At 61.7% G+C, this 57671-nt stretch carries 49 protein-coding genes and 1 tRNA gene (2 of these 50 cut by a window edge); 15 read left to right on the top strand and 35 right to left on the bottom strand.

The genetic code is table 11. From position 1 onward, the window contains the following. Positions 1-1053 carry the 5' end (the start) of a LuxR C-terminal-related transcriptional regulator gene (locus tag DXD49_RS00845; RefSeq protein WP_158564828.1) on the bottom strand. Its footprint begins 1083 nt before the window's first position, so 1053 of the gene's 2136 nt are visible here — the first part of the coding sequence; the start codon lies at positions 1051-1053; the stop codon falls past the left edge of the window. A gap of 438 nt (positions 1054-1491) precedes the next feature. On the opposite strand from DXD49_RS00845, the gene DXD49_RS00840 reads away from it, so the two are divergent. The 6 genes from DXD49_RS00840 to pknB all read left to right on the top strand — a co-directional run bounded on the left by DXD49_RS00840 (position 1492) and on the right by pknB (position 11687). After that, positions 1492-3345, top strand: a complete 1854-nt coding sequence (locus tag DXD49_RS00840) for a serine/threonine-protein kinase (RefSeq protein ID WP_117793949.1) — start codon at positions 1492-1494, stop codon at positions 3343-3345. Beyond that, positions 3342-4352 carry an FhaA domain-containing protein gene (locus DXD49_RS00835; RefSeq protein ID WP_070097545.1) on the top strand — a complete coding sequence of 337 codons (1011 nt, stop codon included), beginning with the start codon at positions 3342-3344 and terminating at the stop codon, positions 4350-4352. Before DXD49_RS00840 ends, DXD49_RS00835 begins: the two co-directional genes overlap by 4 nt. Positions 4353-4358: 6 nt before the next feature. Continuing rightward, positions 4359-4775, top strand: coding sequence for an FHA domain-containing protein (locus DXD49_RS00830; RefSeq protein ID WP_006235180.1), 417 nt, complete (start codon positions 4359-4361; stop codon positions 4773-4775). Continuing rightward, entirely contained in the window at positions 4772-6706 is a 1935-nt protein-coding gene (locus DXD49_RS00825; protein ID WP_117793948.1) for a Stp1/IreP family PP2C-type Ser/Thr phosphatase, read from the top strand. Before DXD49_RS00830 ends, DXD49_RS00825 begins: the two co-directional genes overlap by 4 nt. A 16-nt stretch (positions 6707-6722) precedes the next feature. After that, a complete protein-coding gene (locus DXD49_RS00820; RefSeq protein WP_117735398.1) occupies positions 6723-9593 on the top strand; it encodes an FtsW/RodA/SpoVE family cell cycle protein in 2871 nt (956 codons plus the stop codon). A gap of 132 nt (positions 9594-9725) precedes the next feature. Then, entirely contained in the window at positions 9726-11687 is a 1962-nt protein-coding gene (gene pknB, locus DXD49_RS00815) for a Stk1 family PASTA domain-containing Ser/Thr kinase (RefSeq protein ID WP_117735397.1), read from the top strand. Between the two features lie 535 nt (positions 11688-12222). Here the strand turns inward: pknB and DXD49_RS00810 are convergent. The 7 genes from DXD49_RS00810 to DXD49_RS00780 all read right to left on the bottom strand — a co-directional run bounded on the left by DXD49_RS00810 (position 12223) and on the right by DXD49_RS00780 (position 19375). Further along, a tRNA-Arg gene (locus DXD49_RS00810) sits at positions 12223-12298 on the bottom strand. A gap of 125 nt (positions 12299-12423) precedes the next feature. Further along, a complete protein-coding gene (locus DXD49_RS00805) occupies positions 12424-12822 on the bottom strand; it encodes a DUF956 family protein (RefSeq protein ID WP_117735463.1) in 399 nt (132 codons plus the stop codon). A 120-nt stretch (positions 12823-12942) separates the two neighbouring features. Continuing rightward, a complete protein-coding gene (locus DXD49_RS00800) occupies positions 12943-13863 on the bottom strand; it encodes a PTS system mannose/fructose/sorbose family transporter subunit IID (RefSeq protein ID WP_117735396.1) in 921 nt (306 codons plus the stop codon). Between the two features lie 16 nt (positions 13864-13879). Then, entirely contained in the window at positions 13880-14698 is an 819-nt protein-coding gene (locus DXD49_RS00795) for a PTS mannose/fructose/sorbose transporter subunit IIC (protein WP_117735395.1), read from the bottom strand. A gap of 18 nt (positions 14699-14716) precedes the next feature. Continuing rightward, a complete protein-coding gene (locus DXD49_RS00790; RefSeq protein WP_117735394.1) occupies positions 14717-15706 on the bottom strand; it encodes a PTS sugar transporter subunit IIB in 990 nt (329 codons plus the stop codon). Between the two features lie 373 nt (positions 15707-16079). Further along, positions 16080-16508, bottom strand: coding sequence for a hydrogenase maturation nickel metallochaperone HypA (locus DXD49_RS00785; RefSeq protein WP_117735393.1), 429 nt, complete (start codon positions 16506-16508; stop codon positions 16080-16082). A gap of 89 nt (positions 16509-16597) precedes the next feature. Beyond that, positions 16598-19375, bottom strand: a complete 2778-nt coding sequence (locus DXD49_RS00780) for an FAD-dependent oxidoreductase (protein WP_199568909.1) — start codon at positions 19373-19375, stop codon at positions 16598-16600. A gap of 188 nt (positions 19376-19563) precedes the next feature. Between DXD49_RS00780 and DXD49_RS00775 the strand changes: the two genes are divergently transcribed. From DXD49_RS00775 to DXD49_RS00765, 3 genes are all read left to right on the top strand, one after another. Beyond that, the gene (locus tag DXD49_RS00775) at positions 19564-20226 is read left to right on the top strand and encodes a TetR/AcrR family transcriptional regulator (RefSeq protein WP_117735392.1); all 663 of its coding nucleotides are present in this window, start codon (positions 19564-19566) and stop codon (positions 20224-20226) included. A 63-nt stretch (positions 20227-20289) separates the two neighbouring features. Continuing rightward, entirely contained in the window at positions 20290-21297 is a 1008-nt protein-coding gene (locus DXD49_RS00770; protein ID WP_117735391.1) for a DUF5692 family protein, read from the top strand. A gap of 236 nt (positions 21298-21533) precedes the next feature. Continuing rightward, complete coding sequence (locus tag DXD49_RS00765) at positions 21534-23036, top strand: hypothetical protein (RefSeq protein ID WP_117793947.1); 1503 nt, start codon at positions 21534-21536, stop codon at positions 23034-23036. Positions 23037-23109: 73 nt separating this feature from the next. Here DXD49_RS00765 and DXD49_RS00760 read toward each other — a convergent pair whose 3' ends face one another. From DXD49_RS00760 to dnaK, 11 genes are all read right to left on the bottom strand, one after another. Further along, positions 23110-24462, bottom strand: a complete 1353-nt coding sequence (locus DXD49_RS00760) for an ATP-binding protein (protein WP_117793946.1) — start codon at positions 24460-24462, stop codon at positions 23110-23112. A 158-nt stretch (positions 24463-24620) separates the two neighbouring features. Next, positions 24621-24815 carry a hypothetical protein gene (locus DXD49_RS00755; RefSeq protein ID WP_229066879.1) on the bottom strand — a complete coding sequence of 65 codons (195 nt, stop codon included), beginning with the start codon at positions 24813-24815 and terminating at the stop codon, positions 24621-24623. A 131-nt stretch (positions 24816-24946) separates the two neighbouring features. Next, on the bottom strand, positions 24947-27574 hold the full coding sequence (clpB, locus tag DXD49_RS00750) for an ATP-dependent chaperone ClpB (protein ID WP_117793944.1): 2628 nt from the start codon (positions 27572-27574) through the stop codon (positions 24947-24949). 442 nt (positions 27575-28016) lie between these two features. Further along, positions 28017-29888 (bottom strand): oleate hydratase, encoded by a 1872-nt coding sequence (locus DXD49_RS00745; RefSeq protein ID WP_117793943.1) that lies wholly within the window; start codon positions 29886-29888, stop codon positions 28017-28019. 249 nt (positions 29889-30137) lie between these two features. Beyond that, positions 30138-30689, bottom strand: a complete 552-nt coding sequence (locus DXD49_RS00740; protein WP_117735386.1) for a TetR/AcrR family transcriptional regulator — start codon at positions 30687-30689, stop codon at positions 30138-30140. A gap of 103 nt (positions 30690-30792) precedes the next feature. Continuing rightward, a complete protein-coding gene (locus tag DXD49_RS00735; RefSeq protein ID WP_147326618.1) occupies positions 30793-31464 on the bottom strand; it encodes a hypothetical protein in 672 nt (223 codons plus the stop codon). A 497-nt stretch (positions 31465-31961) separates the two neighbouring features. Further along, positions 31962-34262 carry a hydratase gene (locus tag DXD49_RS00730; protein ID WP_117742899.1) on the bottom strand — a complete coding sequence of 767 codons (2301 nt, stop codon included), beginning with the start codon at positions 34260-34262 and terminating at the stop codon, positions 31962-31964. Between the two features lie 359 nt (positions 34263-34621). Beyond that, entirely contained in the window at positions 34622-35038 is a 417-nt protein-coding gene (locus tag DXD49_RS00725; protein ID WP_055250809.1) for a heat shock protein transcriptional repressor HspR, read from the bottom strand. Positions 35039-35109: 71 nt separating this feature from the next. Then, the gene (locus DXD49_RS00720) at positions 35110-36075 is read right to left on the bottom strand and encodes a DnaJ C-terminal domain-containing protein (protein ID WP_117735383.1); all 966 of its coding nucleotides are present in this window, start codon (positions 36073-36075) and stop codon (positions 35110-35112) included. Between the two features lie 107 nt (positions 36076-36182). Further along, the gene (locus tag DXD49_RS00715) at positions 36183-37025 is read right to left on the bottom strand and encodes a nucleotide exchange factor GrpE (protein WP_117793942.1); all 843 of its coding nucleotides are present in this window, start codon (positions 37023-37025) and stop codon (positions 36183-36185) included. 2 nt (positions 37026-37027) lie between these two features. After that, entirely contained in the window at positions 37028-38917 is a 1890-nt protein-coding gene (gene dnaK, locus DXD49_RS00710; RefSeq protein ID WP_117793941.1) for a molecular chaperone DnaK, read from the bottom strand. 506 nt (positions 38918-39423) lie between these two features. On the opposite strand from dnaK, the gene DXD49_RS00705 reads away from it, so the two are divergent. Then, on the top strand, positions 39424-39609 hold the full coding sequence (locus tag DXD49_RS00705; RefSeq protein WP_006235216.1) for a DUF362 domain-containing protein: 186 nt from the start codon (positions 39424-39426) through the stop codon (positions 39607-39609). A 242-nt stretch (positions 39610-39851) separates the two neighbouring features. Here DXD49_RS00705 and DXD49_RS00700 read toward each other — a convergent pair whose 3' ends face one another. The 4 genes from DXD49_RS00700 to nadA are packed head-to-tail and all read right to left on the bottom strand — an operon-like array spanning position 39852 to position 43719. Continuing rightward, complete coding sequence (locus DXD49_RS00700) at positions 39852-40397, bottom strand: transcription repressor NadR (protein WP_117793940.1); 546 nt, start codon at positions 40395-40397, stop codon at positions 39852-39854. After that, positions 40397-41257, bottom strand: a complete 861-nt coding sequence (gene nadC / locus DXD49_RS00695; RefSeq protein ID WP_117793939.1) for a carboxylating nicotinate-nucleotide diphosphorylase — start codon at positions 41255-41257, stop codon at positions 40397-40399. Before nadC ends, DXD49_RS00700 begins: the two co-directional genes overlap by 1 nt. 3 nt (positions 41258-41260) lie before the next feature. Then, positions 41261-42637, bottom strand: coding sequence for an L-aspartate oxidase (locus tag DXD49_RS00690; RefSeq protein ID WP_233505207.1), 1377 nt, complete (start codon positions 42635-42637; stop codon positions 41261-41263). A gap of 56 nt (positions 42638-42693) precedes the next feature. Beyond that, positions 42694-43719 carry a quinolinate synthase NadA gene (gene nadA, locus DXD49_RS00685; protein WP_117793937.1) on the bottom strand — a complete coding sequence of 342 codons (1026 nt, stop codon included), beginning with the start codon at positions 43717-43719 and terminating at the stop codon, positions 42694-42696. Between the two features lie 679 nt (positions 43720-44398). Here nadA and DXD49_RS09835 point away from each other — a divergent pair. Both DXD49_RS09835 and DXD49_RS09830 read left to right on the top strand, forming a co-directional pair. Continuing rightward, positions 44399-44593, top strand: coding sequence for a hypothetical protein (locus tag DXD49_RS09835; protein WP_233505055.1), 195 nt, complete (start codon positions 44399-44401; stop codon positions 44591-44593). A gap of 108 nt (positions 44594-44701) precedes the next feature. Continuing rightward, positions 44702-44950 (top strand): integrase core domain-containing protein, encoded by a 249-nt coding sequence (locus DXD49_RS09830; protein WP_233505056.1) that lies wholly within the window; start codon positions 44702-44704, stop codon positions 44948-44950. On the opposite strand, the gene DXD49_RS00675 is transcribed toward DXD49_RS09830, so the two are convergent. From DXD49_RS00675 to DXD49_RS10000, 3 genes are read right to left on the bottom strand one after another with little or no spacing between them, the layout of a single operon-like run. Next, positions 44857-45060: a hypothetical protein gene (locus tag DXD49_RS00675; RefSeq protein WP_117742906.1), complete on the bottom strand. Its 204-nt coding sequence runs from the start codon at positions 45058-45060 to the stop codon at positions 44857-44859. The two genes, DXD49_RS09830 and DXD49_RS00675, sit on opposite strands and share 94 nt — an antisense overlap. 4 nt (positions 45061-45064) lie before the next feature. Further along, entirely contained in the window at positions 45065-46807 is a 1743-nt protein-coding gene (locus tag DXD49_RS00670; RefSeq protein WP_117742907.1) for an ABC transporter ATP-binding protein, read from the bottom strand. Beyond that, the gene (locus DXD49_RS10000) at positions 46808-47275 is read right to left on the bottom strand and encodes a hypothetical protein (RefSeq protein WP_158553121.1); all 468 of its coding nucleotides are present in this window, start codon (positions 47273-47275) and stop codon (positions 46808-46810) included. Positions 47276-47319: 44 nt separating this feature from the next. Here DXD49_RS10000 and DXD49_RS00660 point away from each other — a divergent pair, with 44 nt between their 5' ends. Next, positions 47320-47823: a TatD family hydrolase gene (locus DXD49_RS00660; protein ID WP_158553122.1), complete on the top strand. Its 504-nt coding sequence runs from the start codon at positions 47320-47322 to the stop codon at positions 47821-47823. A 64-nt stretch (positions 47824-47887) separates the two neighbouring features. Here DXD49_RS00660 and DXD49_RS00655 read toward each other — a convergent pair whose 3' ends face one another. The 9 genes from DXD49_RS00655 to DXD49_RS00615 all read right to left on the bottom strand — a co-directional run bounded on the left by DXD49_RS00655 (position 47888) and on the right by DXD49_RS00615 (position 55747). Next, positions 47888-48994 carry a DUF871 domain-containing protein gene (locus DXD49_RS00655; RefSeq protein ID WP_117742909.1) on the bottom strand — a complete coding sequence of 369 codons (1107 nt, stop codon included), beginning with the start codon at positions 48992-48994 and terminating at the stop codon, positions 47888-47890. Then, positions 48987-50447: a glycoside hydrolase family 1 protein gene (locus tag DXD49_RS00650; protein WP_117793936.1), complete on the bottom strand. Its 1461-nt coding sequence runs from the start codon at positions 50445-50447 to the stop codon at positions 48987-48989. Before DXD49_RS00650 ends, DXD49_RS00655 begins: the two co-directional genes overlap by 8 nt. A 105-nt stretch (positions 50448-50552) precedes the next feature. Beyond that, a complete protein-coding gene (locus DXD49_RS00645; RefSeq protein WP_117742911.1) occupies positions 50553-51857 on the bottom strand; it encodes a PTS sugar transporter subunit IIC in 1305 nt (434 codons plus the stop codon). Positions 51858-51891: 34 nt separating this feature from the next. After that, complete coding sequence (locus DXD49_RS00640; protein ID WP_117742912.1) at positions 51892-52188, bottom strand: PTS sugar transporter subunit IIB; 297 nt, start codon at positions 52186-52188, stop codon at positions 51892-51894. A 71-nt stretch (positions 52189-52259) separates the two neighbouring features. Further along, positions 52260-52595: a PTS lactose/cellobiose transporter subunit IIA gene (locus DXD49_RS00635; protein WP_117742913.1), complete on the bottom strand. Its 336-nt coding sequence runs from the start codon at positions 52593-52595 to the stop codon at positions 52260-52262. A gap of 51 nt (positions 52596-52646) precedes the next feature. Beyond that, positions 52647-54593, bottom strand: coding sequence for a BglG family transcription antiterminator (locus DXD49_RS00630; RefSeq protein WP_117742914.1), 1947 nt, complete (start codon positions 54591-54593; stop codon positions 52647-52649). A gap of 24 nt (positions 54594-54617) precedes the next feature. Further along, positions 54618-55019 carry an HAD hydrolase-like protein gene (locus tag DXD49_RS00625; protein WP_369831593.1) on the bottom strand — a complete coding sequence of 134 codons (402 nt, stop codon included), beginning with the start codon at positions 55017-55019 and terminating at the stop codon, positions 54618-54620. Between the two features lie 92 nt (positions 55020-55111). Next, entirely contained in the window at positions 55112-55321 is a 210-nt protein-coding gene (locus tag DXD49_RS10025; protein WP_117742962.1) for a UTRA domain-containing protein, read from the bottom strand. Between the two features lie 78 nt (positions 55322-55399). Next, the gene (locus tag DXD49_RS00615; RefSeq protein ID WP_117793935.1) at positions 55400-55747 is read right to left on the bottom strand and encodes a hypothetical protein; all 348 of its coding nucleotides are present in this window, start codon (positions 55745-55747) and stop codon (positions 55400-55402) included. A gap of 242 nt (positions 55748-55989) precedes the next feature. Between DXD49_RS00615 and DXD49_RS00610 the strand changes: the two genes are divergently transcribed. After that, positions 55990-56712 (top strand): LytTR family DNA-binding domain-containing protein, encoded by a 723-nt coding sequence (locus DXD49_RS00610; RefSeq protein WP_117742917.1) that lies wholly within the window; start codon positions 55990-55992, stop codon positions 56710-56712. Next, positions 56712-57671: the 5' portion of a sensor histidine kinase gene (locus DXD49_RS00605; protein ID WP_117793934.1), read on the top strand. It continues 318 nt past the right edge of the window; only the first 960 of its 1278 coding nucleotides appear in the window; it begins with the start codon at positions 56712-56714; its stop codon lies off the right edge, out of view. The genes DXD49_RS00610 and DXD49_RS00605 overlap by 1 nt, the downstream gene beginning before the upstream one ends.

Raw genomic sequence — 57671 nt, 5'->3', positions numbered from 1 at the left:
ACCCTCACCCGCAAACAACGCCACGAGCTCGCGTGAGCCCGCAACTGACGCCTTCCCGTATGCTCGATGAAGCGTTGTTCGCACCGTCGATGGCTTCGTATCCGTCTCCTTGGCAATTTCCGCCGGCGTTTTCCCTTTGAGCAGCAGTCGAACAAACTGCTCTTCTCTAGGCGACAGGGCAGGGGAAAACGCCTCCGCATCGAATGGGTCAGACGCGTGGGCGATATCCGAATTGTTGTCCCGTTTTCTCCTTAGTAACATGCATACGAAGGCAGCGGCGATAGCAGACCCCATCGCAAGCAATGCAATGATCGCGGCATCGCTTGCGAAGTATGCCGCCTCAACAGCCGGAACAAGGCCAATAGGGACTGCCGCGAGCACAGAACGGGCAAACACGTCGCTCTGCCCCCGACCAAAGGCGCGGGAGCAGCGAAACAGCGGGGCCACAGCCAATGCGAGATAGACCAACGGAATTAAAAGCGCAAGGCCAATTGATGCGGCCGAAACAGAGGGTATCCCCCATGGCTCGGGGACAATTCTCCATGAAACTCGACAGCAAAACAGCAGGCAAGACAGGACGGCTATTGTTTCTGTAAAAATCGCGTTCTGCAGGCGACGATTCTCTCTTTCGTCGGTCGGCGTCGCCCCCTGCGTCAAAGGAGAGCCCGCCGTGTCCCAAATAACATATGAGAGGAGCAACGCCCCAGCAAAGCACGAGACGCACGAAACGCCATGCAACAGCCAGATCGGTGCAAACACGAATGGAATAGAATCTCCGCGAGCATAGAAGGCCAAGTCAACCCACTCGGGAACCGTTGCAATAACACCAAGGAAAACACCGATAGCACCGAGATGCCTCGGCCGTCTCATTCCCCCCTTGCATAGCGCAGCACCATGAACAAACGCGGCGAGGCATGCGCCCAGGATAACGAGCCAGGTCATTGCACCTGACGCCAGGCCGATTGAAGATGAAAACCGGTGATAAGGGGTGACCGCCATTACGACAAGCGCAATGGCGCAGGCAGATGTAGCAGAACGGCGGGAAAAAAGCATATGGCCTCCATAGCGTGTCATTATATCGCTCGAGCCGCTCGCTTATCTCTGTTCCCACACCAGCCAGCATCAACGATTCAGGCGAACTCCAATCCGAGCCAGATCACGGTCCAGCTTTTGTCCGCAGTCCCCGCTCCAAAATGGGATGCGGTTTCCTTTTGAGCGCCGGTTCGGAAAGTCCGTCCCGTTCCAGGCCATTATTCTGGGATGCAGCTTCCGCAAGCTGCCCCCTTTGGAAAGCGCATCCCATTATTTGGTTGAAAACCGGTCCCCCACTTTCCGAACGAGCCGAAACGACCCGAACCGATCGGGCCACCTCATCCCCGTTTCCTCGCCATCTGCCCGAGCGTGCTACACTAGCAGCATCTATGCCACCGCGAACGGCTTGGCCCCGCGCCCGCCGCTCGCAAACGAACTTTAAACGCACGAGGGTTGGCCATGCCGCTTTTCTCGCAACATACCGCCCGGTTCTCGCCGGACGTTCCTTTGGAGGGCACCAGCTCTCGCGAGCTGCTCAAGCGGTACCAGCCGCTCGAGACGCTTGCGACCGGCGGTTTTGGCTCCATCGAGATCTGCCGCGACACGCACCTGCGCCGCCGCGTCGCCATTAAGCGCATCCCCCTTATCAACGGTTCCGGCATGCCCGCCAGCGACATCATGGATGTCCTGCGCGAGGCGCACACTGCCGCTATGCTTCAACATCCCAATATCGTGCAGGTTATCGACTTTACGCACGACACCGCCTATGCCTACCTGGTTATGGAATATGTCGATGGCATGTCGCTAGCCGAGTTTTTGCATCGCGTGGACGGCCACTCACTTACCTTTGACGAGGCCGCGGCCATTGCCGATGCCCTGGGCCAGGCGCTCACCTTCGCCCATAGTAATGGCGTACTCCACCTAGACATTAAGCCCGCCAACGTGCTCATCGACCACTCGGGCAATGTAAAGCTCACCGACTTTGGCATGGCGCGGCTGTCGTCCGCCGGTGGCTTTGGCGGCTCGCGCGGCGGCACCATCGGCTACATGCCGCCCGAGCAGCTCGATATCGAGACCGGCACGGTCGACGAACGCGCTGATGTCTTTGCCCTTGCCTGCGTTATCTATGAGGGCTTGTGCGGCAGCGCTCCCTTTATGGCGGCCACGCCCGCCGACTCGCTCGACCGTATCATCGGCGGCGCCACCTATCCCAGCGAGCTGATACCACACTTTCCCCCGGGAGCCGAGAGCGCGCTCATGAGCGCGCTCTCCCCCATGCCGCAGGACCGCCCCAGCAGCATCGAGGCATTTTGCGACCAGCTCCTTGCCGGTCTGGGCAGCGTACGCGAGGGCCGTCGCAGCTTGGAGCAAATGGTTGGCGAGCTTTCGGATGACGAGCAGGAGCTCGACGATATCGAGCCGTCGTACTACGAGGACGACGCCATCGAGGTCGACCCCGCACTCGGCTGGGCGGGCACGCGCTGGAGCCATGCGCGCGACTACACCATGCGCGCTATCTCGGCGCTAGCGTGCGGCACCTTTAGCTTTTTGCTGATGCAAACGGCTGGGGTCGCGGCGCTTCCCGGCCTGGTCATTGCGGCTATCGCGATCGGAGCGGCGGCCGGCCTGGCCCCCCAGATTGGCTCGGCCATCTCGGCCGTGGGCTTTTTGGTGCTCATGGCAAACGCCACCATGCAGGCGCAGGGCATCCTGTCGATGTTGCCCGTCGCGGTGATCTTTGCCGCCGCCATGTCCGGTTGGTGGATCGCCTGGGGTCGCACCGAGGCTGCCGCGAGCGCCGCACTCACCTGTGCACTCGTGCTTGGCTGTCTGACCGGCAATACCTTCCTGGCAGCTGGGGTCACCGCCGGCGTCGCGTCATTTTGGCTCGGCCCGGCAAACGCCGCCGCGGCAACGGGCATGGGCGCACTTTTTGCCCGTCTGGCCACGGTCGCGCTTTCAGCCGGAGGCGTGCTGGGGCTCGGTAACGTTGCCGCGGCGCTGGGAGACCCACTCCTTTGGGCTGCCTTTGTGCTGGTAGCGGCAACTGCCGCGGCGTCATCTGCGCTGCTCAATGCCCATGCCAAGCGTGCCGATCAGGGCTCAAACCTTGCCGCAATCGCCGCCATCGCTGTCACCGGCATCGGCTGCGCAGCGGCGTCCTGTCTTGCACACCATATGGAAATTGCCAGCCTTGCAGCCGCGGTCGTCGCCAAGGCGGCGGTTGCGGGAACCCTATCCTCTATAATCGTTGGGATATGCCTATATTTGCTCGGATACCAAAGAACCTATACGGAGAGTGATCTTTCGTGAACTTCCTGAACATCTTCGAGGACCACGTGGCCGGCATCTTCGGTGCCACCCGTGCCCCGTTCTCCTTTAAGAAGCTTGCCAAGCAGGCCGCTCGCGACATGGAGGATCAAACTCTGGTGATCAATGGCGTCAACACGGCGCCGGCACTCTATACCATCCTGATCGCCGCCGACGACGACCCCATGCTCGCCCCGTTCTACCCCGAGCTTTCGCGCGAGGTCCGCGAGTTCGTGAAGGCGCAGGCCGAAAAGCGCCGTTATGTCTTTGTCGGCGAGCCCCTTGTGCGCTTTATGATCGATCCGCAGCTGCGTGCCGGCAAGTTCTCGGTCTTTGCCGAGAACGTCGATGCCCCCACGCTCGGCCGCCTGTACGAAGAAGAGCGCGCCTATCAAAACGGTCTGGGCCAAAACAACTCCGCCGCAAGCCGTGCCGCCAGCGCCCCGCGCGCCGGCCAGCAGCAGTTTGCTGCCCCGCAGCAGCAGCGCCCCGCCGCCATGCCCCAGCAGCAGCCGACGCCTCGCGCCGCCGCTCCCGACCCGCTTGCCGTAGCAGATCCCTTCGCGCCTAGCGTCCCCGACCCCGCCGCTCCTATCCCGGTGCCGCAGACCGTCTCGCGCGACGCGCTTGCCGGCATGGGCGGAGCCGCCGCGACCGGTGCCGCCGTGGGCCTAGGCGCCGCAGCCGGCATCGCCTCCAACATGGCGAGCACTCGCGCCCCGCAGCGCCCGCTCGCCCAGCTCGTCGACGTCGTGAGCGGCGAGAGCCATAGCATCACCTCCGCACAGGTGACTATCGGTCGCGAGCGCTCAGTTTCCGATATTGCCCTGCGCGACCCCAACGTGTCGCGCCGCCACGCCCAGCTCACCTTTACGGGCTCGGATTGGTCGATCGAGGACCTCAATTCCACCAACGGCACGCTCGTCAACAACCGCCGCATTACGCGCTGCCCGCTGCGCAACGGCGATCTGCTGACGTTTGGCCTGAGCACCTTTGAATTTAGGGGATAGTCGCTTATGAACATCGATATCGTCCTTTTTGCAGGCCGCATCGTCCTGGTCGCCCTGCTCTATATCTTCCTGTTCGCCGTCATGAAGACCGGCGTGGGACTTGTGCGCGGACAGCGCCGCGACTCGGCTATCTGGACGATCGATGTGGACAAGGGCCCGCGCGGCATCCGTGGCATCCACGTAGACATGCTCGGCCCCGTCATCGTCGGTCGCTCGCCATCTTCGGACATCTGCATCAACGAACCGTTCGTCTCGGCCTCACATGCGCGCTTTTCGCTGCAGGGCCCGGCGCTCATCATCGAGGACCTCAACTCGCTTAACGGCACGCTCGTCAACGGCCGCCAGCTTGTGGAGCCTGCCACGCTGCGCGAGGGCGACGAAGTCCAGATTGGCGATGTGGTCATGAAGGTGAACCGTCGATGATCGACGAGGAGAACAAGTCCACAACTATGACCGAGGCACCGGCTACCGCCACAGCTGCGCCGGCCCACGCCGCTCCGGCGGGCTCCGCACCCGTGGAACCCGAGGACACCGTGTTCTCCCTGCCTCTTTCGCATGTAACGCATGATATTTCGGATCTCGCCGATAACGAGGACGAAGAGAATGCCGTAGCGGCGCCCATCGGCGCACATGCTGCGGATCAGCCCACAGCGCCAGAAGCAACCCCGACGCCAGCTCACTTTGCAGAGCCCGTCGCCGCGGCAATCAACGAGAGCGCTGCGGTGTTTGCGGCACCCGAGCCCGCCGCGCCGGCGTTTCCCATAGCCCCGTCATCCGAGGTTGCGCCCGCGTCTACGCCGGCGCCCGAGGCAGGGCCATCCCCCGAGGACGGCCCTGCGCCCAAGACCCCGCAGCCTGCGCCCGCAAGCGAGTCCGATGCCGTGGCCGAGCCCGCCGCCCAGTCGCAAAGCACGCCCGCGCCGTCGCACTTTGCGACACCCGAGCCTATAGACGTCAGCCCGCAAGACGACGAGTCGACCGCCCGCGTGTCCGAGGAGTCGGGCTCCTCGGACACCGGCGATTCCGAATCAAACGCCGAGACCGACACCGTCTCTCCCGGTGACACAGCCGAGATCGACGTAGCCGCCGTTGAAGCCAAGCTCAAAGACCCCGGCTCGACCATGAGCTTTGAGCCCCTGACCGAGGAGCGCATCGAGACCGACTCGACCTATGATGCCGGCACCACCACGCAACTCATGTGGGGTGCCCGCTCCGACGTTGGCTGTGTGCGCCCGCACAATGAGGATTCCTACCTGGTGCAGTCGCCGCTCTTTTGCGTATGCGACGGCATGGGCGGTCACGCCGCCGGCGAGGTAGCCTCTTCCATCGCCGTCGAGACTATTGCCAAGACGGCCCCGCAGTCCGCCGACGCAGCACGCCTGGCCGCAGCCGTCGAGGCAGCCAACGCCGCCGTAATCGAGGCCGCCCTGAACGGCCTAGGCAAGCCCGGCATGGGCTGCACAGCCACTTGCGCCTATATCGAAAACGACACGCTCGCCATCGCCCACGTGGGCGACTCTCGCGCCTACCTGCTCCACGAGGGCACGCTCATCCGCGTGACCCGCGACCACTCCTACGTGGAGGAGCTCGTGGACGCCGGCGAGATAACGGCAGACGAGGCTCGCGTCCACCCCAACCGTTCGGTCATCACCCGTGCGCTGGGCTCAGACCCCGCCATGTATGCCGACCACTTCACTCTGCATATCGAGGAAGGCGACCGCCTGATCCTGTGCTCTGACGGCCTTTCGAGCATGATTCCCGATAGCGATATCGAGAACATCGCCACGCAGTCCTCAACCGCGCAAATCTGCGTCGACAACCTAGTGGACGCGGCGCTTGCCGCCGGCGGCCACGACAACGTGACCGTAGTAGTCGTTGACCTGGTTGACGATGGCGTTATGCGCGAGGCGCAACGCGTGCGTCGCCGCAACGTCACCATCGGCGTCGTCTTAGGTCTCGTCTTGGTGCTGGCGGCTGCCATCTGGGCCTACACGGGTGTCACCGGCTCGTACTACCTGGGTACCTACCAGGGCAATGTCGCCGTCTGGCGCGGCCTGCCCGGCAAGCCACTCGGACTCAAGCTCCACTGGCTCGAAAGCGAAACCAGTATCAAGCTGTCCGACCTGCCCGAAGACACGCAAAACCGCCTCAAGGCGGGCATTCCGCAAACAAGTGTCGACGATGCGCAGGACACGATATCCAAGTACCGCCACCAGATCGACGAGGAGCAGACCCGCCAGGTGATCGACGCGCAAACGATTCGCGACAACACCGACCAGGGATCGACCTCCGAATCAGATTCCGAGAAAACCGCCGAACAGTCCGCCGAGGCCGAAGCCTCCGATAAGAATTAGAAAGGGAGTGCCGCTTATGAGTCGCCGCAACACCGAACTGCTCTTGCTCATCGCCTCGGCGTTCCCCGTCATCCTGCTGTATGCGATGTACGTCCTCACCGCGGGCGCTGCCATCTCCTTTGAGACGCTCGCCGTACCGATCGGCCTCTTCGCCGCCTTCGCCGCAGCACATATCGCCGTGCGCATCTTGGCGCCTGGCGCCGACCCCGCCATCCTGCCCATCGTATTTATACTTTCGGGCATCGGCATCACGTTCGTGACACGCCTCGCCCCCGCTCTCGCCATCTCACAGCTCATCATCCTGTTTGTCTCGGTGGCGCTCATGGTGGGAACGCTTGCACTGGTCAAAAACCTCGACGTGGTCATGCGCTACAAGTACACCTTTGGCATTATCGGCATCATTCTGCTGATGCTGCCCATCTTTATCGGCACCACGATCTCGGGCTCCAAGCTGTGGATTCGCATCGCGGGCTTTACCATCCAGCCCGGCGAGTTCGCCAAGGTCTTTATCGTGCTGTTCCTGGCCGGCTACTTGGCCGAGAACCGCGAGCTGCTCTCCATCTCCAACCGCAAGATCCTGGGCTTTAAGATCCCTCGCCTGCGACTGCTGCTGCCGCTGTTTGCCGTGTGGGGTGTGTGCCTGCTCGTCGTCGTCTTCGAACGCGACCTGGGTTCGGCCGTGCTGTTCTACACCATCTTCTTGCTGATGCTCTACGTTGCCACAGGGCGCTTTTCGTATGTCGTTATCGGCCTTGCGCTTTTAGCCGTTGGAGCCGTGGGCGCCTACAAGTTCCTGTCTCACGTTCAGGTACGTTTCCAGGTTTGGGTCGATCCTTTTAAGGACGCCCAGGGCCAGGGCTACCAGATCGTCCAGTCGCTCTTCTCGCTTGCCGATGGCGGTCTGGTCGGTGTTGGCATCGGCAACGGCATGGCCAACAACATCCCCGTCGTCGAGTCCGACTTTATCTTCTCGGCTATCGGCGAGGAGATGGGCCTTTTGGGCGGCGGCGCCGTGCTCATCCTGTTTATGCTCTTTGCCGTGCGTGGCCTCACCACGGCTGCCCGCGCTAAATCCGACCTCGCAGCCTTTAGTGCCACGGGCCTTACGGCCGCCATCAGCTTCCAGGCCTTCTTGATCGTTGGCGGCGTAACCCGCCTGATCCCGCTGACCGGCGTCACCCTGCCTTTTATGAGCCAGGGCGGCTCCTCGCTGCTGGCGAGCTTTATCATCGTCGCGCTTCTGCTGCGCGCCGGTGACGAGGCAACCGGACGCGAGGCAGAGCTTACCGGCACCGGCACCATGGCCGCCATCACCGATGATCAGGTCGCATCTGCCGCCGCCCCGACGGGCACGCGCTTTGCCACCTCGTCTTCCTACGGCAGTGGCAGCCATTCCGTCGGCTCGCGCATGCGTCGTCGCCTGCTCGACACGCCTGAATCCGGTGTGCTCGGCCGCGTTGCGCTCGCCAACCGTCTAACCCGTGCGGTGCTAGCCTTTACGGCGCTGTTTGCCATCCTTATCGGCAACCTCACCTATGTCCAGGTCATCAAGGCCAAGGACTATCAGGATATGCCGACCAACAACCACACCATCGCCCGCTCCAAGTACATCCAGCGCGGCTCCATCATCACGTCCGACGGCGTGACGCTGGCCGAGTCGCTGCAGCAGGAGGACGGCACCTACGTACGCTCCTACCCCAACGGCAACCTGGCAGCGCACGTGGTTGGCTACGTGAGCCAGCAGTTTGGCACCACCGCCATCGAGAGTGTCATGAACGACACGCTCACCGGCTCCAAGGATTACTCCAGCTGGAACAACGCCATCGCGTCGCTCGCGGGCCAGACCCAGCCGGGCAACACCGCCAAGCTCACCATCGACTCGCGTATCCAGACAGCTGCCGAGCAGGCACTCAAGGGCTTTAAGGGCGCTGTAGTGGTCATCGACCCGCGTACCGGCGCGGTACTCGCATGTGCCAGCTCGCCCACCTACGACAACACCAACATCGACGCCCTGCTGCAGGCGGGCGGCGGCGAGGACGGCTCCATGTACAATCGCGCCATGGACGCGCTGTACACGCCGGGCTCCACGTTTAAGGTCGTTACGCTTTCCGCAGCACTCGAGACCGGTACCGCCAGCCTTACCAGCACCTACCAGGCGCCCGGCTCCATGGACATCGGCAACGCACCGGTCATCAACTATGCCAACGAGAGCTACGGCACCATCAGCCTGCAGCAGGCCTTTGCCGTGTCCTCCAACGTCGTCTTTGGCCAGGTGGCAAACGAAGTTGGTGCAAACACGCTCGTGCAGTTTACCAACGCCTTTGGCTACGGCCAAGAGCTCGGCCAGGACCTGACCTCCACGGCCTCCATCATGGCCGACCCGTCGCTCATGACCGAGTGGGAGACCGCCTGGGCCGGCGCCGGCCAGCCTGTCGGCATGGACCACACGCCCGGCCCGCAGACCACCGTCATGCAAAACGCCGTGATTGCCGCCGCCATCGCTAACAGTGGCGTGGTCATGGACCCGTACTTTGTAGCCCAGGTACTCGCCCCAGACGGAACCGTGGTTAAGACCACGCAGTCCCGCTCGCTGGGCCAGGCTGTCAGCTCTGCCACGGCCGACCAGGTCAAGCAGGCCATGCTCGCCGTCGTCCAGTCCGGTACCGGCGCCGATGCCCAGGTCCCCGGCGTCAAGGTTGCCGGCAAGACCGGTTCGGCAGAGATCGGCGGCACCAACGTCAACTCGATGTTCGTTGGCTTTGCACCTTACGATTCACCCACGGTCGCCATCTCGGTGGCCTTGGAGGATTACGACAAACACGACGTCAAGGCGGCCAAGATTGCCGGCATCGTCCTGACCGCGGCGCTCGCCGCACAGGGAGCGTGATGCCCATGATCGAATCGGACACCCGAGGCGCGCCGCGGCCGAAGAGTTAGCGGCAACGCGCCACACGGCCCCAGCGGCCACATCGTAGGTACTACACACATCGTTGAGCGAATAGTTATGTTAGGAGCAGGAATGGAACAGAGGGTCCTCGGGGGAAGATACCTCCTCAAGGATAAGGTGGGGACAGGCGGTATGGCGACCGTCTACCGTGCACAGGACCAGGTCCTCGACCGCACGGTAGCCGTCAAGATCATGCTGCCACAGTATGCTGGCGACGCAACCTTCGCCGCACGCTTTAAGCAGGAGGCCCAGGCAGCAGCCGGTCTCTCCTCCCCCTATATCGTTGGCGTCTACGATTGGGGCAAGGACGGCGACACCTATTACATCGTCATGGAGTACCTGCGCGGTACCGACCTTAAGAGCGGAATCAAGAGCCACGGTGCCCTCGACCCCAAGAAGGTCGCCCAGATCGGATCGCAGATCAGCTCTGCACTCTCGGTCGCCCACAAGCACGAGATCATCCACCGCGACATCAAGCCGCAGAACATCATGGTGCTGCCCGACGGCAACATCAAGGTCATGGACTTTGGCATCGCGCGCGCCAAGAACAGCCACCTCACGCAAGACAACAACGTGCTGGGAACCGCCCACTACGTCAGCCCCGAGCAGACCCGCGGTCAGGACCTCGGCCCCACCTCGGATATCTACTCGCTGGGCGTCGTGATGTATGAGTGCGCCACCGGCCGCGTTCCCTTTGACGGTGACGACGCTATCTCGGTCGCACTCAAGCAGGTCAACGAGCTGCCTATTCCGCCGAGCCAGATCAACTCCGGTGTCGATGCCGACCTTGAGCGCATCATCCTTAAGTGCATGGAGAAGGACCCGGCAAACCGCTTCCAGACCGCCGACGAGCTGCGTCAGGTGCTCAACAGCTACCTGTCCGGTCGTGCCGTCAACATCTCGGAGCCCACGCGCATCATCGGTGCCCCCGGTGAGCTGGGCGCCACCAAGACTCGCGAGCTTTCCGATCAGACGCGCGCCATGGTGCGTCCCGTCTCGGGCGTGAGCGGCCAGAATACCGCCCGTAGCTCGGTTTCGGGCTCCACCGGCTCCTACGAGGTCGAAAAGCCCAAGTCCAACAAAAACAAGATCATCGCCGCCGTGGTGGCAGCTGTTGCCGTCATCGGCATCGTGGTGGCCTTTGCCACAGGACTCTTTGGCGACGAACAGGTCACCGTGCCCGACGTGCTGGGCAAGGACCAGCAGACTGCCGTCGAGCTGATCAAGGAGGAAGGCCTTGAGGTCGGCACCATCGACCAGAGCTATAACGACGATGTCGACGAGGGCAAGGTTGCCGAGCAGACCCCCAACGGCAACACCAAGAAGCCCAAAGGCACCAAGGTGAACCTGGTGATCTCCAAGGGCCCCAAGCCCTCCGAGAAGGTTGAGGTTCCCCAGCTTGTCGGTCTAACCAAGGACCAGGCAGAGGCGGCACTGGCAAGCGTTGGCCTAAAGGGCAACGCCACCGAGGAGGCCAACGAGGCCGATGAGGGCCAGGTCTTTGAGCAGGTCACCGAAGCCGGTAAGGAAGTCGAGAAGGGCACGACCATCTCGTACAAGGTCTCGAGCGGCCCGGATACCACGTCCGTCCCCGACCTGACCGACATGACCGAGGCCCAGGCGCGAAACGCCCTCGATATGGCAGGCTTTGGCGTCGACGTGAGCTACCAGGAGAACGACTCGGTTACCGAGGGCACCGTGATCAGCTGGAACCCCAGCGGCAAGCAGAAGCCCGGTGCCACGATTACCGTCGTCATTGCCAAGAAGTCCGGCAAGGCCAGCGTTCCGGGCAACCTGTACGGCAAGAGCATCTCTGCCGCCGTCACCGCGCTCAACAACGCCGGTTTCTATAACATTGGCTTCTGTGACCAGAACGGCAATCCCGTGAGCGGTAACGAGGATGCCACCGTTACGGGCGTCTCCCCCACCGGCAAGCAGTCCACCGACAGCACGATTACGCTGACGGTTGCACTTTCTGGCTCGGGCTCGGGTTCGGGCACGAGCACGGGCGACGATTCCGGTACGACCAACTAGTCGCCACCCAACCGCTCATTACGGCTCTCGCCGCAAACATATTCGCTCACAGGCGCCCGCTTGCTCCCCCAGCAAGCGGGCGCTTCATTTTTGACATGGCATTGAACCAGAAGAGCCCGGCACCGCTGCGGTACCGGGCTCGATATTCCTCTGGTGCCCCCGGGCGGATTCGAAAACTCCCCCCGCCGGGAAATTGGTGACGCGGGTGTCGACGGTCCGAATCCTGCCCTTAGACCAGAAGAGCCCGGCACCGCTGCGGTACCGGGCTCGATATTCCTCTGGTGCCCCCGGGCGGATTCGAAAACTCCCCCCGCCGGGAAATTGGTGACGCGGGTGTCGACGGTCCGAATCCTGCCCTTAGACCAGAAGAGCCCGGCACCGCTGCGGTACCGGGCTCGATATTCCTCTGGTGCCCCCGGGCGGATTCGAAAACTCCCCCCGCCGGGAAATTGGTGACGCGGGTGTCGACGGTCCGAATCCTGCCCTTAGACCAGAAGAGCCCGGCACCGCTGCGGTACCGGGCTCGATATTCCTCTGGTGCCCCCGGGCGGATTCGAACCGTCGACACCCGCTTTAGGAGAGCGGTGCTCTATCCCCTGAGCTACGGAGGCATGTTGTACTAGTGTAGCAGATTTGCGCCACTACCATGCAGCGCATAGCCGCTCTTCGAGATAGTCATCTGCGACGTTCTTTAATGACTAGTCGTTTAAGAACGTCGCAGACGACTACCCAGCGACTAGTTGCCTTTGTGGAAGAGGTTTTTGATGACGGAGGGGATGCTCTTGGCGCCTTTAGCGGTCACGTCGATAAAATCGGGCGAACGAACGAGCTTGTCCTCGTCAATGTACTTACGCACCGCGCGTAGCGTTTCCTTGTCATTGCGCGTCGAAAACGTAAAGTGGCCGTTCTCTTTGGTAAAGATCGCAAAACGCGTGATCTTCTTGGTGCCGCGCAAAACCTCGGCGGCGATATAGTCGATCTCGTCCCACGGGATCTGAATAAAGTCCTCGGGATTGCGCTCGTTATAGTACTCAAACGCCTTATTGCCCACCATTACGTTACCGTGACTGGTAAGACCCATCAGGCAGGTTGCCGGCGTTGCCAGATCGACCGTGCTGTTCTGAGATTGCGCCATGCGCGCCTCGCCCTCCAAATAAAACAATCGGACCGCATCCAGTGTACCCACCGGGTGCGGTCCGTTTCAATGGCTTAAAAGCCCTTGCCTAGCAACTCTCGGTCTTAAGCCGAAGCGTGCTTACATGAAGCCGCAGACGCGACCGATGATGCCGACGGCGAAGAGAGCCAGGATGATGATGATCGGGCTGACCTTCTTCTTGAGGAGCTTGCAGACAAAAAGGGTCAGGCACACGGCAGCAAGGCCGGGGATGAGCTGATCGAGGTTAGCCTGAAGCGTGGTGACCTTCACCTGATCAAGGGCGTTAGCACCGATGGAGTTATACATCGTCAGTGCTTCCTTGACACCCTCAGAACCGGAGGGCAGGTTAGCCCAGTCGATAAAGGCGCCAGCAGACTGCGTGACCTTGGAGACGACCGGGGTGAAGGAGATGGACACCCAGCGCTCGACCAGGGCGCCGATGATGAACATACCCAGGATGGAAGCACCCTCGGTGACCTTGCCCATCAGACCGCCGGAGAGATCCTTGGCGATGGAAGAGCCGACCTTGTAGCCAAACTCCTGCGTGTACCACAGGAAGGCGTAACGAATGATGTTCCACGCGAAGAAGAACAGCAGCGGACCGGCGATGCTGCCGGACAGGGCCAGGGAAGCGCCCAGAGCGCCCAGAATCGGGCGAAGGGTGAACCAGAAGGCGGGGTCGCCGACGCCGGCGAGCGGGCCCATCATACCGACCTTGACGCCCTGGATGGCGACGTCGTCGATCGGAGCACCGTTGGCGCGCTCCTCCTCGAGGGCGAGGGTAACGCCAATGACGGGGGCGGAAACATAGGGGTGAGTGTTATAGAACTCCAGATGGCGCTTAAGCGCGGCAATCTGGTCGTCCTTGCTGGTGTAGAGCTTCTTGATCGCAGGGATCATCGAGTAGCACCAGCCACCGTTCTGCATACGCTCGTAGTTCCACGAACCCTGAAGGAACTGATGACGGAAGCAAACCTTCTGACGATCGGACTTAGAAAGCTGAATCTTGTTCTCTGCCATATGTATCACTCCCTTCCTACTCGTAGTCATTCAAAATGTCGCCGAGCGGGTCGCCGGAGCCACCGCCCATGCCGCCACCCTGCTTGGCCAGGTCCTTAAGGCCAAGGTAGATGAGGGCGAGGGAGATGCCGATGAGGCCCAGGGCGATCAGCGTAAGCTGAGGGATGGCAGCCAGGACGAAGCCGAGGATGAAGAACGGCCAGGTCTCCTTGGTGGCCATCATGTTGATGACCATGGCGTAACCGACGGAAGCGACCATGCCGCCGCCGACAGCCATGCCGCCGGACAGCCAGTCGGGCATAGCGTTAAGCGCGTTGGTAACGGCCTCGGCCGGGATGATGCACAAAAGCACTGCCGGGATGGCGATACGAACACCCTGCATGAGGATGCCAGCGTACTGCCAACGCTCGATACCGGCGAAGTCGCCCTTCTCGGCGCAGGCGTCCATGCCGTGGACCATAGCGGTGGCCAGGGTACGGCAGATCATAGTCAGGAACAGGCCGGCGACGGACAGAGGCACGGCGACGGCGATGGCGGCGGTAACGGCCTTGCCGGAATCAGTAACACCGCCGTTGAGGGCAAGTGTCATGATGATGGCAGATGCGACAGAAGCCAGGGCGGCGTCAGGTGCGACGGCGGCGCCGACGTTAGCCCAACCAAGGGCCATCATCTGAAGCGAACCGCCCAGGAGGATACCCTCCTGAAGGTGACCGGTTACGAGACCGATAAGCGTGCACGCAACGAGCGGCTGATGGAACTGGAACTGATCCAGAACGCCTTCCATACCGGCAAGCAGCGCGATAATCGCGATTAGAACAATAGTAAGCGCGGACATGTATCGGACCCTCCTTTACTATGCTTGAGCGGCCAGTTCGGCCTTAGCTTTCTTCAACATGGCGTCGAGATCCTCGGAGGAATCCGAAGGAACCTTGCGGACCTCGAACTTGACGCCCTTGGCCTTGAGAGCCTCGATGGTCTTGACATCGTCATCGCCCATAGCGACAGCGTTGGTGACGACGACCTTGCCCTTGGAGTGAGCCATGGAACCGATGTTGACTTCCTTGATATCGACGCCGGCCTCGATGGCCTTGAGCAGATCCTGCGGGTTCTCAAAGAGCAGCATGGCCTTGGTGTCACCAAAGCGCGTGTCCTTGACGACCTCGGCCATCTTCTTAATGGGCACGACGTTGGCATGGACTCCCGGAGGGGCAGCCTGCTCGATCATGGTCTTTCGGAGCTCGTCGTGAGCAACGCCGTCGGAAACCACGATGATGCGGTTGGGGTTGATCTGCTTGGTCCACGTGGTGGCCACCTGACCATGAAGCAGACGGGTGTCGATACGGACGTGGGCGATCTTGATGTGCCCGTCGCCGATGACCGTTCCCGGAGGGATGGCGCCTGCAGGAGCAGCAGCGGCCGCAGCCGGCTTCTTCTCCTCGGGCTCCAGAGACTCGGGCTTGACGCGCACGCCGGCCTTAGCCTCAGTCACGAGATGTTTTGCGATCGCATGTGCAGTGTTCTTTGCGTCAAAGCGCTGCGAATATGCCTCGATGAGCATAGGCAGGTTGACACCGGTGACGATAGCCCAGGAATCGTGGCCCTCGATGAGCCCGCTGATCTGGTTGAAGGGCGTGCCGCCCCACAGATCGACGAGGAAGAGCACCTGCTCCTGGTCCTCGAAGGAAGCGATTGCCTCCTCGACCTTGGCGCGGAAGTCGTCGGGGCCCATGCTCGGCTCGAGCGAGACCACGGCTACAGACGGCTGATCGCCAAAGACCATCGAGCCCGTCTGCTTGATTCCAGCCGCCAAGTCACCATGGCTAGCAAGAACAATACTTACCATCACATAACCTCCTTTTTGTCTACGTAATTCCTACACGACAAAAAAGAGTATAGCTGCAAATACAGCAGAATTATATGAAAAACTGCAAAAGCTAGCATTATTTGTTTAAACGTCTTGTTTTGTTACAAGCTGATTACATTCCAGTATTTTGACTGATTTGCTGCTGAGGATTGATAGCTGATCTATTTACATGACCGAATTGAGCACGCTGTTCATTATTGCCGGTTTTAAACAGACACAAATGTGCTCGGGTTGAGGCCATTTCGTTTAAACAGATGGTGCTTGACTAATGGTAAGAAATATGCTTTAGCAAAGTAGTCGTTGGGGACGTTCTTTAATGACTAGTCGTTTAAGAACGTCCCCAACGACTAAGTTAGGCGATGTGAAGGGGGTTGGCGGCGTCGACGGCATCGGGGGCATCGGAGAGGCCGTCGGGGGCAGCGTCTGTTGGGTCCTCGTCGGGGGTCTCGATCTGCTTGATCATGACCTCCTGGCCCTGCAGCAGATAGGTCTCGCCGCTACCGCAATGGGGGCAGGTCTTGCCGTGCTCGACCGTCGCGTAGTCGCAGCCGCACGCGTCGCAATGCGTCACGGCCTCGACGGGCTCCACGATAAGCTCCGCGCCCTGCGCGATGGGCTTTTTATCTGCCGCCCAACGCCAAGCGTCAAGCAGCAGATCGGGAACGACGCCCGAGACCTCGCCCAGGAGCAGCGTCACGCTCGAAACGCGACTCACACCATTGGCGCGCGCCACATTCTCGACATCGCGAATGATGTGATAAACGATTCCCAATTCGTGCAAGGTAGAAACCTTTCAACAACGGTTGATGCAATGTCAACTAAACGTCAGTGAGCGACGCTCCGCGCCGCTCACTAACTTGTTAGTTTCTTTTACTTCTTCCCAAATTTAATCTTGATCGCGCGTTTCAAAGCGTACTTGCCGAGGCTGGGGAGCTTTTGCTCGTATTTGACCATCGTGGAGCACTCGGGGCGGTCGCGATCCAGATGGATGGCATCGAACGCGCACTTGGTGGTGCACAGACCACAGCCGATGCACTTATTGGGGTCGACGATCGAGGCACCGCAGCCCAGGCAGCGAGCGGTCTCGGCGCGCACCTGCTCCTCGGTAAAGGTCTCGACGTACTCGCTAAAGGGCGCAGCCTTCTCGCGCTCGCGGTCGACACGTGCCACCTCGCGGCTCGCGTTGTCATAGCTCTCAATCACAACATCGTCGCGGTCGAGCGCGGTGTAGCGGCGCTGGTTGCGGCCGATGGTGAGCGTGGAGCCCGGCTGCACAAAGCGATGGATGGACACAGCGGCCTCGTGACCGGCGGCGATGGCGTCGATGGCAAAGCTGGGGCCGGTGTAGACGTCGCCGCCCACAAAGATGTCGGGCTCAGCGGTCTGGTACGTCTGCGGATCGGCAAGAGCACCCTGGCCGCGGCCAAGCTCCACCTTGGAGCCAGCCAGCAGGTCGCCCCACACAATGGACTGGCCAATCGACATGACGACGCGGTCGGCATCGACGCGGCGCAGGTCGTTCTCGTCGTACTCGGGCGCAAAACGGCCCTCGTCGTCAAAGACGCGCGTGCAGCGCTTGAAGGTGATGCCGCACACACGACCCGCATCGTCCAGGTGAACCTCCTTGGGACCCCAGCCGCAGCTGATGTGAGCACCATCCTCGATGGCTTCGCGACGCTCCTCCTCGCTGGCGGGCATCTGAGCCTCGCTCTCCAGGCAGAACATCTCAACATGCTCGGATCCCAGACGGCAGGCGTTGCGCGCGACATCGATGGCCACGTTACCGCCGCCCACCACGATGGTGCGACCGAGTAGTGCGTCGATCTTGCCACTGTTGACCTCGCGCAAAAAGTCGACGGCCACCGTCACATCCTCGGCGTCCTCGCCCGGAATACCGGCTAGGCGGCCGCCCTGGCAGCCGATGGCCACATAAAAGGCCTTAAAGCCTTGCTCGCGCAACTCGTCGAGCGTCACATCGCGACCGACCTCCACGCCATAGCGGAACTCGGCACCCATCAGGCGAATAACCTCGACCTCGGCCTCGATAACGTCCTTCTCCAGCTTAAAGCTGGGAATACCGTAGGTGAGCATGCCACCCGGGCGCTCGTTCTTCTCGAACACGACGGGCTTGTAGCCCTTCTCGGCCAGATAGAAGGCGCAGGACAGACCGGCCGGACCGGCACCGATGATGGCGATCTTCTGATCGAAGCCGCCGGCGCGCGTCGGCGTCACCACGGGCGGGACATAACGGGTCGCGGCATCCAAGTCGCGCTGGGCGATAAACTTCTTGACCTCGTCGATCGCCACGGCGGCATCCACGCGGCCACGGGTGCAGGCGTCCTCGCAGCGGCGGTTGCACACGCGGCCGCAGATTGCGGGCAGCGGGTTCTCGCGCTTGATGAGCGCCAGCGCCTCGTCATAGCGACCCTGCGCCGCAAGCTTCAGATAGCCCTGAACAGCGACATGCGCGGGGCAGGCCGTCTTGCAGGGCGCCGTGCCGGACTCATGCGTCTCGATGCGGTTGTCGTTGCGGTAGTTGGGCGACCACTTGGTGTGGTCCCACTTGGTGGCATCGGGCAGCTCCTGGCGCGGATACTCGGGCACCTGTCCGCCCGCCTTTTTGCTGCAGAGCTTCTGGCCGAGCTTGGCGGCCCCGGCCGGGCATACCTCGACGCAGCGACCGCAGGCCACGCACTTGTCTTTCTCGACCTTGGCGACATAGGCAGAGCGCGACAGGTTGGGCGTGTTGAACAGCTGCGAGGTGCGCAGGGCGTAGCACACGTTAACGTTGCAGTTGCAGATGGCGAAGATCTTGTTCTCGCCGTCGATGTTGGTGATCTGGTGCACAAAGCCGTTGTCCTCGGCCTGGCGCAGGATGTCGTAGACCTCCTCGCGCGTCACATAGTGGCCGCGGTCGGTCTCGACCACGTAGTCGGCCATATCGCCCACGGCAATGCACCAGTCGCGCGGATCGTCGGCGCAGCCCTCGCCCATCACGCGACGGCTCGCGCGGCAGCTGCAGGTGCTCGCGGCATACTTGCCGTTGTATTTATCGAGCCAGTGCTCGATATGCTCAATCGGCACCGAGGTGCTCGTGGCGTCGATGGCCTTCTCGACGGGAATCACGTGCATGCCGATGCCGGCGCCTCCGGGCGGCACCATCGGCGTAGCACGGGACAGCGGACCCTTGGACGCCTGCTCAAAGAACTTGGCATAGACCGGATGCTCCTCGAGCTGGCCCATGCGCATGTTGAGGAACTCGGCAGAACCCGGCACCAGCATGGGCAGCACCCACTGCTTGGCGCGCTCGGGATTTTCCCAGTTGTACTCGAGCAGACCCGTGTAGCTCATGTCGTCGAGCATCTTCTCGATATCGGCTTCGGGCATGCCGGTGAGCTTGACCATCTCGGGCAGCGTATAGGGACGGCGCATCTTCATCTTGCAGAGCACTTCGGCCTGCTCGTCGGTTGCGGCCTCGGCAAACGACCAGTACTCGTAGCCCAGCAGCTCGTCGCGGTGCAACAGGCGGTTGGTGCAGTGCTCGCACAGTTTGACGATAGCCTCGCGCGGATGCTCCGGCAGCGGCGGCACAAACTCCGCTCCGATATCGGGCTCGGTATAGCTAATCCCCGGTCCGTTGAGAATCATAGTCGTCCCTTCTCTTGCCACAGCCCGGCGAGACCGCGGCGCCCCTCTTTGTACGGGCTCGACATGCCCCCATGCCGTTCACCCGCTATTGTTGACATTGTGTCAAAAACAGTATTGACGAACCGTCAACAATAATCAAGACTGTTAGGCGAACGGTCGGGCCCAAACGGATGAAAGGCGGCAAACGTATGAGCGATAACACGGCAAACATCTCTGTCGCTGATGCCGTCCTCGCGTCCGACAGCACGGCAAAGCGCCTGACGGGTGACGAGCGCCGACGCGAGATTCTCGCCGCCGTGAGCGCCGTGAGCGCTGAGCTGGGCGTGTCCCATCTTTCGGTATCGGCCGTGACCAAGCGGGCTGGCTGCACGCGCTCACTGTTCTACCACTACTTTGCCGATATGGACGCCGCCGTCACCGCCGTTATGGACGAGGCAATCGACGGCTTTATCGCCGAGCTCGAACAGTGGAACGCCAGCCGCACGGTTGGCGACATCGAAGGCGCACTCGACACCGTCGCTCCGCTCTTTAAACGCCTGGTCGTGAGCGGCCACGAGTTGCCGAGCACCCTGACCTCCAGCAGCGGCGCGCTCTACGGCGGCTTTCTGCACAACGTGGTCCAGCGCGTGGCGCAATACATCTGCGACACCACCGTGGTGGATTTTGTCGCCCATCATGAGCTCCGCATTGACCATGTCTACGAGACGTTCTACACCCTCATCATGGGGTTGTTGATGTATATCCGCACGCACCCCGATGTGCCCGACGAGACGGTCAAGGAAATCATCGCCTCGACACTCCATATCGAGGGCTATACCGCCAAGTATCCGGAGCGCAAGCCCCAGAACTGACGACATTTGGCCAAACTGCCCGCGATCAGAAGAGGGGCCGCGGGCGTGTGAAAGGAGAGCAGCATGCTGTTCGATGTTTGGGGTAGCAATACCCTTATCCACTGGGCCGGCTGGGCCATGGTCTTTATTGGCCTCATCGTGCTCAACGAGGTCGGCCGCCGCACCAAGCTCGGCGCGGCCATCATCTTTGGCGTGGCTCCGCTGGCCATGACCATCTACTGCGTCGCCATCGCCATCGGCGTTTCGCAGGGTGCCGAGTGGGCGCTCACCAACCCCACTCATGTGTACCAGAACAGCTGGTTCCACTACGCCAAGGTGTACGCAGCGCTCGCCGGCTGCTGGGGCTTCATTGCCATTAAGTACCAGTGGGGCAAGATCGGCAAGGCGCACTGGTTCCGCGCATGGCCGTTTGTGATTGTCGCCATCAACATCATGATCGCCGTCGTGTCCGACTTTGAGAGCGCCTATCACTTCTTTGTCCTGGGCGAGTCCACCTGGGTCACCTCCGAAGGTGCCACGCAGCTGGCCGGCTGGAACAACGTGTTCAACGGCATCGCCGGCATCATCAACATCTTCTGCATGACCGGCTGGTGGAGCGTCTACGCCTCCGAGGACCAGACCGACATGCTGTGGCCCGACATGACCTGGGTCTACATCATCGCCTACGATATCTGGAACTTCTGCTACACCTACAACTGCCTGCCCACCCACTCCTGGTTCTGCGGCTTTGCGCTGCTGCTGGCGCCCACCGTCGCCGCCTTTATCTGGAACAAGGGTGGCTGGATTCAGAACCGCGCCTTTACGCTGGCTATTTGGTGCATGTTTGCCCAGGTGTTCCCCTACTTCCAGGAGGAGTCCATCTTTGTGACCCACTCCACGCTCGACGCAGGCGCCGCCACCGCGGTCTCGGTCGTCGCGCTGATCGCCAACATCGCCGCGATTATCTACATCGCCTACCGCGCCAAGAAGCTCGGCCGCAATCCCTACAAGCAGGATGTCTTTGAGGGCACCAGCGACTGGGAGAAGGCTACCGCCCGCCGCGCCAAGGTCGATTACGCGCACGCCGAGTAACATGTTGGTCGCTGTTGGCGCCTGGGCATAGGCCCGCTCGCCAGATTTTTAATCCAATGTCTCGCAGAGCCCCCGGAAAGCGTTTCACTCGCTTTCCGGGGGCTTTTGTCATTGCGTCTCTATTCATCTATTCAAAAACATGCGCATATATAAAATCGGATTTCAAATCATGCGGCGGCTCTATGGGGTCCCGTTTTTGGGTACAGTGTTGTCCCGATATTGAGCTTGGGGGATATATGAAAGATGAGACGATGGGCCAAGAGGATGCGGCCCAAGATGCAGAAGCGTGTGCCGAGGCCCTGGAGAGCCTAGACCGGATTTCACTTGATGAGATTGCGCTTGACGATTCGGGCATTGATGTGCAGGATGAGTCGGAAGCCGAGGCGCAGTCCGATGATCAGGATGCAGAAGACGATGGCGCCGCGCCCACCGAAGACGAGGCGGGGCACGAGGAATCCGAATGCGAGGCCGGCAACCAGCCCGAATCCGACACGGGCGAGGAAACCGTCTTGCTCAACAGCTTGCCGGCCGAGGATTCGCTGACCCGTGAGCTTCCTGGCCTAGGTTCCGCACCAGCCGTGGACGAGACCATCGCCATGGGCGATATTCCCCTGCCGTCCGTTCCCTCGGCACGCGAAGCCGAGGTTCGTCATCGCAAGATGTCGCCCAAGCGCCGCAACCTAATGGTTGCCGGCGTTGTGGCCGTCGCGCTCGTCGCCGGCGGTGCAGGCTATGCTGCCTGGAACGGATATCAGCAAGAGCAGGTTGCCGCTGTCGCCGCCAATGCCCACACAATGATGTCAGTGCAGATTGGCGTGCATGCCGCGGGCCTCGACTGTTCCACTGGCTCCAAGATTCCCGTACAGGTGAATGGGCAGGATTCTGACGGCTCCTCCGTGAGCGAAACGCTCTATGTTGACGAGCACGGCCGCGGCATCAAACTGCTGCCCGGCGATTACACGCTCTCCATCGCTGCCTCCCCCATCGCGGCCGACGGCACCATCTATACCGTCCCGACCACCAAGACGCAGGTCACCGTTAAGAGCGATGGACAGGATTTAAGTGCCCAGGCTACCTTTAAGCTCAAGGTGCCTTCGGCCGACACGGTAACCGACGACCAGATCGATGCCGCCGCCAAATATGCCGAGGAGGGCGGTTGTAGCTCTGCCGCGGCCGCCAAGATACTTCAGCAGGCGGCAACCGCTCGCCGTGATGCCGCCGCCAACGCCGTGAGCGCAAGCGAGGCGCAGGCAGCCCGCGACGCCGATGCTCGGCATAAGGCAACGAACCTGTATCAGCTCGATATTCCCGTTGAGTGGTACGGCAAGGTCGAGACTTGGCAGAATGGCAGCACGCTATGCATCTATCTTGCCGGCGACAGCGATACGCCGATCGTGACGCTCGTCGCGGTGCGCGACGGCGAGAGCTTTACGCCCGATGAGGGCGATACGGTTTTGGGCACGGCAAACCTTGGTAACGGCTACACGGTCTACGCCAGCGGCCCCGTCTATCCGTATGTGGTGCCCCAGACCATCAACGGGCGGACGCAGAATCCCGTGTCGACCTACCCCATGGACACGGCCATTGAGCTTGTCGAGCTCACGACCGGCAACCGCTACACCTACAGCCAGATTAAGAACGTGCTGGTCGGCAAAGACGGCAAGGCCGACGCCGCGACCAAACTCGAGTGCGACTACCTCGCCCAGATTCTCCTGCCGAGCATCAAGGCCCAGGACTAGCCGGGCGCATCATGGTGCTCCCCAACCGTGATGAAGGGGCCAGGAGGTCCTGGCCCCACAGATCCGTAGATGATTAGGCAAGGAGCCACTTCCATGCGGGAACAACGTGTACCACACCGTGCTCGCATGGAATATCGGCCTGCTCATCCATGGTAACGATTGCCGACTCACCAAGATCGAACTGGGCCATCGAGGCATCAAGCGCGGCAATTTCGCGCTCGCGCGTTTTCTCACTTGCCATCTCCACACTAACCTGGATCAGGCTATAAGCCCGCATGAGAAGTGCGTCCCCAGCCACAAAGTCCACCTCATGGCTTTTGCTCTTCTCTTTGATCAGCAGGCGGCAGACCGATCCGATCCTCACCGCGGGAGTCCTTCTTCTTAGCGCGTTGAACACTGCGGTCTCGAGCCTCTGGCCCTGGTCCAATGCCGATGCGGGAGAGAATGCTCCAAACATCGCGGGATCGACAGCGTAGACCTTAGACGCAGACCGCATGTTATTTGCCAGTGAACGCGTGAACTCCGGCACGGAGAACAGCAGGTAGGCATCCTCATAATACTCAAGTAAGTCGCTGAGCGAATTACGACTGACGGATATCTGCCTGCTCTTGAACTCGTTGTACACTTTGTTCACCGACAGCTCTCGTCCCGAAGATGCCATACACCGCGTTAGGAACAGCGATGCCAGGCGAGGGTTCTTGACGTCGTAACGCTCAACGACGTCCATAGCGACCGTTCGCGAAGCATATTCCTGTAGCAGCTGAATCGCGTCTGTGGGCGTCTGCTCAAGCGTCGCGATGAATCCCCCTCGTTCAAGATATCCGATCAGATGATGTCGAAGCAGCGCTGCATCGCTTGGGGAAAAGGTCGCATCTGGCTCGAAAACGCTCCCCGTCTTATATCGAGCGTATTCCGAAAAGCTCAACGGAAAAAGCTCTCGTATAAGAGAACGACCCCTGAATTCGCTCTTAAGTTCTGAGGACAGCATCTTAGAAGAAGATCCCGTCACATAGACGGTCGCTTTCTCCGTATCGACTACACGCCGCAAAAACGCACCCCATTCGGGAATTTCCTGGATCTCGTCAAAGAAAATGTAAGCGCCCTCGGTTCGAGCAGCAGGATGCAGCGCATAGAACGTGTCGAGCACGTCCGCCAGCAGCGATGGCTCATACGGGCGCAAGCGCTCGTCCTCAAAATTAAAGTAAAGCATCCGGTCAAGCTCGACGCCCCGGCCCCGAAGCCGCAGCATCTCCTGATACAGGCGATACGTCTTTCCACAACGGCGGGCCCCCACAACCACATTTACGATGTTGTCGCGCTTTGGCTCCTGTGGGTTTCCCAGATCAAGGTCTCGCTCAAAGACCTGTGGAACCCCCTGCTGTTCAAAGTCCTTTATTTTCTGGGCGATCAAGTCGTTGAATGCCATGATTCTCCAATCTTGCTCTCTAGCTAATCAAAATTATACTGATTCTTGATTAGTAAAAGAGCAAGATTACGTGCAACTTGATTAATGGAGAATCAAGTTTTACTGTTGCCGAGCATCAAGGTCCAAGACTAGCAGCCCACGACGCCCAAATTAGCTACTTAACGCCAGGGGTCGGCCTCGAACATCGGCTCGCGCTCGGGGCGGCGATCGCTGTAGGGATCGTAGCCGTCGTCGTCCTCGTTCTCGGCACGGATGTAGGGGTCGCGCGGCTTGGGTGCCGGCTTAGGCGCAGGCTTGGGTGCGGCGGGTGCGGCATCGGTCGCCGGCGCGCTTGTCTTGATCTCGTCTTTCATCTGCATAGCTCCTTGCATCGCATCCGTTCAGCATCATCGATTGTCGCACGAAAAAGGGCGGCGGACCCCATTGGATCCGCCGCCCTTGGCGTTCGGCTCAAAAGGTAGATTATAAGGCATGCGCCAAAAACCTACTGCGCGTCGGGCACCTCGTAGGTAGCAGACGGCGTGTTATCGCACACGACGGTAAAGCCGCCGTCCTTGTCGACATCGACCGTCACCTGATCGCCCTCGCGCACCGTGCCGTCGATGATAGCGACTGCGATCGCATCCACGACCTCGCGCTGGACCAGACGCTTGAGCGGACGGGCGCCAAAGACCGGGTCCAGGCCGCCCACGGCAAGCATCTGCTTGGCCGCCGGGGTGATGGCAAGCGTCATGCGCTCCTTGGCCAGACGTGCGCGGACATCGGCGAGCTGGATATCGACGATCTTTTCGATCTGCGCCATACCGAGCGGATGGAACACAACGATATCGTCGATACGGTTGAGGAACTCGGGGCGGAAGGTCTGAGCCATGGCCGCGTCGACCTGATGGCGCATCTCTTCCTCGTCCTTACCCGAAAGCTCGGCGATGGCCTTGGAACCCACGTTGCTCGTCATGATGATAATCGTGTTCTTGAAGGACACTTGGCGACCCTGGCCATCGGTTAGACGGCCATCGTCGAGCACCTGCAGCAGCACGTTAAAGACATCCGGGTGAGCTTTCTCCATCTCGTCGAGCAAGATCACGGAGTATGGACGACGGCGCACGGCCTCGGTGAGCTGGCCGCCCTCGTCGTAACCCACGTATCCCGGGGGCGCACCGATCAGACGCTGGACGCTGAACTTCTCCATATACTCGGACATGTCGATGCGCACGAGCGCGCGCTCGTCATCGAACAGGCACTCGGCCAGCGCCTTGGCGAGCTCGGTCTTGCCCACGCCGGTGGGGCCCAGGAAGAAGAAGCTGCCGATGGGCTTGTCCGGATCGGAGAGGCCCGCGCGGCTGCGGCGCACAGCTGCGGCGACGGCGGAGACGGCCTCGTCCTGGCCGATGACGCGCTTATGCAGCTCACCCTCCAAGCCCTTGAGCTTGTCGAGCTCGCCCTGCATCATCTTGGACACGGGCACGCCGGTCCAGGCGCTCACGACCTCGGCGATCTCATCGGAGGTCACCTGCTCGTTGAGGCCCTCGCCGTCCTGCTGCTTTTGCGCCTCGAGCGCGGCCTCGGAATCCTGAATCTGCTGCTGCAGACCCGGAATCACGGAGTAGCGTAGCTCGGACGCACGGCCCAGATCGCCGTTGCGCGTCGCGCGTTCCTCCTCGCTCTTGGCCTCATCGAGCTGGCCTTTGAGCTCCTGAACGTGGTCGATGGCGTTCTTTTGGTTGAGCCAGCCGGCCTTCTGCACGTTGAGCTTTTCCTGGACCTCGGCGATCTCCTGGCGCAGCGCCTCCAGACGCTCCTTGGAGGCATCGTCGGTCTCCTTCATGAGCGCCTGCTCCTCGATCTGCAGCTGGGTGAGCTGGCGCGTGGTGGCGTCAATCTCGACCGGCATGCTGTCGAGCTCCATGCGCAGGCGGCTTGCGGCCTCATCGACCAGGTCGATGGCCTTGTCGGGCAGGAAGCGGTCGGCGATGTAGCGATCGGAGAGGTCGGCGGCGGCCACGAGCGCGCTATCGGTGATGTGCACGCCGTGGAAGATCTCGTACTTCTCCTTCAGACCACGCAGAATCGAAATGGTGTCCTCGACGGTAGGCTCGCTCACCATAACGGTCTGGAAACGACGGGCGAGCGCCGCGTCCTTCTCGATGTACTTGCGGTACTCGTCGAGCGTGGTCGCGCCGATCGCGTGCAGGTCGCCACGGGCGAGCGCCGGCTTGAGGATGTTGCCGGCGTCCATGGAGCCTTCGGTAGCGCCCGCGCCCACAATGGTGTGGAGCTCATCGATGAACAGGATGACCTTACCTTCCGATTTTTGCACTTCCTTGAGCACGGCCTTCAAGCGGTCCTCGAACTCGCCGCGATACTTGGCGCCAGCGACCAGCGCGCTCATGTCGAGCTCGATGAGGTCGCGGTCGCGCAGCGTGCTCGGCACGTCGCCGGCCACGATACGCTGAGCGATGCCCTCGACGATGGCCGTCTTGCCGACGCCCGGCTCGCCAATGAGCACGGGGTTGTTCTTAGTGCGGCGGGACAGGACCTGGATGGTGCGGCGAATCTCGTCGGTACGGCCGATGACCGGGTCGAGCTTGCCGGCGCGGGCAAGGTCGCAGATGTTGCGACCGTACTGCTCCAGCGCCTCAAACTGCGTCTTGTCCTCGGCAGACGTCACGCGGTCATCGCCGCGCAGCTCCTCGTAGACTTGCTCGATGCGCTCCTTGGTCACGCCGGCGTCGCGCAGAACGCGGCCGGCCTCGCCCTTGTCCTCGGCAAGTGCCATCAGCAGATGCTCGGTCACCACAAAGCTGTCGCCCATCTTGGTGGCCTTCTTCTCGGCCTTTTCGATGACGCGGACGAGCTCGTTGGACAGGCCAATCTGCTGGCCTTCGCCCGAAACCTTGGGCGCGCGGTCGATGGCGTCCTGGGTGGAGCGCGCAAGCTGAGCTGGGTCAGCACCGATGCGCTCGATAATCACGGAGATATTGCGCTCGCCGGCACCGAGCAGGGCAGACAGCAGGTGAATCGGCTCCACCGCGCCGGCCTGTGCGTCGGCAGCCGTGCTCATGGCGGTCTGTAACGCCTCGCGCGACGTCATTGCTAGCTTATCGATTCTCATGGAATCACCTCTCTTGGGGCGGCCGCCCTACGGGGCGGCTTCACGTTGTTCGAGAAGTATTGTTGCCAGCTTTACGCGATCTTATACATAAATCTAAGTCACTATATATAAGATTTTCTGAGTGATTGAGAGATAGGGAGCAGGCACGCTCACCCGCTACGGCCTCGTCCCCTTACTATCTCAATCTGTAACATCTAGCGGCTGTTTATGGCTCTAGATGTTACAGATCGAGACGAAATGACCAGCGGCACCCGTTTGTCTCAATCTGTAACATCTACTCGGCAAATAGAGCTCTACCTGTTACAGATTGAGACAAACAAAAGACACCCGAATCGAAAATCTAAATCTGTAACACCAGGCCCACTTTTAGCGGCCAAGATGTTACAGATCGAGACAAACAGAAACCACCACAAAGGTTCCCCAATGTGGTGGTTCTTGTGCGCTAGATTGCGCCGTACTCCTTGAGGAGTTTGGCGATGTCGGTTCCCTCGACCTTCTTGAGCACTTCTTTGAGAGCAATCCGCTCAACCATAGGCAGCTTCATGCTGGTGATGGGCTCACCGTCGCGTAGTTTAACGCTGCTCATAAGGAGGTCACGCACGTCAAAGACCGAACCCCAGACCTCGGGTACGCCGCGGTCGACATCGCAGAGCGTGTAGACGGCTTCCATACCGGTGCGCATGGAGTACTCAGTCGTAAAGATCGTGTCACGCGGCGTCTCGGCAAACTGGCCCAGGAACGCGAAGTTCACGGCGCCATCGGGCACCACGTCGGGGCGGTCGCCTGCTTCACGCGGCATAAAGAAGGCGGTGATGTAGGGCATCATGACGGGCACGGTGTTGGCGTGATTTGCCGCCAGCTCAACAATCTTATCCTCGGGAACGCCCAGGTGATACAGCCATTCCTGGCAAATCTCCTCGCCGGTGCAGTCGCGCATGGCCTTCTTGACGTAGTTGCCGGGCTTGTCGGTAAACAGGCCATACACCCACACGCAAAGCTGGTCTTTGGGCTGATCGCGGAACTGCTGTTGGCGGTTGATCGTCCAGCTCATAAGCCAGCCCGAATCCTCGCAGGTCACAATGCCACCGGTCACGACGTGCCCGGTAAAGGGATCGCGATGGCAGATCTTTTGGATATAGGGCACAATCTCGCCGTCGAGCGTGGTGACCGTGGCGCTCATCCAGTTGCTCTTCTCGGGGTCACCGCAGAACTTATCGGGATGACCAAAGCTCGGATCTTGCGCTGCGATACGACGCCACATGTCCCAACCGCCACCGGGGCGAATCGTCGGATCCCATGCGGCGGGCTTATCCTGCGCGCCGATCGTCGAGTTTTCCACACAGCCGCCGTTGGTGATAAAGACCAGGTCATCCTCAGTGAGGTCGATGTTCGAAATCTCGCCTGCATGCGTCACGGTGATGCGACGCGCGACCTTCTTGGTGCTCGTACTGTAGGGGTTGCGCGCAAAGGCGGCCTGCTGGATGCGCTGAATCGTGTCCTGGCCGGTGCCAGTGACGGCGCGGCGCGGACCCTCGCCGCCGCCCACCTCAAACACCACGTTTTCGACCTTGGTGTCAAAGTGGAACTGCACGCCGTGCGCCTCGAGATAGCGCTGCATGGGCAGAATCATCGACTCGTACTGGTTGTAGCGGGTGAAGCGCAGGGCGCTAAAGTCGGGCAGACCCGCGATGTGGTGGATGTAGCGGCGGATATAGAGCTTCATCTCGAGCGCCGAGTGCCAGTTCTCAAAGGCGAACATGGTGCGCCAGTACATCCAGAAATTCGAGTTGAGCACCTCGTCGTCAAAGAAATCGGTGATGGGACGGTTCGCCAGCTCCTCGTCGGGCGTAAAGAACAGATCCATGATCTCGGTCGCTGCCTTGTCCGACAGGCCGAACTTGCCATCGGTGCCGCCGTCTTGGCCACGGTTCTTAGTCGAGCGGCACAGCGAGTAGTTGGGATCCTCCTTATTGAGCCAGTAGTACTCGTCGAGCACGGAGATGTCCGGATCTTCAATCGAGGGAATGGAGCGGAAAAGATCCCACATGACCTCAAAGTGGTTGTCCATCTCGCGGCCGCCGCGCATGACATAGCCCACGCCGGGGATGTCGACACCATCGCAGGCGCCGCCCGCAACGGGGTCCTTTTCGAGGATATGGATGTGGCTTCCGGGCATTTGCGCATCGCGCACCAGATAGCAGGCTGCGGTAAGCGCGCCCAGGCCGGTGCCGATGATGTAGGCGCTCTTGTGGTCGATGCCCGCAGGCTTCTTGGGACGAGCAAAGGCTTCGTAGTTTCCACTTGAATAGTACATGGTTCCTCCTTGCTAACGAAGTTCGTTAACAAGCTTTTGCCCTGATCAACGCAGCCTAGCCGATACAAGATCGTCACCTTGTACGATTTTTAATCAACGGGGGCGGATTGTACAAATCTGCTTGGCTTTGGTCTCCCAAGGTCATGCCGGGCCGGGTTTCGGTTTGGGAAGTGGGCTTCGCTAACTTCCCAAACCGAAACCCGGCCCGGCATGACGCACTTGGTCGCTTTGCGCTCCAACGTGAAATAGTCAAAATCTCGCCAGCGCTGCGTCAATCTGGCCTTCGCATATTTTGGAAACGCGCTCGGCTACTGTGCTCGGGTCCTCGGCCATGCCTGCGGCAATCCAGTCGAGCATTACACCTATAAATGCATGTGCGAAAAAGCGGGACAGAAAGTCCTTGTCGCCTTGTGAGATGTTCTTGCCCGCGGCGTGCTCTTCGACCACGCCTTCGATCAGGTCGAATGTCACGGGCTGCAGAAAACGCTGGATGCGCTCGGCGCTCACACAGTGATAGACGTTCATGATAAAGGGCTTGTTGTCGCGCACCGCGAGCATGATGTTTTCCAGGCCCACCTGCCAGGTATCGGCCGTCTTGTTGTTGGCGAGCGCGCGGCCGGCGTCTTCCTCACATGCCCATTCAACCAGGTCGTAGATGTCCTGAAAGTGATAGTAGAACGTCATGCGGCTGACCCCGCAGTCCTCAGTGAGGTCCGCGATGGTGATCTTAGTCAGTGGCTTTTGAAGCAGTAGTCGCTTAAGAGAATCTTCCAACGCGCGCTTTGTCAGTTGTCCAGCCATTGCTCTCCCGCCATCAAAGTTGAATCATGAAATATTCCCATGGTACCCCGCATGCAATCACCATCCACGAAGGGAACAGACACCTTTGTGGTGGTCGCGCTCTCTACTCTTTCGCCGAACCCGTGCTTCCCGATTCGGCGTTCCAGGGCATCTCATCCTCGAACAGCCATGTACGGGCAGATCCACTATCGCGTGCAGTCTGCGGGTCGGGTAAGCAGGTCTGTTTATAGGCATCTTGGATACACTTGCCCATAAAATCGTTGAGCTCGGTCTGGTCGCCCTCCATGACATAGGCGACATCGCCGTCCATGATGTAGATGCTCGGACCCTCATTGCCCTCGTAGCCCGGATCGTACGAAACATCACATAACTTGGCGCCATTCGTGGTGTCCAACTCGATGGACGAGCGGTATCCGCCAACCATGTCGTTCGCCTTTGCTCGATAGGACGCATATCCATACCAACGCTTGAAGGTTTTACCCTTGAGTAGCTCGGACGCCCTATCGATCAGGCTTGTATCCGTGGTATAGCGCATGGCCCCAAGCTGAATGCGCGGATAATTGCTAATTCCCAGCGCAGCCGGTTGCTCATCAAAATCAACAGTAATGGTCTCGGGCTTGTCGTCGCCGGTCAGAAGTTCGATAGATTGAATCACAGGCTTAACCACCGGTTCCGTCACCGCAGCAGGTAGCAATGCCATGCCGACAACGCCCGCGCCAACCACGGCGATCGCAAGCGCCAAGACAATCAATCCAATACGGGTTGAACGGCTCACGGCAAAACACCTCACAATACAAACCTGCGACGTGCGCCAATGATACCGCCAGCTAACACTATCACCAAAAGAAACCGTCCACTCCCCACCACCACGAAAGGGACAGGCCCTTTTGTGGTGGTTTTCGACTCTGGCGCTCAACTGTCTCGATCCATAACATCTAGCTGCCGTTTTGGACCTCAGATGTTACAGATTGAGATGAAATGTTCAGCAGCTCCCGTTTATCTAAATCTGTAACAACTACTCGGCAAATAGAGGTCCACCTGTTACAGATTGAGATAAACCTCGGACACCACCAAGGCGCCCGTCCCCAATGCGGTGCTTCGACAAAAAGAAGCCGCCCCGATAACAGGGGCGGCATCAAGCAAGTCTATTTATTAGCGTCCCTCAAGACCCAACGAGAGCGTCGCGGTAGCCCCGGACACACCTTTCCCTCGGGCGGCCCTCGCGAAGCGCGTGAGCACGAGGGAAAGGTGTGTCCGGGGCGCACAGCAACGTTACTCGGCAGCGGCCTTGAACTTGTTGTAGTTGATCAGACAGCCGGCCTTGACGATGGCACGCTCCTCCGCCGTCATATCGGCAATGTAGAGCTCAATCTGCTCGACCGCACCGTCGGCGCGCACCACGTAGGCGGCGATGTTCTTCAGGTCGCCATCGAGCGCGGCGCGGATACCCGGCACAAAGACGTAGTCGCCCACCTCAAAGTTGGGTTCCGTCTCCATCTGGAAGGGCACCATGCCCCAGTTCATCACGTTGGAGCGATAGCGCTTGGTGGCGTACTCGTGGACGATGTTGGCCAGACCGCCGATCACGCGCTGGCAGCTCGCGGCCTGCTCGCGGGCGCTGCCGTCGCCGGGCTTCTTGGCGTAAATCATGGAACCGAACTCGGTCGCCTTGGCATCGGCCGCGACACCCGCGCCGGCCAGCGCCTCAAACACACCGGCAAGCTCGACATCGAGCACCGACAGGTCACCCGCGGACTCGCCGGCAACGCGACGCTTCTCCACAGCGTCAACCTCCTTGGAGCGGCCCACGTAGGCAGGGTCGCGGCGGCTGAGCGTAAACTCGGCCAGGCCCAGCGGGTTGGAGCGGAAGGAGCTCGTCTCGCCCGAGGGAATGAGCTCGTCGGTCGTGGTGACCGGGTCCATGATCTTGGAGCACACCTTGAGCAGAATGTCGTCGCCGAGCGGCTCCATCGCAGGCCACGGCTTGATATTGGGACCCTCGACCAGCTCATCTGCAGGCTCGGCCTTGCCAAAGCCCCAGTATACGCGCTTCTTGTAGGGAGCGTCGTCGAAGGTGTACTCGCAGGCCTCGTCCCAAGTCTCCTCGGGCAGATCGGTCGCCGGGGTGAGCACGCCGCCGTTGGCCGCGGTCGCCGCAATGGAGCGGGCGTCCATCAGGGCCACGGCACTCAGCTGGCCATTGCCCGGCTTGGAACCCTCGCGGTTGGGGAAGTTGCGCGTGGTGTGGCGGATGGACAGCCCGTTGTTGGCAGGCGTGTCGCCGGCGCCGAAGCACGGGCCGCAGAACGCCGTGCGCACAATCGCGCCGGCCTCCATGAGGTCGTAGATATAGCCACGGCGCGTAAGTTCGAGCGCCACGGGCTGGCTTGTGGGATAGACCGACAGCGAGAACTCGCCGCAGCCGGTATTGGCGCCCTTGAGCACGCGGGCAGCCTGCACCACGGAGTCGTAGTTGCCACCCGAGCAGCCGGCGATAACGCCCTGCTGCACGTGCAGTTTGCCGTCGATGATCTTGTCGAGCAGGCTAAAGTGCGTCTTGCCCTCGCCGATCTTGGCGGCCTCGAGCTCCACCTCGTGGAGGATGTCCTCGAGGTTCTCGTTGAGCTCGTCGATCTCAAAGCCGTTGGAAGGATGGAACGGCAGGGCGATCATGGGCTTGATACTCGACAGGTCGACCTCGACGCAGCCGTCATAGTAGGCGACATCGGCGGGCTTGAGCTCGCGATAGTCGTCGCCACGGCCGTGCATGGTCAAAAACGCGTGCGTGTCCTCGTCGGTGGCCCAGATGCTCGACAGGCAGGTGGTCTCGGTGGTCATGACGTCGACGCCGTTGCGGTAGTCGGTCGTCATGCTCGCGATACCCGGGCCCACGAACTCCATGACCTTGTTCTTGACGTAGCCCTTAGCAAAGACGGCGCGGATGATGGCGAGCGCCACGTCGTGCGGGCCGACGCCGGGACGCGGGGCGCCCGTGAGGTAGATGGCGACGACGCCGGGATAGGCAACGTCGTAGGTGTCACGCAGCAGCTGCTTAGCCAGCTCGCCGCCGCCCTCGCCCACGGCCATGGTGCCCAGGGCGCCGTAGCGGGTGTGCGAGTCGGAGCCCAGGATCATCTTGCCGCAGCCGGCGAAGTTCTCACGCATAAAGGAGTGGATGACGGCGATATGTGGCGGGACGAAAATGCCGCCGTACTTCTTGGCAGCCGAGAGGCCAAAGACGTGGTCGTCCTCGTTGATGGTGCCGCCCACGGCGCACAGCGAATTGTGGCAGTTGGTGAGCACGTAGGGCAGCGGGAACTGCTCCATGCCCGAGGCGCGCGCCGTCTGGATAATGCCGACAAAGGTGATGTCGTGGCTCGCCATGGCATCGAAGCGAATCTTGAGCGCCTCGGGGTCGCCCGACGTGTTATGTGCCTGAAGGATCGAATACGCGATGGTGCCGCGCTTGGCATCCTCGGGCGTCTGCGTAATACCGCGCTCGGCAGCCTCGGCCGCAGGCACAACCTCGCTGCCGCCGCGCAGGTAGATGCCGTCCTCGTACAGCTTGACCATACTGTCTCCCACTCTGCCCAAAAATTTGAGCGCATAGCATACATTCGTTCAATATCGTGCCATAGAACGGTTGCAAGTGGGTTACGAATCTACACGTTCACTTTATCTCAGTAAAGCATAAGGCGAGCCGGGGGGCGGGAAGACGGGTTTGGCGCACGGAATGTCCCCAAGTGCCGGCAGAAAAGGAACGTCCCCAAGTGCCGGCAGAAAAGGAACGTCCCCAAGTGCCGAAATGGCGAGAGTGGATAATCTCCCACTTTGAGCCTGCACAAAGGCCAAAAACGGGAGATTATCCACTCTCATTCTGTGGGCACTCATTTAAGTACGTCCCCAATGAGTGCCCGGCGGCGCCGGCGGAACTACAGGTCGCCGCCCGTGCCCAGTAACTTGCGCATGACTTGCTCGGGGTTGACCGAGCCATCGCGCGGGGCCAGTGCGGTGATCTTCTTCTGCATCTTGTACTCGTGCAGCTCGTCCTCGAGCTGGCGCACGCGGGCGCGGAGCTTCTCGTTTTCGCGCTCGCGCTCCTCGGCACGCTCCTTCATATCGAGAATGCGCACCACGCCGGCAAGGTTGATGCCCTCATCGGTCAGCTGGTTGATGAGCTCCAGGCGCTCGATATCGGCACGCGAATACAGGCGCGTGTTGCCGCCCGAGCGCTGGGGGTTCACCAGGCCCTTGGACTCGTAGACGCGCAGAGTCTGCGGGTGCATGCCGGTCAGCTCAGCCGCCACGCTGATCATGTACAGCGGTTTGTTCCTATTGTCCTCGGCCATGCTACCTGACCCCTTTCCGTTTCGCACGTCTACATCATAAGCCCGCGGACGCGGGCGGGCACACAGGCGCCCTAGTACGTCGCCTTGTAACGGTTGACCTTCTCGCGATAGTCGCGCGTGTCGGCCTCGCGCAGTTTGGTCATCGCGTCGCGCTCGTCATCGGATAGGTTCGTGGGAACCTGCACCCTGATCTCGACGAGCAGCGCACCCGTGCGGCCGCGGTGCTTAACGTCGGGCGCGCCCATTTCCTTAAAGCGGAACTTCTTGCCCGTCTGGGTACCCGCGGGCACCTTCAGACGAACCGTCGCGCCACCGGGCGTGGGCACGTCCACCGTGCAGCCGAGTGCCGCCTCGTAGACCGAAATCGGCACCTCCATGGTCACATCGGCGCCCTTGCGCTTAAACAGCGGGTGCTCCTCCACGTGCGTGGTCACGACCAGGTCGCCGCGCTCGCCACCGGCGACGCCGTACTCGCCGCGACGCTTGTAGCGCAGCTTGCCGCCATCCACGGCACCCGCAGGCACCGAGACCGTGATGGTCTGCTGCTCGCCCGTCGAGGGAATGCGGTAGGTGACCTTGTGCGTCACGCCGCGGAATGCGTCCTCGGCCGTTACGTCGACAGTCAGCGACAGGTCACCGCCCTTGCGCGCGCGACTGCGGCCCGCGCCGGCACCGGCATTACCCGCGGCCCCGGCAAAGCCCGAGCCCCAATCGCTGCCCCAGGCGCCGTTGCCGCTAAAGATGCTGTCGAAGATATCACCCCAGCCGCTCGCGCCGGCACCGGCGCCGTAGCCACCGCTATACGCGCCGCCCGCGCCCGGCATGCCGCCGAACATGAGCATCTGGTCGTACTCTTTGCGCTTCTTCTCGTCCGAAAGCGTCTCGTAGGCCTCGCTGATCTCCTTGAACTTGGCCTCGTCGCCGCCGGCATCGGGGTGATATTTTTGCGCGAGCTTGCGAAACGCGCTCTTGATCTCTTTGTCGGAGGCGCTCTTGGATACGCCCAGGATGTCATAGAAGGTTTTGCCTGCAGCCATCGTAGCTCCTCTCCTGTTTCATCCACCGTCCAACGGGCGGCGGCTCATACTGTCATATGGCACTAGGCCAGAAAGGGCCCCGGGTGTTGCCCCGGGGCCCTTCTCAATTACTCCTCGGTGCTCTCGGCCGTGTCGGCCGCAGCATCCTCGGGCGCCGCTTCGGGCTTCGGTGCGGGGCGCTTCTCGCCACCGTAGGTCACCGTCACCATCGCGGAGCGCAGGATGCGATCCGCCATGCGGTAGCCCTTCTGGTACACGTCGTTGACGGTCTCGTCGTACTGCGACGCGTCCTCGACGCGACCCACGGCCTGGTGCTCGAGCGGATCGAACGCCTCGCCCTTGGGGTCGATGGGCTCAACGCCCTCGTGCGCAAACACATCGAGCAGCTTGGCATGCACCGCATCGACGCCGTCGACGAACTGCTTAAAGTCGTCGGCAAGCTCCTGGCTGCGGGCATGGTCGATCGCACGCTCGATATCGTCGACTACCGGCAGCAGCGCGGTGACGAGCTTCTCGGTCGCACGCTCGCGCTCGGCGATGCGCTCGTTGGCGGTGCGACGACGGAAGTTCTCCCAGTCGGCCTGCAGACGGGCGGTGCGCTCGGTGGCGTCCTTTGCCTTGTCCTCGGCGGCCTTCTGAGCCTCTGCCGCAGCATCGAGCTCATGACGAACGTCGGCAAGCTCCTTCTGGGCCTGCTCGAACTTGAACTTAAAGTCGTTGTCGGCGGCTTCCTCACCGGCGCGGATAGCGGCTTCCACCATCTCGTCCTCGGTCATCGTCGCCTCCTTGTTGGAATCCTCTACCTGGTTCTCGGCAGCCTCGGCGGCCGGGGCCTCGTTGGCCTCGGTATCGTCTACGGCCTCTACGGGAATCTTCACGTCCTTCTCCTCAGAGTCAACGGGGGCGGCGCTGGTGGCAGCCGCCTCCGTGCGAGCTTTACGGGCGGACATGATTACTTGTCCTCGTCGTCTACAACCTCGTAGTCGGCGTCGACCACATCGTCGTCGGTCTGGGCGCCGGCGGCACCGTCGGTCTGCTGCTGAGCGTCGGCGTAGACAACCTGAGCCAGCTCGTAGGCCACGGACTGCAGGGACTCGCCAGCGGCCTTGATGGCCTCGACGTCAGAGCCCTCGAGCGCCTTCTTGGCGTCGGCGATAGCGGCCTCGGCCTTGGACTTCACATCGGCGGAAACCTTGTCGCCCAGCTCGTTGAGGGTCTGCTCGGTGGAGTAGCACAGGCTGTCGGTCTGGTTGCGGACCTCGACCTCTTCCTTCTGCTTCTTGTCCTCCTCGGCATGAGCCTCGGCGTCCTTGACCATACGATCGACTTCGTCGTCGGAAAGCGCGGTAGAGCCGGAGATGGTGATCTGCTGCTCCTTGCCGGTGCCCTTGTCCTTAGCGGAGACCTTGACGATGCCGTTGGCGTCGATGTCGAAGGTGACCTCGATCTGCGGCACGCCGCGGCGGGCGGCCGGGATACCGGTCAGCTGGAACTTACCAAGCGACTTGTTGTCGCGGGCAAGCTCGCGCTCGCCCTGGAGCACGTTGATCTCGACGCTGGTCTGGTTGTCGGCAGCGGTGGAGTAGACCTCGGTCTTGGAGGTCGGGATCGTGGTGTTGCGGTCGATCATCTTGGTCATGATGCCGCCCATGGTCTCGACACCCAGCGACAGCGGGGTAACGTCGAGCAGCAGGATGCCCTCGACGTCGCCGGTGAGCACGCCACCCTGGACGGCAGCGCCGTCGGCAACGACCTCGTCGGGGTTCACGGACATGTTGGGCTGCTTGCCGGTCATGGTCTTGACGAGCTCCTGGACGGCGGGCATACGGGTGGAGCCGCCGACGAGGATGACCTCGGTCAGATCAGAGAGCTTGAGCTTAGCGTCGCGCAGGGCGTTGGTGACAGGCTGCTTGCAGCGCTCGAGCAGGTCGCGGGTGATCTTCTCGAACTCGGCGCGGGTCAGCGTGTAGTTGAGGTGCAGCGGGCCGGACTGGTTCATGGTGATGAACGGCAGGTTGATGGTGGACTGCTGGGCGGCGGAGAGCTCCTTCTTGGCGTTCTCGGCGGCCTCCTTCAGACGCTGCAGGGCCATGGGGTCCTGACGCAGGTCGACACCGTTCTCCTGCTGGAACTTGTCGGCCATCCAGTCGATGACGCGCTGATCCCAGTCGTCGCCGCCCAGGTGGTTGTCGCCCGAGGTGGACAGGACCTCAAACACGCCGTCGGCGAGGTCGAGGATGGAGACGTCGAAGGTGCCGCCGCCCAGGTCGAAGACCAGGATGCGCTGGTCGGAGCCCTGCTTGTCCAGGCCATAGGCCAGAGCAGCAGCGGTCGGCTCGTTAACGATACGCTTGACGTTGAGGCCGGCGATCTTACCGGCGTCCTTGGTGGCCTGACGCTGGGCGTCGTTGAAGTAGGCCGGGACGGTGATGACGGCGTCGGTGACGGTCTCGCCCAGATACTTCTCGGCGTCGGCCTTCATCTTTGCGAGCACCATGGCGCTCACCTGCTCGGCGGTGTAATCCTTGCCCTCGATGTCGACGACGGCACGGCCGCCCTGGCCCTCCTTAACCTCATACGGCACGGTCTTGAGCTCGGAGGTGCACTCGGAGTACTTGCGGCCCATGAAGCGCTTGATGGAGAACACGGTGTTCTTGGGGTTGGTGACAGCCTGGTTCTTAGCGGCCTTACCCACGACGCGGTCGCCGTCGGCACGGAATCCCACGACGGACGGGGTGGTGCGGTCGCCCTCGGCGTTCACGATGATGGTCGGAGAACCGCCCTCGAGGACGGCCATAGCGGAGTTAGTAGTACCAAGGTCGATACCAAGAATCTTGCCCATTAGAAATTCCCTCTCTCTTGTGCGTTTGCGCCGCCTCGGCGGTCTGTCGCGCGGTGCTTCGGCTTGTCTTTCAGGATGTAGTGTATCCCCTTATGGGCCGGAATATACAAAATCTAAGTCAATTCATATAAGATTTCTTATTGCTCAGAGTTTAGGTTCGTAAAAGCTCAGGTAGATGCACTGTTTGAGTTCTCGGCAGATCTATTGAGATCTATGTAGAGATGGCTGAGGTTTGCGACCCGGAGCTCCGCATGCCATTTCTAGCCCGTCCACAAATGGCAGGATAACTTGCCCAATCGCTCAATATTTTGAGTCACCTTTAGCTAACATTTGCGCAGCTCGGCGACCCCACCTGCGCATTTTTTAGTAAGCCGCGGCATACTCGGCGAACGGTATGAAGATGCCGGCCAGAGGGTATTGCAAACGGTCGCTCCCGTGGTATGTTTTTGCCCGAATCAAACCGACGCGCATCGTCTGTAGCGTCGGTCAACAGAGAGGAAACTACCATGGCTCATCCCGTAATTGATGCCGACGAGTGCATCGCTTGTGGCGTTTGCGTCGACTCCTGCCCCGCTGGCGTTCTGGAACTCCAGGACGTCGCTACCGTCGCTGACGAGGACTCCTGCGTCGCCTGTGGCGCTTGCCAGGACGCTTGCCCCGCTGGCGCGATCACCGAGATCGTCGAGGAGTAACAACTCCCCCACTTGCACACTCAAAAGTACACCGTGTACAAAAAGGAGGCCTTCGCATCGCCGCGGAGGCCTCCTTATTTTGTTTGTGCGGATAACTAATTTGGCACCGCCGCAGGTTGAGCATAAGTCAGCGAAAACGCCCCTAAGCGAGCAAGGTGACGTGAAAGAGGAGGGAAGCGTACTTTGGTACGCGACCGACGATTGAACGTCAGATTGCCGCTTAGGGGCGTTTGCAGCGTCGGCTACGATAGGTCGCCCTCGTAAGGCATAAGGTCTGCGAGGTAGCCTTTCTCCTTGAGCATGGCCTCGATCTCGTCGAGGGTCTGCTCGTCTTCCGCCGCGATGCGATGGAAGTGGTAGCCGCTCGTCACCGTCAGCAGCGGGAAACTCTTGCCGCTGGCAATGCCCTCCAGATAGCGCTCGATATCGCGACGGTTACGAATGTCCAGGTCGGCCGTGATCTTGCCATACACGCGGTGGTTGACGATCACGTTGAGCACGGCGCCGCCCGCGTCGACGATACTCGTGAGCTCGTCACCTGCCTGCTCAACGCCATGGTGCACCTTGACCAGGCGCGTGGGTACCGCCGGGCTGCTCGGAGCCTCCTGCAGCACGTAGCCGCGATTGGTGGCCACGATGTCGTGCCCATCGGCACGCAGCAGGGCAATATCCTGAACCACGACCTGACGGCTCACGCCCACCTCGCGGGCAAGTGCACTGCCCGAGACAGGTTCTTTGGCTCCCTCGAGCACAGCCATGATGGCACGGCGACGCTCGCGGGCGTCCATTATTTACCGTCCAACAGACGCAGGTGCTTGAGCGAGAGGTCGAGGATCGGCGCGGAGTGCGTCAGCGCTCCCGAGCTAATAAAGTCGACGCCCAGGTCGGCAAGCGCGCGAATATTGCTCGCGTCCACGTTGCCCGAGCACTCGGTCTTGGCGCGGCCGGCGATAAGCTCAATCGCGGCAGCCATGTCGTCGTGGGTCATGTTGTCGAACATGATGATATCGGCACCGGCCTCCACGGCCTCACGTACCATGTCCAGGTTCTCGCACTCAATCTCGACCGTCGTGGTAAACGACGCATGGGCGCGCGCCATCTCGATCGCACGCGTCACGCCGCCGGCGGCATCGATATGGTTGTCCTTGAGCATGACGGCCGTCGACAGGTTGTAGCGGTGGTTACTGCCGCCGCCGATCTCAACCGCCGCCTTCTCAAACACGCGCATGCCCGGCGTGGTCTTGCGCGTGTCGACGAGCACGGTCTTGGTTCCCTCGAGCGCTGCGGCCATGCTGTGCGTGTAGGTAGCGATGCCGCTCATGCGCTGCAGGTAGTTGAGTGCCACGCGCTCGCCCGAAAGCAGCACGCGCGCGTCGCCGCGCACCTGACCCACATGGTCGCCGGCGTGCACCTCGTCACCGTCGGCAACATCAAGCAGCACCGAGCTCTGCGAATCCAGCAGCTCAAAGGTGCGAGCAAACACATCCAAGCCGGCGATGATGCCATCGGCCTTTGCGATGAGCTCCACCGTGGCGGGACGCGCCGTGGGGCACACGCTCGCCGTGCTCACGTCCTCAAACGTAATGTCCTCGCGCAGAGCCTGCAGAATCAGATCATCGACGACGAGCTTCATGGTAATGGGATTCATGGTCTACTCCTCCACGGCCTGCGTGCCGGCGGCACGGGCCAGATCATCGATTGCCAGGGTGTCGGCGCTCAGGGCGCGATGACGGCCATCGAGCGCGGGCTCGCCCACCTGCTCCACGGCAAGCGACTCGCCGGTGCACATACGCCAAGCAGCGCGGCGACCCCAGACTAGGGATTCGAGCAAGCTGTTGGAAGCTAGGCGATTCTTGCCGTGAACGCCGTTGCAGGCCGTCTCGCCGGCGGCGTAGAGCTCGGGCATCGAGGTACGGCCGTCCTTGTCGACCCACACGCCGCCCATAAAGTAGTGCTGTGTGGGCGTGACGGGGATAGGCTCATCCAGGATGTCGCGACCGTCCTCAAGGCAGCGTGCGCGGATGTTGGCGAAGTGCCCGGTCACCACGTCGCGCTCGACGGGGGCAAAGCTCAGCCACTCGTGCTCGGTGCCGTCCTGCTTCATCTGCTCGCGGATAGCGGCGGCGACCACGTCGCGCGGCTGCAGCTCGTCGGTAAAGCGCTCGCCGGCGGCGTTAAGCAGAATCGCGCCCTCGCCGCGGCAACTCTCGCTGATCAGGAAGGTACGGCCCGGCTGCGGCGAGAACAGTCCCGTGGGGTGAATCTGCACGTAGTCCAGATGCTCCATCGTGATGCCGTGCTCCTGCGCGATGTAGCAGGCGTCGCCGGTGAGCTGCGGGTAGTTGGTGGAGTGATCGTACACGCCGCCAATGCCACCCGTCGCCCACAGCGTATGGCGGGCATGGATCTTAAACGGCTCGCCGGCATGCACGCCCTCGGCGGCATTTGCCAGCTCGTCGGCGGGACGAACCGAGTTGTCCTCGTCCACGGGAACGGCGATGACGCCGCCGCACACCGTGGCGCCGTCGCGCTCGGCCGTCAGGATGTCGGTCATGGCCACGTGCTCCAAAATCTGCACGTTGTCCAGCTTGCGCACGGCCTGGAGCAGCTTGGTCGTGATCTCCTTGCCCGTAATGTCGGCGTGGAAGGCGATGCGCGAGCGGCTGTGCGCGCCCTCGCGGGTAAAGTCGAGGCTGCCGTCGGCCTTGCGCTCAAAGTCCACGCCCATGGCCAGCAGGTCGTTGATGACCGAGCGGCTCGAGCGAATCATGATGTCAACGCTCTCGCGGCGGTTCTCGTAGTGGCCGGCGTGCATGGTGTCCTCAAAGAAGGCATCGTAGTCCGAGCCTTCGGGCAGCACGCAGATGCCGCCCTGCGCGAGCATCGAATCGCACTCGTCGACAGCGCCCTTGGAGAGCATGATTACGCGCGTGCTCGTCGGCAGATTGAGAGCCGCATACAGGCCCGCCACGCCGCAACCGGCAATGACGACGTCGCACTCCATGTCGGGGTATTGTTTGGTTTCCACAGGAATCCTCTCCCTTGTAATGTGACATGCGGGACCGTCCCTCATGTCACATTGTTCTAGCGCGCCGCGTACTCGAGCATGCGGTCGAGCGTGAGTTTGGCCTGGTCGGCGGCCTCGTCCGATACGCCGATCTGCACCTCGCCCTCGCCCGTCTCCAGGCAACGCACGAGCTTTTCGAGCGTGATGAGATCCATGTTGACGCAGGTGGGCTGCACCGCGGGGAAGTAGAACTTCTTGCCGGTGCCCTGACAGCGGCGCTCGAGCTCGTAGAGCACGCCGCGGACCGTCACGATGATGAACTCGTTTGCGTCCGACTCCTCAGCGTACTTGATGATGCCGGCGGTAGAGCCAATGTAGTCGGCCTCGGCAAGGACATCGGCCTTGCACTCGGGGTGCGCCAGCACGAGCGCGTCGGGGTGGGCCTCCGTCGCATCGACGATCTGCTCGACGGTGATGATGTGGTGGCGCGGGCAGTAGCCGTTGTTGAGAATGACGTGCTTTTGCGGCACCTGCTCGGCTACGAAACGGCCCAGGTTTTGATCGGGGATGAACAGGATGTGCTGTTGCGGCAGCTCGGACACGATCTTGACGGCGTTGGAGCTGGTGACGCACACGTCGCTCCAGCTCTTGATCTCGACCGTCGAGTTGACGTAGCAGACCACGGCAAGGTCGTCACCGTACTCGGCGCGCGCCGCGTCGACCGTCTCGCGCTTGACCATGTGAGCCATGGGGCAGTCCGCACCCGGCTCGGGCAGCAGCACGGTCTTAGTGGGATTGAGCAGCTTGGCGCTCTCGCCCATAAACTCTACGCCGCACAGCACGATGGTCTGCTGCGGCAGGCTCTTGGCGAGCTTAGCCAGGTAGAAGCTGTCGCCGACGTAATCGGCCACAGCCTGGACCTCGGGCGCCACGTAATAGTGCGCCAGGATCACCGCGTCGCGCTGGGTTTTAAGTTGCTGAATGGCCTCGACGAGCTCTGCGGGCACCAATGCCGCGCGCTCCGTTGCCGTCGTTGCCGATGCCAGGCCGGCCGCGATATCGCGTGCAAGCTCCGACGCATCCATGTTCGCGCTCTGTGCCATCAAGGCCCCTCTCTTTTAGCGAATCTTGGGGCTTTAGTATGACACCTAGGTTTACAGCTGACAAGACAGCTGTAAACCTAGGTGTAAAGTTGAAATAAAGATTCAATCATGCGGCAGGTCCATTTTCGAACTGGCAAGCTGAGGATAGTTGAAAATGGACCCGCCCCAAGATTCGAGCAGCCCTTTTGTCCTGGCCCGAGAGGCAGTGGTCAAAAAAGGCCAAATATGAGTACTGTCACCAAATTAGTAGCAGCGATTTTCCGGTCCAGATCAGCAAAATCGCCTTGTTTGGAGCCCGATCGTGACTCTGACGGACGAAAATCGATGCGCTTTTGGCCGCTGGCACCGATTTTGGAGGCCATGTGGCTGCCACTAAACTGGTAACAGTACTCATATTTGGCCTTTTTTGACCACCGGGCTTCCGGCAGGCCCCAAAAGCGGGCCCGAATCGCTCGATCCGGGCCCGCTGGGGGTAACGCGCACAGTCGTGGTGCAAGAAGCAAGGGAGGGCCAGCGCCTAGATATTCGACGAAAGGAAAGACGATGGCCCGCAGCGACATGCTATCCCAGCCGGACCGGGGGCTCGGCCTCGACCGGCCCCAGACCGAGGCATTTCACCGACGAGTTCAAGAGGCAGATAGTCGACCTCCACAACGCCGGAAAGCCCAGGCGCGAGGCCATGGACGAATACGACCTCGGCAAGAGCACCGTGGAGAGGCGGGTCAAGCCGATAAACGCGACCGGCTCGCCGCGCGCCGCCGATAACCGCACGCCCGAGCAGAACCGGATCCTGGAGCTCGAGCGCGAGAACCGCAGGCTCCGGATGGAGGTCGACATCTTAAGACGAGCGGCGCCGGTATACGCTCGGAAATGAGGGCCATGGCGGCCAACGGGGACCGCTACCCCATATCGGCGCAGCGCGGGCATCGAGGTATTCCACACGGACCGCGGCAGCGAGTTCGACAACGCCGAGATCGACCTGATGCTCGAGGTCTTCGGCATAGAGAGGTCGCTGTCGGCCAAGGGCTGCCCCCACGACAGCGCCGTCGACGAGTCGGCCGACGGGATACCGAGGGCCGAGCTCGCCCGCCGCGAGGCGTTCGGCACGATGCGCGAGCTCCGGGCCAAGCTCTCGGACTACGTGCACCGGTACGACAACTTCAGGATCCACTCGGCGAGCCCGGCGGTGGACAGGCCCGCCAGCGCCTTGGTGACGCTCGTCTTGGAGTAGCCCAGCAGGCACGCTATGTCCACGTTGTGGCAGGAGCCGCGCTCGGAGCGGATGCGCAGGATGGCCTCCAGATAGTCCTCCGAGGATTCCGTGGAACGCTGCTTGTTCATCGGTTTACGCCCCCAGCCTCCAGTCGGCCGCCTCTTCGCGCATGCGGATGAAGCGGTGGTAGATCCCGTCTTCACGCATGAACTCGTCGTGCGTGCCGCGCTGCACGATGTGGCCGGCGTCCACGACGAGAATCTGGCCGGCGTTGCGCACCGTGTTCAGGCGGTGGGCGATGGTGACGAGCGTCTTGCCGCGCGTGAGCTCGCCGATCGCCTCCATGAGCAGATGCTCATTCTCGGGGTCGACGGAGCTGGTCGCCTCATCCAGGATGACGATGGGCGCGTCCTTCATGATGGCGCGCGCGATGGATATGCGCTGCCGCTCGCCGCCCGACAGGTCGGCTCCGCCCTCTTCCAGCACCGTGTCGTAACCTTGCGGAAGGCGCTCGATGAAGTCGTGGCATCGCGCGCGCTTCGCCGTGGCGACCACCTCATCGCGCGATGCATCCGGCCGCCCGAACCGTATGTTGTTCTCCACCGTGTCGTTGAACAGGTATACGTTCTGGAACACCAGGGATATATGCGAAAGTAGGCTCTCCGCCGTGCCGTCACGCACGTCCGCGCCGCCCACGCTCACGAATCCTTCATCGACGTCCCAGAACCGCGCGAGCAGGTTCACCAGCGTGGTCTTGCCCGACCCGCTTGGCCCCACGATGGCGCACGAGGTGCCCTCGGGGATGCGAAGCGTCACGTGGTCGATGACGCGCCGGTCGTCGTAGCCGAACGACACGTCGTCCATCGCCAGGTCGAAACCTCGCGGCGCAAGAGGCTCGTCGGTCGTGTCCTGACGCGGAACCGCGCACACCTCGTCCACGCGGTCGAGCTCGCCCTCTATCTTCTTAGTGAGAAAGGCGCTATTGTTCGCGCTGATCAGCTCGCCATAGATCATGAACGCGGCGACGAGCAGCGTGAGCGCCCACGAGAGTGGCAGCCCACCCGTGAGGTACAGGGCGCACGCCGCGAACAGCACCGCGCAGCTCGCCAGATTGAACACCAGCGCATAGAGCTTGAGAATTCCCTGGGCCGCCTGCTCCTGACGGTAGTCGACCAGGCGCTTCTGCTCGAAAGACGCCTTCGCCTCGGCAAGCGCCTCGTCGGGCGTGGCGAACGTGCGCAGCACCGCCATCCCGCGGGCGTACTCGATCACCTTGTCGGTCATGGCCTCCTGGGCGGCGGTTACCTCGCGCGTCACCGCGGTGGAGCGGCGGCGCAGCCATTCGAGCACCACAAGCCCCATGGCGATGCCCGCGAACGTGATGAACGCCACCGGCGGCGCGAACAGCATGAAATACAAGCTCATGATGACCGCCATCGCCACGCCACCCGAAAGACCGGTGAGGCAGATGGTCATGAACTCCTCCAGCTGGTGCAGCGTCGTGGTGAGCGTGGTGGTGATGGCGGAAAGGCGCTGCTCGGAGAAATAGCCCATGGGAGCACCCTTCAGCCGATCGCCCACGCGCAGGCGCATGTCGCGGAAGATGTGGAACCCCTCGGCGTCCATCTTGATGTCCACGAGGTATTGGAAGATATACTGGCCCGCCACGCTCGCCAGCAGGATGCCCAGGCACTGCAGCGCCACATCCGCACCCATATGGTCACGATTCTCGAGCGCCCACCACACCGCGGCAAGCATCCCGGACATGAAGAACGCTTTTAGGACGTTGCACACCATGCCAACAATGAGACTGCGTCGCGACGCAGGCGAGAAACTTCCCGCCACGTCGAGTATGCGTTTTACGATGGCGAACATCTACCTCGCCTCCTCGGGGCGGATGGCCGCCCAGTCTTCCACGTTTTTGTCCGTGAGCACCTCTGCCGCGCCCTGATGCTCACGCCACATGCGGGCGTACAGCGGGCAGCTTTGCAGCAGCTCATCGTGCCGCCCGCGCCCCACGATGCGCCCCGCGTCCATAACGAGAATCTGGTCGGCGCCCGTGATAGTCGAGAGCTGCTGCGCGCGAGGCGGGCGGGCGGACGCTCCGTCCGAGGTGCGCGGGAACGCAAATCCTTCCGGCGAGGATGCGCCCCCGGCGGGGGCTATCGCCTCGTCGACATGCACTGCCACCTGAGCCACATGGCGAACGGCCCAGAAGTCGCAGCCGCCGTACGGCAACGCGGTATCGCCCTGCTCGACGCCACGCTCGCACCGTCCGAGTACCCGGCAGCGTGCGAGCGCTTCGCCGCGGCACCCAACGTGCGTGTCGCTTCCGGGCTCCATCCCTGGCGCATCGAGGCGGGCCCTGCCGGCGAGAAGACGGCTGCGTGGGCGAAGTCGGGCTCGACTTCTCGCGCGCCCATGCATCGACGCGCGCGGCGCAGCTCTGCGCCTTCGACCGCATCGTGGCCGCCTGCGCCGCGCAGCCGCGCGCGGGCCGCGTCGTGTCCATCCATGCCGTGCACGCCGCCACAGAAGCGCTCGACATCCTCGAGCGCCACGGCCTCCCCGCGCACGCGACCTGCATCTTCCACTGGTTTTCGGGCAGCGGCGAGGACTTGAACCGCCTGCGCGCGCTCGGGTGCCTCGTCTCGGTCAACGAGTGCATGCTCGCGACCAGGCGCGGGCGCGCCTACGCGCGCCAACTGCCGGAAGACGCACTGCTCTTGGAGACGGATGCGCCCGCATGGCTCGATGCCCCCTGCTCCGCCGCAGAGCTGGAAGCCTCGCTCGCCCACACGCTCTCCCTGCTCGCCGAGATCCGCGGCACCTCTACGCAAACGCTCGCCCCCGCTCTTGCGGAGACGAGCGTGCGTCTCTTGCGATTGTAATCAGCAGATGCGCGGGGCGGCGCATCGCGCAACTCGATTAACCGCCCCGCCGCAGTCCGGACGGTTAGACCACATTGAACGTGAAGCGCGTGCCCGCACGCAGGCCGTCGAGCAGCATGAGCTCCGCGCCATCGATATACCCCACCACATTCGTCCGCCCGCTGTTTTCCATGGCCGCGAGCGCAATCTGAACCTCGCCGGCATACTGGCCGTAACCGTCGTTGTCCACGAGCACATCGCCCCGCCGGATATCGACCGTGTTGAAGGGAGCGACCTCCCCTTTCACCATCCGGCTCTCGACGGTGCGCACGAGATAGCCGTTTTGCTCGGGACGACACGACAGGCCGAGGCGCAGGCGCCGCTCAAGCTCCTTCGGCAAACCGGGAGCGCGATGCAAGGTGAACGCCATCGGGGCTGCGACGCCCGCAGCGATTGCCGCAAGCTCGCGCTCGCTCGCAAAGCAGTTGCCCACGATGATGTCATCCACGCAGCCGAGTTGCACGAGGTGACGGGCCTGCACGGCGGCGGGCAGATCGCGATGCATCTCAAGCGTAGGCAAACCGTCGCATGCCGGCCACGGGCCGAAGGCCTCCGGCTCCTGCGATGACACGAATGCCTGGAGTGGAAGCCCGCGCTCCTTCCACCGACGCGAGCAGGTCAGAAAATACTCGAGCGTCAGACCCGTGTAGCGATGCGGATAGTAGTTATGGCAGCCTACGATGCGCGCCGGCTCCCCACCGCTCGCGAGCAGCGCCCCGATGTGGTCGCACGCGTTTGCCGAGGCGTTGAGGCACACCCCGATGCCCGCCTCGTTGCGCGTGAGAAACGCCTCCTCCATCTCGGAGAGACCGAGATCGAGACGCATGACATCGCAGCCTATCTCCTGGAGAAATCCCAGATCGAGCTTGCCGCGCAAAACGCTCGCATTCACGCCGAATCGCGCAAGCACCGAAGGGTTCACGTCGCAGAACACCTCGAAGCCGAGCGCATGCGCCTCGTCGGTCAAAGCCCGGTAACGTGCCGTGACTTCATCGCGTTCATCGCGGACGCCGAGCAGCGCCACGAACAGCACGCGATAGCCGTGACGGGCGGCGAGGCGCAGGTATTCTCGGCACGCCTCGGCAGAGGCGAATTCCGGGTAGAGGGAAATGCCCAACCGCACCTCACGCATGGGAGACCTCCCCGCCGAGATCCTCGCCGTTCGTCTCGATCACGCGCTGGTACCAATAGAACGAGTCCTTGCGGCTGCGCTCGAAGGTGCCCGTTCCGTCATCGTGGCGATCGACGTAGATGAAACCGTAGCGCTTCGCGAACTCGCCGGTCGAGGCGCTCACCAAGTCGATGGGGCCCCACGAGGTGTAACCCATGAGGTCGACGCCGTCGGCCACCGCCTCGGCCATCTGCTCGATGTGCTGGCGCAAATACTCGATGCGGTACGGGTCGTGGATGGAACCGTCCTCCTCGACCGTATCGTAGGCACCCAAGCCGTTCTCCACGAGCATGACGGGCTTCTGATAGCGATCCCAGATGGCATTCAGCGACCAGCGCAGGCCCACCGGATCGACCTGCCAACCCCAGTCGCTCGTCTTGAGGTAGGGATTCTTTGCGCCGAAGGCGAAGTTGCCGCCCGTCGTCTCGAGCTTCTCGGGATGCGCGGAGAGGCAGACCGACATGTAGTAGCTGAACGTGACGAAGTCGACCGTGCCGCGCGCGAGCGTCTCGGCGTCGTCCGGCTCCATCGCGACCTCGATGCCCTTCTCGGCAAAGTGGCGCCTCATGTAGCTGGGATAGTATCCTCGCACCTGAACATCGGAGCAGAACCAATTGGCCACGCGCATGCGCTGCTGCACGAGCACCGCGTCATCGGGATCGCAGGTATAGGGGTACATGAGCGCAAACGAGGACATGCAGCCGATGCGGTACTCGGGATAGCGCTCGTGGGCCAGAGCCGTCACGCGCGCGGCAGCGACGAGCATATGGTGCAGCGCTTGGAAGCGCTCGGCGGGGTTATCGGGCAGGCCGTTGACGGGCCCCTCGTACCCGCGGACGGTGCTCAAGTTGAGCACGGCCCCGCCGCGACCGATGCCCGTATTCATCTCGTTCAGCGTGAGCCAGTAGCGCACCTTGCCCCGATAGCGCTCGAACACGCAGGCGCAAAAGCGCTCGAAGCACGCGATGAGCTCATGGCCGGCCCAGCCGTTGTACTTGCTCGCCAGCGCATAGGGCATCTCATAATGGCTGAGCGTCACGATGGGCTCGATGCCGTGCTCGCGGCAGCAGTCGAACACGCGATCATAGAACGCCAGACCGAGCTCGTTGGGCTCCGCCTCCTCCCCCGTAGGGAAGACGCGCGTCCACGCAATCGAGAGCCGCAACGCCTTGAAGCCCATCTCCGCGAGCATCGCGATGTCCTCGCGATAGCGATGGTAGAAATCGCACGCCTCGTGGCTCGGATAGAACGTGTCCGGCTCAAGGGTCGGCGTGATGCGCTTGTCGACCTTATGCGAACCGGCCGTGCACACGTCAGGCACCGAGACGCCCTTGCCGTCCACATCCCATGCGCCCTCGATCTGATTGGCCGAGATGGCGCCGCCCCACAAGAATCCATCGGGAAATCTACCCATGGAACACCTCCAAATACAACGAGGGGCGAGACTCGAAGAGCCGCGCCCCAATCACAAGTCACCCGCAGAGAGCGGGGCACATGCGCACATGCGCCAAGATGGTCCCTACGCTTCGGAAGCGGCCTTCTCGGCAGCCTCCTTCTCGCACAGCTGATGGTCATACACCTTCACGAACGGCAGGTAGACCAAGAAGGCGATGACGAAGGCCATAGGGGCAATGAAGAGGTTCTGCCACGCAAGGGAGGGCATGAAGCTCTGCATGATGATCGGCAGCTGCGTCATGATGAGCAGGTGGCCGGGCTGGAAGAAATCGAGCGAGTAGCCGATATAGGCAAAGAACATGATGATCATGGGGTTCAGGATAAACGGGATGGCCATGATGGGGTTATAGATGATGGGAGTACCGAACGCCATGGGCTCGGAGATGTTGAACACCGCAGGAACGATACCGGCCTTGCCCACAGCGCGAAGCTGCTCGGACTTGGAACGCATGCAAAGCACGGCGAGCGGCAGCACGTTGCCGCTACCACCGCAGCAAGACATGACGCCATACAGGGCGATCGGAGCGAACATGGCAGCCTGGCCGGAGGCGACGAGCTCGGCGTTCTGGGTGTAGAACTGGATCATGGGGGCCATGATGACCGGAGAGAGCACCATCGCGCCGTGGATGCCGAGACTCCAGAGCAGCTGGCACACAAACGCGAGTACGAACATGCCGGGCACCGACATGAGGGGCGTCAGCGGGATGGACAGGATACCGGCGATGGCGCCCGGGAGCACGACGCCGATGGTCATCTGGGCAAGCGTGTTGAGACCATGCCAGAGCAGGATGCAGATGACGAGCGGCACGAGGGTCGCGAAAGCGTCCGAAAGGAACTGCGGAACCGCGTCGGGCATCTTGAGGCTCACGTGATGCTTCTGGCAGAAATCGATGATCTTGACCGAAACCAGCGGGATGATGAGCGCGGTGAAGAGACCGGTGCCGCCAAGGTAGGTGGTGGCGAGCACTCTCATGGTCGAGCCATCCTGCAGGGTGACACTCTGAACGGGAGCACACACGAGCAGGAAGAGAATCATGGTGACGATGCCGTTCGCCAGCGCGCCCTCCATCTCCAAGTTCTTGGAGTAGATGTAGCCCACGGCGAAGGCCACGACGACGCCCAGGATGCCCATGGTCATGTTATAGGGCGTGGTGAGCCACATATAGGCGGCGTCGGTCGTCTCGAGCACGCCTACGATATCCAGCAGCGTGGCGACGACGGTGAAGATGGCGCCGGCGAGGATGACCGCCATGGCCGCCATCATGCCACCGCTGATGGCGGACAGGGCCTTGTTGGCCTGGAGCTTGCCGCCCCATTCCTGCAGCTTCATCATCACTGGGGATTGATACAGGTTGTCAAGTTTGGACATTGGTGTTCCGTTTCTCTTCGATCGAGACGGGTATCTAGCCCTGGACGAGAGACTCGATGAGCTTCATGATATTGGCGCAGTTGCCCGTGCCGTAATCGGTCGGCGGAATGACGGCGACCGGCATGCCGGACTCGGCGGCGATGTTGTCCTTCTGATAGGAAATCTGCGGACCCATGAGGATGCAGTCATACTCATGGCAGACCGTCTTGTACGTGTTGACGCTCTGGGCGGCGATGCTGAAATTGATCCCCTGCTCAGCGGCATACTTCTCAAGCTTCTTCATGAGAATGCTCGTGGACATCCCCATGGCGCAAACCAGCAATACCTTCATTGTTTTGATTCTCCTTGCATAACGGTCGTATCAACAAAGACGGCGGCCTTGAGCGCGCCATCCCGCCCGCATTACTCGGCGCGCGTCGCGTCGAGCTCGCGATACACATTCACGATCTCCTCGACCAGCTCCTGCGCGAGCATCGAGGTCATGAGATGGTCCTGGGCGTGCACGAGCATCACGTCGACGACGGTATGGTCGCCCGAAGCCTCCTTGGAAAGAAGCTGGGTCTGCACGTGATGGGCCTCGAGCGCGGCCTCCTTGCTCTGCTCGAGCAGGGCCTTCGCCGCCTCGAAATCATGCTCCTTGGCCTTCTTCAGCGCCTCGAAGGCGAGGCTGCGCGCCTGACCCGCCGAAGCGATGATGCCGAAGGAGATCATCTCGGTGCTCTGTTCCTCCTCTGCCATGGTTTTCACCTCCCTCTCGGTTTGCAAATATCTCAATGGAAAACGTATGGGCTATCGTGCGGAGCACGACTCGATGGGATCGACCAACTCGATGAGCGTCTGCCAAGAGCGCTCGGAAAGCAGGCGGTCGATGAACGCCTCGCTCAAAACCAGCTCAGACATCGCCGAGAAGAAGCCCTCGGAGACGTCGGTCGCATCGCGGGCGATTGAGACGAGGAACACCGCCTGCACCTCGCGACCTCCCCAGATGATGGGTTCGTCGGTGAGGGCGAGGGCCACGAAGCTCTGCGTGCTCGCCGCTTCGAGCGGGTGCGGCATGGCGACCCGGTTGCCGAATGCCGTCGGAGCCGTCTGCTCGCGGCGATACACCAAATCGAGGAAATCGGGCGAAAGGTCGTAGACGCGCGAGGCCTTGCCGACCAGCAGCTCGATTGCCTCCTCGGGCGTCGAGCACGACGCATGCGGCAGAAAAAGCTCCTCGCAGAACAGCGGGCGGGCATCCGACCGCCGCGAATCGGAAAGCAGGATTTCACGCACGTCGCTCACCTCTGCCGCGTCCAGAAAATAGCCCACTTGGCGTACCGGGACCGGCACCTCCTCGGCAAGCGGAACCGTCGTGAACACATAGTCGATGCGCGAGAAGTCGACGAAGCGCACGTGGGCGGCATCGCATGTCTCGATATGCTCGACGTACGAACCGAACTCCTGACGATAGCGGTGCTCCAGCAGCCGGGCGCTGCCCGAGCCCGAGGCACAGACCACCAGAATGCGTTTCTTGGGGGCATCGGTCTTTTGGCGCTCGAGCGCCAAGGCGAAGGAGAGAGCGATGTAGCCAATCTCTTCCTCGGAAAGCTCAGCTTCATAATGCGCCGCCAACGAGGAGCCCGCCTCGACGGCCATGGAATAGGCAAGCGGAAAACGCGACTTGATGTCCCCCAAGATGGGATTATCGAGATGCAGATGGTGATGCAAGCGCACCTCGAGCGGCACGAGATGGCGCGCGAGATTCATGCGCAGCTCCAAATCGTGCCTCAAGTCGAATCGGAACGTGCGCCACACCGCGTCGAGCATGCCCGTCACGACATCCCACACCTCATCCGAGATGACAAGCCCCGCCTCCTGATCATCCCCGGCATCGAAATCCCCGAGCAGGCGCTTGCCCGCCAGATGGATGGCGATATAGGCGACCTCCTCGTCGGGCAAAACGACGCCGGTGCGTGCGCCGATGGCATCGGAGATGCGCCGGGCAATCGGGAAACTCGGGGACTTCCGAATCTCGGTGAGCTGCTCGCCCTCCATGGGCACATAGCAACCTTCGCGTATCCGCAACAAAGCGATGACGATATGCGTGATGAGGTTGCGGTAGGCGACCGAGTTGATGGCGAAGCGTTCCTCGGTCGTCACGTCGTCGACGCAATCGGAAACCACGTCGAACAGCGCACGATACGCCTCGGCGTCGACCGAGAGGCGCGCCGCGCCCTTCAGCTCATCCGAGCCCTCCATGGCGAGGCTCGCGAGGCACAGACGCTTGGCCATCTCGGATCCGATGACCTTGATGCCATGATGGCTGCGCCTGTCGATGGCGAGGCCAAACTGCGCCAAGCGCTCCTCGACCTGTTTCAAATCGTTCGATATGCTCGTCCGGGATACATAAAGGACGCTCGCCAGTGTGTCGATGGCGATGTAATCACTGCGCGAGAGCAAATCGTTGAGGAGATAGGAGACGCGGGCCTCGGCCGTCTGGGGCAACGACGCACGCCGCTGCTTGCGCGCCTGCTCGAATATCGCATCAAGCGCCTGCTCGTCGGCGACGGAAACGGTATAGCCCCGCCCGCGCGCAAGGTCGATAGACGCGACGCCCTCAAGGCTGCGATTGACCGCCTGCACATGGTTGCGCACGGTACGAACGCTCACGCCGAACGCCTCGGCAAGCTCAGCGGGCTTGATGCCCTCGTGCTCCATGATGTGGAGCGCAAATCGCGCCAGCTGCACGTCCATCGGCTTTGACCTCCTTTCGCCTAGCTATGATACCAGCGGCGATGGGACGGGTTCTATACCCGGCTTTTCCCTTCCGAGAAGGAAAGCGTTTGCCGAAAACGAGCGCGCGGCGTGCGTGTGGCGCTCGCCGCGCTCTTTGAGACCCGCCAAGACCTCGTGCACGCCGGGATTCATCAGTGCGGCGTAATCGACCTCGCGCCCGTTCTTCCAATCCCGATAGATGCGCAGGGCCTCGTCCGGCGTCACCACGCGCCCGATGCGGCCCAACCAGTCGACGAGGGAGCGCTGGAACGACTGGAACGAGGCGCCCACGGTCGCCAACAGCTCCTCGTCGCTCACCTCGATGCCGAATTCCTCGAAGAACTCGCGCTGCTCGATCTGGTAATACGCCTCGGTATCGACGATGACGCCGTCCATATCGAAGATGACGGCTTTGAAGGGAAGGCTCCTTGGACCATGATGATGGTTCTCCTGAATCCACTCGTGCGCCGCAACGGCGAAGGGCGCCCTTCGCGACGCTACATCGAAAAGGTGTATCGCGACCCGATGATATATTGCTGCCCCACGTACAGCGGCTTGTTGAATTGATCGCGATACCTGCCCCTCAGATTGAAGAGGGGCTCGGCGAGAGGGACCTCGAGCAGTTTCGCGAGCTCGTCATTTGCCAGTTGGATACCAAGCGACTGCTCGCTGCCGCGAAACGCGCGACGATCCGTCCGCTCGCGAATCGCCGCCGTTTATGTTGCAGCTGGCGCTTCGTGCAACATTGAGGGCATATTGCTACCCTGTTTGATGTTGAACAGCCATCAAGTTTGCTCAACCCGCCCGTTAATCTTATCGTTCACGTAGACCGTGCCATCGATGTAGATCCTCACAGGATTAATCCGAGACGCATCCGGCGCGTCGATGGTGCAACCCGAAGATGGCGTGACCTTACCCTCAGCCGTCTTAAGTACGTAACTGCCCGGCTCGGAGATTTGGATGGATTCGTTGTTGGCCTGCGTAAGCGGCAGCACCTCCGCCTTCACCCCGTCTGGCATGATCTGAGTCTCGGCGCTGGCCACCGCTGGCGTCGCCACGAGTGCGCATGCCACGGTGGCGATGCTCAGCAGACGAGTCAACACAGCGCGCATCCCCATCTTCTTCTCCCTCATCACAGCTCCCCTTACCCCTATGCTTTCGCGATGTCCGATATCGCTTGGCACTGGCGGCCGGCATGCTCCCTCGTCAGCCGTCAGCTCAAATTGACATATATATCCACCTGGTATTGTGCAACCGCATGTTTTGACACCCTGCTGCTCGGCGCGAGTTGCGTACCGTGAGGCGCAAATGGAACGCACCCCCGCGGGCGGCGCGTGCACGATGTGGCAAAATCGAGGTACTAAGGGGGCCCAATATGCTCAAAATCATCGCCTGCGACGACGACGTCGCCTTTCTAGATAATCTGCACCGCATGATCAACCGCTGGTCGGCCGAGACGGGTACGGCGGTCGATGTTGCGCTCGTTACGCGCGGCGAGGACCTGCTGGCACGCCATGCCGCATCGCGCGCCGACATTATCATGCTCGACATGATCATGCCGCTCGTCAACGGCATGGACACCGCCCGCGAGCTGCGCCAATCCGATACCGCCGTACGCTTGGTGTTTCTGACCTCATCGCCCGAGTTCGCGCTTGAGTCCTACGAGGTCCGCGCCTTCGACTACCTGCTCAAACCCGTGACCTACGAGCGCTTGGCGCAACTGCTCGACGAGCTTTCGAGCCTGCGTCCGGCCGCGACCGAAGAGCTCGTCATCAAAACGTCCTTTGGCTACCATGCCCTGCGCCTATCCGATATCGAATATGCCGAGGCTCGCAACAAGCACGTGGTCTTCCACCTGCGCGATGGCCGCGATATCGAGGCGCTCGAGCCGTTCCGCAGCATCGAGGACCAGCTGGCCCAAAACGCGACCTTCTTTAAATGTCACCGCAGCTACCAGGTCAACCTGCGCAATATCGACCACTTTAACCGCACGGATATCGTCATGCGCTCGGGCGCGTGCATCCCGCTGGCGCGCAGCTGCAAGCAGGGATTCCAGGATGCCTACTTTGCGGCACGGTTCGAGGGCGGGAGGCGCTGATGCTTTCCTCGGCAGAACTGGTACTTTGGGCAATCCACCATGCGACGACATTGCTCTTTGGCGTCTTTGCCTCGGCGGCTCTATGCGGCGTCGAGATCGACGGCCGCCATTCGCTCGAGCTGGTGGGGGTCGGCGCCGCAACCGGATGCGCATTCGGCCTCGCCAATGCCGTCGGCGGCGAGCTTTTCGCCCGTCAGGCCTATCCGCTCGTCGTGCATCTGCCGCTTGTCGTCTACCTGTGCGTACGCTATCGCCTGAGTCCGCTGCTCGCCATCCTGGGCGTTACCAGTGCCTACCTGAGCTGCCAGTTTAGCAACTGGATGGGCATCGCCGCATTCGCCGCCACCGATTCGCAGGTCGCATACTACGTGGCGCGCATCATCACCACGCTCGGCGTCTTTGCCGTCTTATTGCATTGGGCAAGCGACATTGGCCCCCGCCTGGCGATCAAAAGCCCCACCGAGCTGGAGATTCTGCTCATCCTGCCGCTCGTCTACTACATCTTCGACTACGCCACCAACGTCTATACCACGCTCTTCCACTCGGGCTCGGTGGTAACCGTTGAGTTTTTGGCGTTCGCTCTCTGCGCCTTCTACCTTATGTTTCTTGCCGTCTACCTTCGCGAATACGAAGCAAAGGAAATCGCCGAGCGCGAGCGCTGGATGCTCGCGACCCGCGACAACGCGGCCATCAAAGAGCTCGAAGCCTGGCGCCAGTCCGGACGCGAGCTCTCGGTTCTCCGTCACGACATGCGCCACTACCTGCGCGGTCTAGCGGCCCTGATCGAAGAGGGTCACACCGATGAGGCACTCGAGCGCATCGACGCGCTCTGCGAGACCAACGACCGCACCGCCGTGCGCCGCTACTGCGCCAACGAAACGGTCAACATTGCGCTCTCGTCGCTTTCCGCGGACATCAACGCGCACGGCATCACCGCCGACCTGCGCGCCGCCGTGCCC

The organism is Collinsella sp. TM05-38 (genome assembly GCF_003466445.1).
Lineage (GTDB): Bacteria > Actinomycetota > Coriobacteriia > Coriobacteriales > Coriobacteriaceae > Collinsella.
This window is presented reverse-complemented; position numbering and strand designations above follow the sequence as displayed.

What these genes read in the sequence shown, in the direction of transcription:
- DXD49_RS00840 (WP_117793949.1), top strand. Translation starts at nt 1,492, where the DNA reads ATGCCGCTTTTCTCGCAACATACCGCCCGGTTCTCGCCGGACGTTCCT.
- DXD49_RS00830 (WP_006235180.1), top strand. Translation starts at nt 4,359, where the DNA reads ATGAACATCGATATCGTCCTTTTTGCAGGCCGCATCGTCCTGGTCGCC.
- DXD49_RS00825 (WP_117793948.1), top strand. Translation starts at nt 4,772, where the DNA reads ATGATCGACGAGGAGAACAAGTCCACAACTATGACCGAGGCACCGGCT.
- DXD49_RS00820 (WP_117735398.1), top strand. Translation starts at nt 6,723, where the DNA reads ATGAGTCGCCGCAACACCGAACTGCTCTTGCTCATCGCCTCGGCGTTC.
- pknB (WP_117735397.1), top strand. Translation starts at nt 9,726, where the DNA reads ATGGAACAGAGGGTCCTCGGGGGAAGATACCTCCTCAAGGATAAGGTG.
- DXD49_RS00805 (WP_117735463.1), bottom strand. Translation starts at nt 12,822, where the DNA reads ATGGCGCAATCTCAGAACAGCACGGTCGATCTGGCAACGCCGGCAACC.
- DXD49_RS00800 (WP_117735396.1), bottom strand. Translation starts at nt 13,863, where the DNA reads ATGGCAGAGAACAAGATTCAGCTTTCTAAGTCCGATCGTCAGAAGGTT.
- DXD49_RS00795 (WP_117735395.1), bottom strand. Translation starts at nt 14,698, where the DNA reads ATGTCCGCGCTTACTATTGTTCTAATCGCGATTATCGCGCTGCTTGCC.
- DXD49_RS00790 (WP_117735394.1), bottom strand. Translation starts at nt 15,706, where the DNA reads ATGGTAAGTATTGTTCTTGCTAGCCATGGTGACTTGGCGGCTGGAATC.
- DXD49_RS00780 (WP_199568909.1), bottom strand. Translation starts at nt 19,375, where the DNA reads ATGATTCTCAACGGACCGGGGATTAGCTATACCGAGCCCGATATCGGA.
- DXD49_RS00775 (WP_117735392.1), top strand. Translation starts at nt 19,564, where the DNA reads ATGAGCGATAACACGGCAAACATCTCTGTCGCTGATGCCGTCCTCGCG.
- DXD49_RS00770 (WP_117735391.1), top strand. Translation starts at nt 20,290, where the DNA reads ATGCTGTTCGATGTTTGGGGTAGCAATACCCTTATCCACTGGGCCGGC.
- DXD49_RS00765 (WP_117793947.1), top strand. Translation starts at nt 21,534, where the DNA reads ATGAAAGATGAGACGATGGGCCAAGAGGATGCGGCCCAAGATGCAGAA.
- DXD49_RS00760 (WP_117793946.1), bottom strand. Translation starts at nt 24,462, where the DNA reads ATGGCATTCAACGACTTGATCGCCCAGAAAATAAAGGACTTTGAACAG.
- DXD49_RS00755 (WP_229066879.1), bottom strand. Translation starts at nt 24,815, where the DNA reads ATGAAAGACGAGATCAAGACAAGCGCGCCGGCGACCGATGCCGCACCC.
- clpB (WP_117793944.1), bottom strand. Translation starts at nt 27,574, where the DNA reads ATGAGAATCGATAAGCTAGCAATGACGTCGCGCGAGGCGTTACAGACC.
- DXD49_RS00745 (WP_117793943.1), bottom strand. Translation starts at nt 29,888, where the DNA reads ATGTACTATTCAAGTGGAAACTACGAAGCCTTTGCTCGTCCCAAGAAG.
- DXD49_RS00740 (WP_117735386.1), bottom strand. Translation starts at nt 30,689, where the DNA reads ATGGCTGGACAACTGACAAAGCGCGCGTTGGAAGATTCTCTTAAGCGA.
- DXD49_RS00730 (WP_117742899.1), bottom strand. Translation starts at nt 34,262, where the DNA reads ATGGTCAAGCTGTACGAGGACGGCATCTACCTGCGCGGCGGCAGCGAG.
- DXD49_RS00725 (WP_055250809.1), bottom strand. Translation starts at nt 35,038, where the DNA reads ATGGCCGAGGACAATAGGAACAAACCGCTGTACATGATCAGCGTGGCG.
- DXD49_RS00720 (WP_117735383.1), bottom strand. Translation starts at nt 36,075, where the DNA reads ATGGCTGCAGGCAAAACCTTCTATGACATCCTGGGCGTATCCAAGAGC.
- DXD49_RS00715 (WP_117793942.1), bottom strand. Translation starts at nt 37,025, where the DNA reads ATGTCCGCCCGTAAAGCTCGCACGGAGGCGGCTGCCACCAGCGCCGCC.
- dnaK (WP_117793941.1), bottom strand. Translation starts at nt 38,917, where the DNA reads ATGGGCAAGATTCTTGGTATCGACCTTGGTACTACTAACTCCGCTATG.
- DXD49_RS00705 (WP_006235216.1), top strand. Translation starts at nt 39,424, where the DNA reads ATGGCTCATCCCGTAATTGATGCCGACGAGTGCATCGCTTGTGGCGTT.
- DXD49_RS00700 (WP_117793940.1), bottom strand. Translation starts at nt 40,397, where the DNA reads ATGGACGCCCGCGAGCGTCGCCGTGCCATCATGGCTGTGCTCGAGGGA.
- nadC (WP_117793939.1), bottom strand. Translation starts at nt 41,257, where the DNA reads ATGAATCCCATTACCATGAAGCTCGTCGTCGATGATCTGATTCTGCAG.
- nadA (WP_117793937.1), bottom strand. Translation starts at nt 43,719, where the DNA reads ATGGCACAGAGCGCGAACATGGATGCGTCGGAGCTTGCACGCGATATC.
- DXD49_RS09835 (WP_233505055.1), top strand. Translation starts at nt 44,399, where the DNA reads ATGGACGAATACGACCTCGGCAAGAGCACCGTGGAGAGGCGGGTCAAG.
- DXD49_RS09830 (WP_233505056.1), top strand. Translation starts at nt 44,702, where the DNA reads ATGCTCGAGGTCTTCGGCATAGAGAGGTCGCTGTCGGCCAAGGGCTGC.
- DXD49_RS00675 (WP_117742906.1), bottom strand. Translation starts at nt 45,060, where the DNA reads ATGAACAAGCAGCGTTCCACGGAATCCTCGGAGGACTATCTGGAGGCC.
- DXD49_RS00670 (WP_117742907.1), bottom strand. Translation starts at nt 46,807, where the DNA reads ATGTTCGCCATCGTAAAACGCATACTCGACGTGGCGGGAAGTTTCTCG.
- DXD49_RS10000 (WP_158553121.1), bottom strand. Translation starts at nt 47,275, where the DNA reads ATGGAGCCCGGAAGCGACACGCACGTTGGGTGCCGCGGCGAAGCGCTC.
- DXD49_RS00655 (WP_117742909.1), bottom strand. Translation starts at nt 48,994, where the DNA reads ATGCGTGAGGTGCGGTTGGGCATTTCCCTCTACCCGGAATTCGCCTCT.
- DXD49_RS00650 (WP_117793936.1), bottom strand. Translation starts at nt 50,447, where the DNA reads ATGGGTAGATTTCCCGATGGATTCTTGTGGGGCGGCGCCATCTCGGCC.
- DXD49_RS00645 (WP_117742911.1), bottom strand. Translation starts at nt 51,857, where the DNA reads ATGTCCAAACTTGACAACCTGTATCAATCCCCAGTGATGATGAAGCTG.
- DXD49_RS00640 (WP_117742912.1), bottom strand. Translation starts at nt 52,188, where the DNA reads ATGAAGGTATTGCTGGTTTGCGCCATGGGGATGTCCACGAGCATTCTC.
- DXD49_RS00635 (WP_117742913.1), bottom strand. Translation starts at nt 52,595, where the DNA reads ATGGCAGAGGAGGAACAGAGCACCGAGATGATCTCCTTCGGCATCATC.
- DXD49_RS00630 (WP_117742914.1), bottom strand. Translation starts at nt 54,593, where the DNA reads ATGGACGTGCAGCTGGCGCGATTTGCGCTCCACATCATGGAGCACGAG.
- DXD49_RS00615 (WP_117793935.1), bottom strand. Translation starts at nt 55,747, where the DNA reads ATGAGGGAGAAGAAGATGGGGATGCGCGCTGTGTTGACTCGTCTGCTG.
- DXD49_RS00610 (WP_117742917.1), top strand. Translation starts at nt 55,990, where the DNA reads ATGCTCAAAATCATCGCCTGCGACGACGACGTCGCCTTTCTAGATAAT.